The organism is Chromohalobacter nigrandesensis (genome assembly GCF_023061285.1).
Lineage (GTDB): Bacteria > Pseudomonadota > Gammaproteobacteria > Pseudomonadales > Halomonadaceae > Chromohalobacter > Chromohalobacter nigrandesensis.
Map to the genome: position 1 here is coordinate 1 of NZ_JAKGAM010000008.1, position 55,725 is coordinate 55,725.

The 55,725-nt window shown below is 61.4% G+C and carries 57 protein-coding genes and 1 other RNA gene (1 of these 58 only partly in view); 37 read left to right on the forward strand and 21 right to left on the reverse strand.

Annotated features, from left to right (window positions below):
- Positions 1-355 (forward strand): esterase/lipase family protein (locus L1073_RS10755; RefSeq protein ID WP_246899190.1); only part of this gene is annotated, 355 nt, incomplete at its 5' end.
- A 457-nt stretch (positions 356-812) separates the two neighbouring features.
- Here L1073_RS10755 and gatB read toward each other — a convergent pair.
- Genes gatB through gatC form a run of 3 tightly spaced genes read right to left on the reverse strand, consistent with a single transcriptional unit; the run spans position 813 to position 4,053 of the window.
- Positions 813-2,264: an Asp-tRNA(Asn)/Glu-tRNA(Gln) amidotransferase subunit GatB gene (gene gatB / locus L1073_RS10760; RefSeq protein WP_246899364.1), complete on the reverse strand. Its 1,452-nt coding sequence runs from the start codon at positions 2,262-2,264 to the stop codon at positions 813-815.
- Entirely contained in the window at positions 2,264-3,724 is a 1,461-nt protein-coding gene (gene gatA / locus L1073_RS10765) for an Asp-tRNA(Asn)/Glu-tRNA(Gln) amidotransferase subunit GatA (RefSeq protein WP_246899192.1), read from the reverse strand. Before gatA ends, gatB begins: the two co-directional genes overlap by 1 nt.
- Before the next feature lie 41 nt (positions 3,725-3,765).
- Positions 3,766-4,053, reverse strand: coding sequence for an Asp-tRNA(Asn)/Glu-tRNA(Gln) amidotransferase subunit GatC (gatC, locus tag L1073_RS10770; protein ID WP_246899194.1), 288 nt, complete (start codon positions 4,051-4,053; stop codon positions 3,766-3,768).
- Between the two features lie 190 nt (positions 4,054-4,243).
- On the opposite strand from gatC, the gene L1073_RS10775 reads away from it, so the two are divergent.
- From L1073_RS10775 to tldD, 7 genes are all read left to right on the forward strand, one after another.
- Positions 4,244-5,281 carry a rod shape-determining protein gene (locus L1073_RS10775; protein WP_246899196.1) on the forward strand — a complete coding sequence of 346 codons (1,038 nt, stop codon included), beginning with the start codon at positions 4,244-4,246 and terminating at the stop codon, positions 5,279-5,281.
- 123 nt (positions 5,282-5,404) lie between these two features.
- Complete coding sequence (gene mreC / locus L1073_RS10780; RefSeq protein WP_343322507.1) at positions 5,405-6,328, forward strand: rod shape-determining protein MreC; 924 nt, start codon at positions 5,405-5,407, stop codon at positions 6,326-6,328.
- The gene (gene mreD, locus L1073_RS10785) at positions 6,325-6,807 is read left to right on the forward strand and encodes a rod shape-determining protein MreD (protein ID WP_425531578.1); all 483 of its coding nucleotides are present in this window, start codon (positions 6,325-6,327) and stop codon (positions 6,805-6,807) included. The genes mreC and mreD overlap by 4 nt, the downstream gene beginning before the upstream one ends.
- Before the next feature lie 54 nt (positions 6,808-6,861).
- Entirely contained in the window at positions 6,862-7,464 is a 603-nt protein-coding gene (locus L1073_RS10790; RefSeq protein ID WP_246899199.1) for a Maf family protein, read from the forward strand.
- Between the two features lie 31 nt (positions 7,465-7,495).
- Positions 7,496-8,959, forward strand: a complete 1,464-nt coding sequence (gene rng / locus L1073_RS10795) for a ribonuclease G (protein WP_246899201.1) — start codon at positions 7,496-7,498, stop codon at positions 8,957-8,959.
- A 4-nt stretch (positions 8,960-8,963) separates the two neighbouring features.
- The gene (locus L1073_RS10800; protein ID WP_246899203.1) at positions 8,964-12,857 is read left to right on the forward strand and encodes a YhdP family phospholipid transporter; all 3,894 of its coding nucleotides are present in this window, start codon (positions 8,964-8,966) and stop codon (positions 12,855-12,857) included.
- Entirely contained in the window at positions 12,854-14,308 is a 1,455-nt protein-coding gene (gene tldD, locus L1073_RS10805; RefSeq protein ID WP_246899205.1) for a metalloprotease TldD, read from the forward strand. The genes L1073_RS10800 and tldD overlap by 4 nt, the downstream gene beginning before the upstream one ends.
- Positions 14,309-14,414: 106 nt before the next feature.
- Here the strand turns inward: tldD and yjgA are convergent, their stop codons facing one another.
- Positions 14,415-14,933, reverse strand: a complete 519-nt coding sequence (gene yjgA / locus L1073_RS10810; protein WP_246899206.1) for a ribosome biogenesis factor YjgA — start codon at positions 14,931-14,933, stop codon at positions 14,415-14,417.
- Between the two features lie 109 nt (positions 14,934-15,042).
- Between yjgA and pmbA the strand changes: the two genes are divergently transcribed.
- Positions 15,043-16,383, forward strand: a complete 1,341-nt coding sequence (gene pmbA / locus L1073_RS10815) for a metalloprotease PmbA (protein WP_246899208.1) — start codon at positions 15,043-15,045, stop codon at positions 16,381-16,383.
- 73 nt (positions 16,384-16,456) lie between these two features.
- Here pmbA and mgtE read toward each other — a convergent pair whose 3' ends face one another.
- The 11 genes from mgtE to L1073_RS10870 form a co-directional block, all read right to left on the reverse strand.
- Positions 16,457-17,809: a magnesium transporter gene (gene mgtE / locus L1073_RS10820; RefSeq protein WP_246899209.1), complete on the reverse strand. Its 1,353-nt coding sequence runs from the start codon at positions 17,807-17,809 to the stop codon at positions 16,457-16,459.
- Positions 17,810-17,940: 131 nt separating this feature from the next.
- Positions 17,941-18,210 carry an HPr family phosphocarrier protein gene (locus tag L1073_RS10825; RefSeq protein ID WP_246899211.1) on the reverse strand — a complete coding sequence of 90 codons (270 nt, stop codon included), beginning with the start codon at positions 18,208-18,210 and terminating at the stop codon, positions 17,941-17,943.
- Positions 18,197-19,093: an RNase adapter RapZ gene (gene rapZ / locus L1073_RS10830; RefSeq protein ID WP_246899212.1), complete on the reverse strand. Its 897-nt coding sequence runs from the start codon at positions 19,091-19,093 to the stop codon at positions 18,197-18,199. Before rapZ ends, L1073_RS10825 begins: the two co-directional genes overlap by 14 nt.
- Before the next feature lie 41 nt (positions 19,094-19,134).
- Positions 19,135-19,611 carry a PTS IIA-like nitrogen regulatory protein PtsN gene (ptsN, locus tag L1073_RS10835; RefSeq protein WP_246899214.1) on the reverse strand — a complete coding sequence of 159 codons (477 nt, stop codon included), beginning with the start codon at positions 19,609-19,611 and terminating at the stop codon, positions 19,135-19,137.
- A 6-nt stretch (positions 19,612-19,617) separates the two neighbouring features.
- Positions 19,618-19,926, reverse strand: coding sequence for a ribosome hibernation-promoting factor, HPF/YfiA family (hpf, locus tag L1073_RS10840; RefSeq protein ID WP_246899215.1), 309 nt, complete (start codon positions 19,924-19,926; stop codon positions 19,618-19,620).
- A gap of 136 nt (positions 19,927-20,062) precedes the next feature.
- Complete coding sequence (locus L1073_RS10845; RefSeq protein WP_246899216.1) at positions 20,063-21,490, reverse strand: RNA polymerase factor sigma-54; 1,428 nt, start codon at positions 21,488-21,490, stop codon at positions 20,063-20,065.
- A gap of 124 nt (positions 21,491-21,614) precedes the next feature.
- The gene (lptB, locus tag L1073_RS10850) at positions 21,615-22,340 is read right to left on the reverse strand and encodes an LPS export ABC transporter ATP-binding protein (RefSeq protein ID WP_246899218.1); all 726 of its coding nucleotides are present in this window, start codon (positions 22,338-22,340) and stop codon (positions 21,615-21,617) included.
- 48 nt (positions 22,341-22,388) lie between these two features.
- Positions 22,389-22,919, reverse strand: coding sequence for a lipopolysaccharide transport periplasmic protein LptA (gene lptA / locus L1073_RS10855; protein ID WP_246899219.1), 531 nt, complete (start codon positions 22,917-22,919; stop codon positions 22,389-22,391).
- Entirely contained in the window at positions 22,916-23,503 is a 588-nt protein-coding gene (gene lptC, locus L1073_RS10860) for an LPS export ABC transporter periplasmic protein LptC (protein WP_246899221.1), read from the reverse strand. Before lptC ends, lptA begins: the two co-directional genes overlap by 4 nt.
- Before the next feature lie 8 nt (positions 23,504-23,511).
- Positions 23,512-24,054, reverse strand: a complete 543-nt coding sequence (locus L1073_RS10865) for a KdsC family phosphatase (RefSeq protein WP_246899222.1) — start codon at positions 24,052-24,054, stop codon at positions 23,512-23,514.
- A gap of 8 nt (positions 24,055-24,062) precedes the next feature.
- Complete coding sequence (locus L1073_RS10870) at positions 24,063-25,043, reverse strand: KpsF/GutQ family sugar-phosphate isomerase (protein ID WP_246899224.1); 981 nt, start codon at positions 25,041-25,043, stop codon at positions 24,063-24,065.
- Positions 25,044-25,187: 144 nt separating this feature from the next.
- Here L1073_RS10870 and L1073_RS10875 point away from each other — a divergent pair, with 144 nt between their 5' ends.
- The 9 genes from L1073_RS10875 to hisD all read left to right on the forward strand — a co-directional run bounded on the left by L1073_RS10875 (position 25,188) and on the right by hisD (position 32,044).
- Positions 25,188-26,039 carry an ATP-binding cassette domain-containing protein gene (locus L1073_RS10875; RefSeq protein ID WP_281506066.1) on the forward strand — a complete coding sequence of 284 codons (852 nt, stop codon included), beginning with the start codon at positions 25,188-25,190 and terminating at the stop codon, positions 26,037-26,039.
- Positions 26,036-26,818: a lipid asymmetry maintenance ABC transporter permease subunit MlaE gene (gene mlaE, locus L1073_RS10880; RefSeq protein ID WP_246899225.1), complete on the forward strand. Its 783-nt coding sequence runs from the start codon at positions 26,036-26,038 to the stop codon at positions 26,816-26,818. Before L1073_RS10875 ends, mlaE begins: the two co-directional genes overlap by 4 nt.
- The gene (gene mlaD, locus L1073_RS10885; protein ID WP_246899226.1) at positions 26,815-27,279 is read left to right on the forward strand and encodes an outer membrane lipid asymmetry maintenance protein MlaD; all 465 of its coding nucleotides are present in this window, start codon (positions 26,815-26,817) and stop codon (positions 27,277-27,279) included. Before mlaE ends, mlaD begins: the two co-directional genes overlap by 4 nt.
- 15 nt (positions 27,280-27,294) lie before the next feature.
- The gene (locus L1073_RS10890) at positions 27,295-27,960 is read left to right on the forward strand and encodes an MlaC/ttg2D family ABC transporter substrate-binding protein (RefSeq protein WP_246899228.1); all 666 of its coding nucleotides are present in this window, start codon (positions 27,295-27,297) and stop codon (positions 27,958-27,960) included.
- Positions 27,957-28,310, forward strand: a complete 354-nt coding sequence (locus tag L1073_RS10895; protein WP_246899229.1) for an STAS domain-containing protein — start codon at positions 27,957-27,959, stop codon at positions 28,308-28,310. Before L1073_RS10890 ends, L1073_RS10895 begins: the two co-directional genes overlap by 4 nt.
- A 149-nt stretch (positions 28,311-28,459) precedes the next feature.
- The gene (locus tag L1073_RS10900; RefSeq protein WP_246899231.1) at positions 28,460-28,714 is read left to right on the forward strand and encodes a BolA family protein; all 255 of its coding nucleotides are present in this window, start codon (positions 28,460-28,462) and stop codon (positions 28,712-28,714) included.
- 12 nt (positions 28,715-28,726) lie between these two features.
- Positions 28,727-29,989, forward strand: coding sequence for a UDP-N-acetylglucosamine 1-carboxyvinyltransferase (gene murA / locus L1073_RS10905; protein WP_246899232.1), 1,263 nt, complete (start codon positions 28,727-28,729; stop codon positions 29,987-29,989).
- A gap of 67 nt (positions 29,990-30,056) precedes the next feature.
- Positions 30,057-30,710 carry an ATP phosphoribosyltransferase gene (gene hisG / locus L1073_RS10910; protein ID WP_178997151.1) on the forward strand — a complete coding sequence of 218 codons (654 nt, stop codon included), beginning with the start codon at positions 30,057-30,059 and terminating at the stop codon, positions 30,708-30,710.
- A 17-nt stretch (positions 30,711-30,727) separates the two neighbouring features.
- On the forward strand, positions 30,728-32,044 hold the full coding sequence (hisD, locus tag L1073_RS10915) for a histidinol dehydrogenase (RefSeq protein ID WP_246899233.1): 1,317 nt from the start codon (positions 30,728-30,730) through the stop codon (positions 32,042-32,044).
- Between the two features lie 72 nt (positions 32,045-32,116).
- Here the strand turns inward: hisD and L1073_RS10920 are convergent, their stop codons facing one another.
- Positions 32,117-33,334: a Do family serine endopeptidase gene (locus L1073_RS10920; protein ID WP_246899235.1), complete on the reverse strand. Its 1,218-nt coding sequence runs from the start codon at positions 33,332-33,334 to the stop codon at positions 32,117-32,119.
- Positions 33,335-33,436: 102 nt separating this feature from the next.
- Here L1073_RS10920 and L1073_RS10925 point away from each other — a divergent pair, with 102 nt between their 5' ends.
- Positions 33,437-34,195: a Nif3-like dinuclear metal center hexameric protein gene (locus L1073_RS10925; protein WP_246899236.1), complete on the forward strand. Its 759-nt coding sequence runs from the start codon at positions 33,437-33,439 to the stop codon at positions 34,193-34,195.
- 122 nt (positions 34,196-34,317) lie between these two features.
- On the opposite strand, the gene L1073_RS10930 is transcribed toward L1073_RS10925, so the two are convergent.
- Positions 34,318-34,773 carry a Z-ring associated ZapG family protein gene (locus tag L1073_RS10930; protein WP_246899237.1) on the reverse strand — a complete coding sequence of 152 codons (456 nt, stop codon included), beginning with the start codon at positions 34,771-34,773 and terminating at the stop codon, positions 34,318-34,320.
- 198 nt (positions 34,774-34,971) lie between these two features.
- Between L1073_RS10930 and zapE the strand changes: the two genes are divergently transcribed.
- The 5 genes from zapE to L1073_RS10955 all read left to right on the forward strand — a co-directional run bounded on the left by zapE (position 34,972) and on the right by L1073_RS10955 (position 38,526).
- Complete coding sequence (zapE, locus tag L1073_RS10935; RefSeq protein WP_246899239.1) at positions 34,972-36,135, forward strand: cell division protein ZapE; 1,164 nt, start codon at positions 34,972-34,974, stop codon at positions 36,133-36,135.
- Positions 36,136-36,306: 171 nt separating this feature from the next.
- A complete protein-coding gene (gene rplM, locus L1073_RS10940) occupies positions 36,307-36,735 on the forward strand; it encodes a 50S ribosomal protein L13 (RefSeq protein ID WP_246899241.1) in 429 nt (142 codons plus the stop codon).
- A 13-nt stretch (positions 36,736-36,748) separates the two neighbouring features.
- Positions 36,749-37,138 carry a 30S ribosomal protein S9 gene (gene rpsI, locus L1073_RS10945; RefSeq protein ID WP_133696846.1) on the forward strand — a complete coding sequence of 130 codons (390 nt, stop codon included), beginning with the start codon at positions 36,749-36,751 and terminating at the stop codon, positions 37,136-37,138.
- 210 nt (positions 37,139-37,348) lie between these two features.
- Positions 37,349-37,975, forward strand: a complete 627-nt coding sequence (sspA, locus tag L1073_RS10950; RefSeq protein ID WP_246899242.1) for a stringent starvation protein SspA — start codon at positions 37,349-37,351, stop codon at positions 37,973-37,975.
- A gap of 65 nt (positions 37,976-38,040) precedes the next feature.
- Complete coding sequence (locus L1073_RS10955; RefSeq protein WP_246899244.1) at positions 38,041-38,526, forward strand: ClpXP protease specificity-enhancing factor; 486 nt, start codon at positions 38,041-38,043, stop codon at positions 38,524-38,526.
- 30 nt (positions 38,527-38,556) lie between these two features.
- Here the strand turns inward: L1073_RS10955 and L1073_RS10960 are convergent, their stop codons facing one another.
- Genes L1073_RS10960 through L1073_RS10975 form a run of 4 tightly spaced genes read right to left on the reverse strand, consistent with a single transcriptional unit; the run spans position 38,557 to position 41,911 of the window.
- Positions 38,557-39,123: a BON domain-containing protein gene (locus tag L1073_RS10960; protein ID WP_246899245.1), complete on the reverse strand. Its 567-nt coding sequence runs from the start codon at positions 39,121-39,123 to the stop codon at positions 38,557-38,559.
- 10 nt (positions 39,124-39,133) lie between these two features.
- Positions 39,134-39,727 carry a phosphoheptose isomerase gene (locus L1073_RS10965; RefSeq protein WP_246899247.1) on the reverse strand — a complete coding sequence of 198 codons (594 nt, stop codon included), beginning with the start codon at positions 39,725-39,727 and terminating at the stop codon, positions 39,134-39,136.
- A 20-nt stretch (positions 39,728-39,747) separates the two neighbouring features.
- Positions 39,748-40,119 (reverse strand): YraN family protein, encoded by a 372-nt coding sequence (locus L1073_RS10970; RefSeq protein ID WP_246899248.1) that lies wholly within the window; start codon positions 40,117-40,119, stop codon positions 39,748-39,750.
- The gene (locus L1073_RS10975; RefSeq protein ID WP_246899250.1) at positions 40,100-41,911 is read right to left on the reverse strand and encodes a penicillin-binding protein activator; all 1,812 of its coding nucleotides are present in this window, start codon (positions 41,909-41,911) and stop codon (positions 40,100-40,102) included. Before L1073_RS10975 ends, L1073_RS10970 begins: the two co-directional genes overlap by 20 nt.
- 166 nt (positions 41,912-42,077) lie before the next feature.
- Here L1073_RS10975 and rsmI point away from each other — a divergent pair, with 166 nt between their 5' ends.
- The 13 genes from rsmI to L1073_RS11040 all read left to right on the forward strand — a co-directional run.
- Positions 42,078-42,938, forward strand: coding sequence for a 16S rRNA (cytidine(1402)-2'-O)-methyltransferase (gene rsmI, locus L1073_RS10980; protein ID WP_246899251.1), 861 nt, complete (start codon positions 42,078-42,080; stop codon positions 42,936-42,938).
- A gap of 66 nt (positions 42,939-43,004) precedes the next feature.
- An RNA gene (rnpB, locus tag L1073_RS10985) (RNase P RNA component class A) lies at positions 43,005-43,358 on the forward strand.
- 97 nt (positions 43,359-43,455) lie between these two features.
- Positions 43,456-44,451 (forward strand): 16S rRNA (cytosine(1402)-N(4))-methyltransferase RsmH, encoded by a 996-nt coding sequence (gene rsmH, locus L1073_RS10990; protein WP_246899253.1) that lies wholly within the window; start codon positions 43,456-43,458, stop codon positions 44,449-44,451.
- 8 nt (positions 44,452-44,459) lie between these two features.
- On the forward strand, positions 44,460-44,786 hold the full coding sequence (gene ftsL, locus L1073_RS10995) for a cell division protein FtsL (protein ID WP_246899255.1): 327 nt from the start codon (positions 44,460-44,462) through the stop codon (positions 44,784-44,786).
- Complete coding sequence (locus L1073_RS11000) at positions 44,783-46,495, forward strand: peptidoglycan D,D-transpeptidase FtsI family protein (RefSeq protein WP_246899256.1); 1,713 nt, start codon at positions 44,783-44,785, stop codon at positions 46,493-46,495. Before ftsL ends, L1073_RS11000 begins: the two co-directional genes overlap by 4 nt.
- Entirely contained in the window at positions 46,495-48,024 is a 1,530-nt protein-coding gene (locus tag L1073_RS11005) for a UDP-N-acetylmuramoyl-L-alanyl-D-glutamate--2,6-diaminopimelate ligase (protein ID WP_246899258.1), read from the forward strand. Before L1073_RS11000 ends, L1073_RS11005 begins: the two co-directional genes overlap by 1 nt.
- Positions 48,021-49,379: a UDP-N-acetylmuramoyl-tripeptide--D-alanyl-D-alanine ligase gene (locus L1073_RS11010; protein WP_246899259.1), complete on the forward strand. Its 1,359-nt coding sequence runs from the start codon at positions 48,021-48,023 to the stop codon at positions 49,377-49,379. The genes L1073_RS11005 and L1073_RS11010 overlap by 4 nt, the downstream gene beginning before the upstream one ends.
- Positions 49,380-49,388: 9 nt before the next feature.
- On the forward strand, positions 49,389-50,471 hold the full coding sequence (gene mraY, locus L1073_RS11015; RefSeq protein WP_246899260.1) for a phospho-N-acetylmuramoyl-pentapeptide-transferase: 1,083 nt from the start codon (positions 49,389-49,391) through the stop codon (positions 50,469-50,471).
- 1 nt (position 50,472) lies between these two features.
- Positions 50,473-51,840, forward strand: a complete 1,368-nt coding sequence (gene murD / locus L1073_RS11020; RefSeq protein WP_246899262.1) for a UDP-N-acetylmuramoyl-L-alanine--D-glutamate ligase — start codon at positions 50,473-50,475, stop codon at positions 51,838-51,840.
- Positions 51,834-53,018 carry a putative lipid II flippase FtsW gene (gene ftsW / locus L1073_RS11025; protein ID WP_246899263.1) on the forward strand — a complete coding sequence of 395 codons (1,185 nt, stop codon included), beginning with the start codon at positions 51,834-51,836 and terminating at the stop codon, positions 53,016-53,018. Before murD ends, ftsW begins: the two co-directional genes overlap by 7 nt.
- 32 nt (positions 53,019-53,050) lie before the next feature.
- Positions 53,051-54,112, forward strand: coding sequence for an undecaprenyldiphospho-muramoylpentapeptide beta-N-acetylglucosaminyltransferase (murG, locus tag L1073_RS11030; RefSeq protein ID WP_246899369.1), 1,062 nt, complete (start codon positions 53,051-53,053; stop codon positions 54,110-54,112).
- Between the two features lie 40 nt (positions 54,113-54,152).
- Entirely contained in the window at positions 54,153-55,565 is a 1,413-nt protein-coding gene (gene murC, locus L1073_RS11035; protein ID WP_246899371.1) for a UDP-N-acetylmuramate--L-alanine ligase, read from the forward strand.
- Positions 55,562-55,725, forward strand: the 5' portion of a protein-coding gene (locus tag L1073_RS11040; protein ID WP_246899264.1) for a D-alanine--D-alanine ligase. The gene runs 781 nt beyond the window's last position; 164 of the gene's 945 nt are visible here — the first part of the coding sequence; the start codon lies at positions 55,562-55,564; its stop codon lies beyond the right edge, outside the window. The genes murC and L1073_RS11040 overlap by 4 nt, the downstream gene beginning before the upstream one ends.

The following is a 55,725-nucleotide window of genomic DNA, read 5'->3' on the forward strand; positions in this document are numbered from 1 at the left end:
CGACAGCGAGTTCGATGCGCTTCAGCCGCACCTGGCCGATTATTACCGGCGTGTTGCGGGATTATCCGCAGAAGTAGCCGAGTCTCGCGCCGAGCGCAATGTTCATACCCTGGGACGCTTCAATTTCCCGGTGCATGCTTGTGGCTACAACTGGCTGCAGTCCAATACGGATTCGGCGGCCACGTTGGCCAAGCGAGTCGACGAGATCATCGCGGGTTATCGTCGGGCGCGTATGACGTGCGACCAGGCGATTCTGGTCACCCACTCCATGGGTGGCTTGGTCGCGCGGTACTGCTCGGAAGTATCGCGCGGCAATGACGTATGGTGCCGATCCCGTGATGACGGCCAAGCTTAATGACCAATATGGCGAGCATCGCGTGGCATGCTCGTGGTCGCCTTTGCTGTCGTGTCGTGGGCCGGTGTCATTTTGACGATCGGAACATGGATATTTGGCGATGATGGGTTTGAAGGATGGTGTAAGCGCTGAGTATTTACGGCAGACAATAGCTCCTACTATTACGATGAATATGCGGAAGAAGTCGGTGCCTTTCACTAGATCTTACAGGATGTGGCCTAATGTGTTTCGTTGAATGGCTGGTGCGCCAGACGTTGACGGTGAGCAGTATCGGGACATGCAGGAAGAGCGGGTCAGTGAGACACCGTCCGATGCACTATCCACCTACAGAATGAATAATACCTGTATGGATGTCAGGACCTTTTTTGATGAATGCCGGGGGCGCGCTCAAGCACTTAAAAGCCCATGACAAATGCCATGGGCTTTTTTCCAGCTTGCTGCTTGCCAATCAGTCGGATCAAGCCTGATCCAGCTTCTGCTTGAGCAAGCTATTTACTTGCTGTGGATTGGCAGTGCCGCGTGAGGCCTTCATGACTTGTCCCACGAAGTAGCCGATCATCTTGCCGCGTTTGGCTTCATCGGCCTCGCGGTACTGGGCCACCTGAACCGGGCTATCGGCGATGACCTGGTCGATCATGCCTTCGATGGCGCCGGTGTCGGTGACCTGCTTGAGACCGCGTGCGTCGATGATGGCATCGGCGCTGTCCGCTTCGCCGTCCCACAGCGCCTGGAAGACTTGCTTGGCGGCCTTGCCGCTGATGGTATCATCCATGACGCGCTGGATGAGGCCGCCGAGCTGCTCGGCGGTGACCGGGCTGTCGCCGATCTCCAGGTTTTCACGGTTAAGGTTGGCCGAGAGCTCGCCCTGTACCCAGTTGGCGGCCTGTTTGGCATTGCCGCAGGCTTCCTTGACGGCTTCGAAGTATTCGGCCATGGCACGGCTCGAGGCCAGCACGCCGGCATCGTAGGCAGATAGGCCCAACTGATTCTCGAAACGCTGACGCTTCTCGCTGGGAAGCTCGGGCATGAGCGCGCGCTGGTGGTCGACATAGGCACTGTCGAGGGTCACCGGCAGCAGGTCGGGGCAGGGGAAGTAACGGTAGTCGTTGGCCTCCTCCTTGGTGCGCATGCCGCGAGTCTCGTCGCGTTCGGGGTCGAACAGGCGAGTTTCCTGAATGACCTCGCCGCCGTCTTCGATGAGTTCGATCTGGCGTTCCACCTCGAAGGCGATGGCCTTTTCGACGAAACGGAACGAGTTGACGTTCTTGATTTCCGCGCGGGTGCCGAATGCCGCCTGGCCTTTGGGGCGCACCGAAACGTTGACGTCACAGCGCATCGAGCCTTCGGCCATGTTGCCATCGGAGATGCCGAGGTAGGTGACGATGGCATGCAGCGCCTTGATATAGGCGACCGCTTCCTTGGCCGAACGCATGTCGGGCTCGGAGACAATCTCTAAAAGCGGCGTACCGGCGCGGTTGAGATCGATGCCGGTCATGCCGTGATAGTCCTCGTGGAGGGACTTGCCGGCATCTTCTTCGAGATGGGCGTGATGAACGCGGATCGTGCGCGTTGTCCCATCGTCGAGGGTGATTTCGACATTACCCGTGCCGACGATGGGTTGCGCCATCTGGCTGGTCTGATACCCCTTGGGCAGATCGGGGTAGAAGTAGTTCTTGCGCTCGAACAGCGAGGTCTCGGGGATCTCGGCATCGATGGCAAGGCCAAATTTCACTGCCATGGCCACGGCATTTTCGTTGAGCACCGGCAGCACGCCGGGCATGCCAAGATCGACGGCGCAGGCCTGGGTGTTGGGGTCGGCGCCGAAGGCGGTGGAGGCACCGGAAAAAATCTTCGACTGGGTGGCGAGCTGAACGTGAACCTCGAGCCCGATCACGGTTTCCCACTGCATCATGCCGTCTCCTTGCCGAATGCTGGACGCTTGAGGTGCCAGTCGGTGGCTTGCTGGAACTGGTGTGCCACGCCGAGCAATTGGGCTTCGGCGAAGTGCGGTGCCAGTACCTGGAGGCCCACCGGGCGATTACCGGCGAAGCCGGCGGGAACGCTGATGCCCGGGATGCCGGCCAGATTGACGGCGATGGTGTAGATATCCTGCAAGTACATGGAGACCGGATCTTTCTGCGCGCCCAGATCGAACGCGGGCGTCGGTGCGGTCGGACCCATCAGCACGTCGACTTCGTCGAAGGCGTCGAGGAAATCCTGACGGATCAGGCGGCGTACCTGCTGTGCCTTGAGGTAATAGGCATCGAAGAAGCCCTCGGACAGGGTGTGCGTGCCGATCAGGATGCGTCGCTTGACCTCCTCGCCGAAGCCTTCCGCGCGGGTGCGCTTGTACAGATCTTCGAGATTCGTCGGATCGTCGCAACGATGACCGAAGCGCACGCCATCGAAACGCGATAGGTTGGATGACGCCTCCGCCGGGGCAATGACGTAGTAGGCGGGAATCGCTAGATGGGTATGCGGTAGGCTGACCTCGCAGACCTTGGCGCCCAAGGATTCATAGACCTTGATCGCCTCGCGCACGGCGGTTTCGACCTCGGGGTCGAGGCCGTCGCCGAAATATTCCTTGGGCAGGCCGATCTTTAGGCCTGTGAGTGGCGTATCGAGTTCAGCGGTGTAATCGGGCACGACCCGCGCCACGCTGGTGGAGTCGCGAACATCGTGGCCGGCGATGGCTTCTAGCAACAAGGCGCAGTCGGCGGCGCTACGCGCCAGCGGGCCGCCTTGGTCAAGGCTCGAGGCAAAAGCCACCATGCCATAGCGCGAAACACGCCCATAGGTGGGCTTCAAGCCCGTGATGCCGCAGAAAGCTGCCGGCTGGCGAATCGAGCCGCCGGTGTCGGTGCCCAGCGCGGCGGGTACCAGCCCTGCGGCGACGGCTGCGGCACTGCCGCCGGAGGAGCCGCCGGGCACGGCACTGAGATCCCATGGGTTCTTGACCGGTCCATAGAAGCTGCTCTCATTGGACGAGCCCATGGCGAACTCGTCCATGTTGGTCTTGCCGAGGTTGACGGCGCCAGCCTGGCGCAGCTTTTCGACGACCGAGGCATCGTAGGGCGAGACGAAGTCGTCGAGCATCTTCGAACCGCAGCTGGTGCGCACGCCCTGGGTACAGAAGATGTCCTTGAGGGCTAGCGGCAGACCGGCGAGAGGGCCGGCGTCGCCGGCTTCGCGTGCACGGTCGGCGGCATCTGCGTTGGCCAGTGCCTGCTCGGCGGTCACGGTAATGAAGCTGTTGAGCTCGCCATCGAGGTGCTCGATGCGATCGAGTGCCGCCTGGCATAGCTCACGGCTGGAGAACTCGCCTGCTTGAAGGCCGGCGGCAAGCTCCGTGAGGGTCTTGTCATGCATGGAAAAATATGACTCCTGGTTCGAATCCTGACGAGGATGCTTCACTCGACGACGCGTGGCACGAGATAAAGGCCGTCCTCGGTGGCCGGGGCGCAGGCCTGGAAGCGTTCGCGCTGGCTGTGTTCGGTCACCTCGTCGGGTCGCAGGCGCTGGGTGGCATCCAGCGGATGCGCCAATGGGGTGATGCCTTGAGTGTCGACGGCCTGAAGTTGATCGACCATTTCCAGGATGCGGCTCAAGTCGTCGACGTAACCGGTTGCTTCGTCGTCACTCAAGCCTACGCGGGCCAAATGGGCGGCACGGAGCACGTCTGCATGTTCGATCGCCATATCGATTGCCTTTTATGAATGCTGCGCGGCGCGTGTCATCGCCACGCCAATGAAGGTCTGACGCCGGGAATAGCCCCAGAATCTACCATATCTGGCGAGCGCTGACAGGCCTTTGCTTGCCGCGCCACCCCCGCGATGGTACCGTTTGCATCCGCACAGGGTTCCGGTCTGGACTAGGTGAAAGACTTCCATGTTTAAACGTTTACGGGGGCTTTTCTCGAGCGATCTATCGATCGACTTGGGAACCGCCAACACACTGATTTACGTACGCGGCCGGGGCATCGTGCTCGACGAGCCGTCGGTCGTGGCGATCCGCCAGTCTGGCAATATGCGCGCCGTCGCGTCCGTGGGGATCGATGCCAAGCGTATGCTGGGTCGTACCCCTGGCAACATTACCGCGATCCGTCCCATGAAGGATGGTGTCATCGCTGATTTTACCGTCACCGAGCAGATGCTCCAGCACTTCATTCGCAAGGTGCATCAAAGTACGTTCTTGACGCCGAGCCCGCGTGTTCTGGTCTGTGTGCCGTGCATGTCGACCCAGGTCGAGCGGCGCGCCATCAAGGAGTCGGCGGAAGGCGCCGGCGCGCGGGAGGTTTTCCTCATCGAGGAACCCATGGCGGCAGCCATCGGCGCGGGCCTGCCGGTCGAGGAAGCCACGGGGTCGATGGTCGTCGATGTCGGTGGCGGGACCTCCGAGATCGCGATCATTTCGCTCAACGGCGTAGTGTATTCCGAATCGATCCGTGTCGGGGGCGACCGCTTCGATGAGGCGATTACGGCGTATGTGCGGCGTCATTACGGCAGCCTTATCGGTGAGGCGACCGCTGAGCGTATCAAGGAAGAAATCGGCTGTGCCTATCCCGGCGGCGAGTTGCGTGAAATCGATGTGCGCGGTCGCAATCTGGCGGAGGGCATTCCGCGCAGCTTTACGCTCAATTCGCACGAGATTCTCGACGCTCTGCAGGATCCGCTCTCGTCCATCGTTGCGGCGGTCAAGAGTGCCCTGGAGCAGTCGCCTCCCGAGTTGGCCTCGGACATCGCCGAGCGCGGCGTGGTATTGACTGGCGGTGGCGCGTTGTTGCGTGACATCGACAAGTTGATCGCCGAAGAGACGGGCTTGCCGGTGATCGTCGCCGAGGACTCGCTGACGTGTGTGGCCCGAGGCGGCGGCAAGGCGTTGGAAATGATCGATCAGCGGACCTTCGAGTTGCTGTCCAGCGATTGACGCACTCGGGCGCTTGGCATATCAGCGCCGATACGCTTGCCTGGAAGCCACACGCATCGCGAGTGGCTTTCAGTGTGTGTCCGGTCGTTATGAGTCCTGCGCCCTGTCTGCGGAGGAAGGCTTATTAAACCTCTGTTTTCGCACGGTCCGGTGCCCAGTTATCGCATGCTGTTATGTGCGGTAGCCGCCTTCGCTTTGATGTTCGCGGAGCATCGCTTGCCCTTCATGGACGACGTGCGCGCGCATTTGACGACTGTTGTGGCACCCGTGCAATGGGCGGTGAGTCTGCCCAGCGCAGGATTGTCCTGGGCGGCATTGGTCTTTTCGGATCAGCGTGCCCTGGTGGAAGAAAATCAGCGCTTGCGTCAGCAGTTGCTGACGCTGTCGCATCGCGTGCAGCGCATGGCGAACTTGACGGCGGAAAACGTGCGTCTGCGCGAGTTACTCAACGCTGCGCCGCGCGATGAGGTGCCCTATATAACGGCTGAGCTATTGTCGTTGGATTCCGACCCTTTCACCCAGCAGATGGTGATCGGGCGGGGGCGTCGGGATGGTGTTTATTCCGGGCAACCCGTCATGGATGCCTCCGGTTTGATCGGGCAGGTTATTGCCGTATCCGCGTATACCAGCCGTGTACTGATGGTGAGCGATGCCAATAATGCGGTACCGGTGCAGGTCAATCGCAGTGGGCAGCGTTTCATCGTCCAGGGCTCCGGCAGCCTCGATACACTGAATGTTCTCAATGTGCCGGCGACCGCCGATATCAAGGAAGGTGACTTGCTCACGACGTCGGGGTTGGGCGGGCGTTTTCCTGAAGGCTATCCTGTCGCGGAGATCGCGCAGGTGGATAAGGATGACCAGCATTCTTTCGCGAAGGTCCAGGCGCGACCGCTTGCGCAACCCGAGCGCTCTCGGCACTTCTTGCTGCTATTTCCTTCGCCGGCGGCGGCGGCTGTCACCAGCGATGTCAATATCGAGGCCGCATTGCAGTTAATGGAGGGTGACGCGGGGAACATGCCGAACAAGCTCGAGGAGGCGCGTCCATGATGCGCTTGCCAGGATTTCTCATGATCTGGTTCACCCTGCTGGTGAGCTTGTGCTTGCAGGTCATGCCGTTGCCTGATGCATGGCTGATGTGGCGACCCAATTGGCTCGGCCTGGCATTGGCTTACTGGTGTGTTGCCGCCCCTCAGCGTGTCGGCGTCTTTCATGGTTTTGTGCTCGGCTTGCTGCTGGATCTGATCGAGGGCACGCCCCTGGGCCAGAACGCCTTGACGTTGTCGCTGCTCACCTATTTGTGTCTTTTGCTCTATCAACGCCTGCGAGCCTATTCCATCTGGCAGCAGGCCGTCCTGCTGTTCGTCCTGCTGGGCTTGGTTCAATTAATCGAGCAATGGCTGCGCACGATCTTCGGGCCGGTGTCTATCCATCTGGCATTCTTGCTGCCCGCGCTTATAGGTGCTGCCCTGTGGCCTTGGTTGTTCACCATGATGCAAGTATTGCGGCGTCGCTTGAAAATCGTTTGACCTCGCTGCCTCGAACCGCGTCGCCGCTGCCACCCCAGTTTGAGGAAAAACCACATGTCCACATCCCAGGGAGCGTCGTTGCGGCTGGCATCGGCTTCACCGCGGCGCCGTGAGCTGTTGGCGTCGATCGGCGTCTCGCTCGAAGTAGCACCGGCGGATATCGATGAGACGCCGCAGCCGGGAGAATTGCCTGCCGCTTATGTGGAGCGTCTGTCGAGAGACAAGGCGCAGGCGGGTGCGGTGGGGACGTCGTTACCCACATTAGGGTCCGACACGGCCGTGGTGCTGGGGCAGCGTATCCTGGGCAAACCGCGTGATCGGGAGGATGCCGTCGCCATGCTCACGGCGTTATCGGGCGCCACTCATGACGTGATGACGGGCGTCGCGGTGACGGGACCGTATGGGATGTTGTCGGTTTGCGTGACGACGCGGGTGACACTGCGTTCGCTCTCAGCCCATGAGATCGATGCGTACTGGCGCAGTGGCGAGCCCATTGACAAGGCTGGTGCCTATGCCATTCAAGGGCTGGCGGCAATCTTCGTCGAGCACATCGAAGGCAGTCACTCCGCAGTGGTGGGGTTGCCCCTTTTCGAGACCGCCAAGTTATTGACGCACCAAGGTGTATCGCTGTGGGGCGAGCGCTTGGCTGTGCCATAATGCCGACAGATAATCTGGTTAGGGGCAACGCATGAGCGGCGAGGTACTGATCAATTTGACGCCCATGGAGACTCGCGTCGCCGTGGTCGAGAACGGTGTCTTGCAAGAAGCCTTCATCGAACGCAGCCGCCGACGTGGCATCGTGGGTAATATCTACAAGGGGAAGGTGGTGCGGGTGCTGCCGGGCATGCAGGCCGCCTTCGTGGATATTGGGCTCGAAAAGGCGGCCTTCATCCATGTCAACGAGGTCGTGGCGCCCAACGCGAACATTGATGAACACACCACGATCTTGCATTTGCTTCAGGAAGGGCAGACCTTGGTCGTGCAGGTCACCAAGGATCCCATCGCCTCGAAAGGGGCGCGCTTGACCACGCACCTGTCGGTACCCTCGCGCTATCTGGTGTATATGCCCGACTCGCCGCATACGGGGGTCTCCCAGCGTATCGAGGATGAAGGTGAGCGCGAGCGACTCAAGGCGTTGATCGAAGCCTCCCAGGCGGCAATGCACGATGATGCGCCGGGGGGCGTGATCATCCGCACCGCTGCCGAGGGGGCGGGCCAGGAAGAGTTGGCGACCGACATGCATTTTTTGTTGCGGCTCTGGCGCAAGGTCGATGAGCGTCGGCATAGCGCCACACCGCCGGCTCTTCTTTACGACGACCTGCCGTTATTCATCCGCACGCTGCGCGACGTGATGCGCGCCGATATCGAGCGCGTCCGCATAGACTCGCGGGAAAACTACGTCAAGCTCAAGGAGTTCGCCAAGGAATTCATGCCTGATGTCGAGTCATGCATCGAGTATTATCCCGGTGAGCGTCCGTTGTTCGATCTCTACAGCGTCGAAGACGAGATCCAGAAGGCGCTGGGGCGTAAGGTGCAGCTCAAATCGGGCGGTTACCTAGTTATCGACCAGACCGAGGCGATGACCACCATCGATGTCAATACAGGCGGTTACGTGGGGCATCGCAACCTCGAGGAGACCATCTTCAAGACCAACCTCGAGGCGGCCACGGCGATTGCGCGGCAACTGCGGCTACGCAATCTGGGTGGCATCATCATCATCGATTTCATCGACATGGAAGAGCTCGAGCATCAGCGACAGGTCTTGCGTGTTCTCGAGAAGGCGCTGGAACGAGACCACGCCAAGAACAAGTTGACCGGCGTGACCGAACTCGGTTTGGTGCAAGTCACGCGCAAGCGCACCCGCGAAAGCCTCGAGCAGACCCTTTGCGAACCTTGCCTGATATGCCAGGGACGCGGAACGCTCAAGACACCGGAGACCGTGTGCTACGAAATATTTCGGGAAATTTTGCGCGAGGAGCGTGCATACAGCCCGGAAACCTACATGGTGCTGGCTTCTCAGGGGGTGGTGGATCGCCTGCTCGACGAAGAGTCGTCGGCGGTGGCGGACCTGGAGGCCTTCATCGGCAAGACGATTCGTTTCCAGGTCGAAGCCCACTATTCCCAGGAGCAGTACGACATCGTGCTGATGTGAGCCCATGAACGCGTTGCGAGGAGGGTGGCGCTGGACACTCACGATCGTGGCGGTGGTGCTGAGCATCATCGCGCTGGCGCTGCTGGCGGCGCGCGGCTTGGCGACGCAGGCCGATGCGTTTCGCGATGACATCCAAGCCCAGCTAGCCGAGCGTTTCAGTGCCGATGCCGAGCTCGAGCATCTCGCTGCCGATTGGCATGGTTGGGATCCGTCGGCGACGCTTTCGGGTATGACCTTGCGTGCCAAGGCGCCCCAGGCACCGCCGTTGCTGAGTCTCGAGAGTGCCCATGCGCGTCTCGATACCCTGGCGTCGCTGCGCGCGGGGTATCCCGTTTTCGAAAAGGCCGAGGTCGAACAAGCGACGCTTCATCTCTACCAGAATGCGGAAGGCGGATGGGGTTGGCCCTCGGCGGAAGTACCCGATGAGGTTCAGGCGCCGGGGCGCTTCCGCCTCACCGATATCGACCGTTGGGTCGGTGCTCTCCTGCGTCAGCGTGTCGCCATTCATGATGTGCGCGTGGTGCTGCACGGTCGCCAGGACGATGTCACGCTCCTGGCACCGCGCGTACTGATGGCTGGTGGCGACTCTCGGGCCCACCTCGAAGGCCAGATGCATGTCGACGGCCAACCGGATGCCGCCTTGAGTGCAGTGCTCGAGGTGCTACCCGGGCGTCGTGGATTGGGTGCCTTCAATGCCGCTCTGCAAGTCGACGTCAATGCTCAAGGGCTGCTTGCCCTGGGCCAGGTCTTGACCGCTCAGCAACGCTACAGCCTGAAAACGGTGAAAGGTGATGCGCGACTGTGGGCTCGCTGGCATGATGCCCGCCTCGAGGATGTTCGCCTGCGCTTGTCGCTACCCAAGCTGGATATCATGCGGCGTGGTGGTTCGCCGCTGGTGTTCGAGGATATCGGCGTGCGTGCTCAGGCGTTACGGGATGACGAGGGCGACTGGGATATCTGGGCCAACGGTCTGGTTGCCAAGCGTGACGGCGACGACCGTGAAGGGTCCCCCTTGCCCGAGCGATTACAGGCACGCGTTGAAGGTGGCGATTGGTGGCTGCGTAGCAGTGATTTTTCTCTCGGTGCATTGGCCGCCTGGGGCGGCATGTTGCCGTTATCGGATGAGCATGCACGAATGCTCGAGCGCTTGTCTCCGCAGGGGCATGTCGACGGCCTCGAGGTCGGGCGTCATGACGGCCGCTGGTTTTCACGCACGGCATTGACGGGGGCTCGTGTATCGGCCTGGGACGCGGTGCCTGGTGGCGGGCCGTTCAGTGCTTGGGTCACTACCGACAACGCCTCGGGCAGCGTGCGTTTTCGTGATGAATCGGGCATGGCGCTCGCGTTCCCCGATGTTTATGCCCAGCCGATCGCACTGGATGCCGCGACCGGGCGTATCGACTGGCAGCGTGACGGCAATGCCTTCGATATCGAGGGCAAGACGTTGCAGGCTACCTGGCGTGGAGCTGAGGTGAACGGCACCTTCGCGACGCACCTGCCGATGTCCGATGACTCGCCCGGGCATCTCGACCTCGACCTGGCATTTTCCGATGTCGATGCGATCGATACGCTGCTCCTCGATTGGTTGCCCACTCAGACCATGGATGACGAATTACTCGATTGGCTAGCTAAGGTCGATGGACGCGTGCCCCAAGGTCATCTGTCACTGTCGCAGACGTTGACCGAACGTGAGGCCCCCGAGGGTCAGTTGTTCGCCAATCCTGATGATCATCTGCAACTGGAGCTCGATGTCGAGCAGGGCCGGCTGCCCTATGATCCCGAATGGCCAGCGCTGGAAAACGTCGCCGGTCATCTGGATATCGATAACCAGACGCTGGTCGCGCAAGTGGATCACGCTACTAGCATGGGCCTGGAAACACGCGATGCCCGCGTCTTGATGGTCGGCGATACGTTGGGGGTGCGCGGGCCAGTTACGGGGTCGAGCCAGGCGTTGCTGGATTATCTTGCCGAGGCACCGCTGGAAGGTCTCAGCGACACCTTTGCCGCTTGGCAAAGCGAAGGCCAGGTCGAGGCCGATCTCGACATGACGATTCCGCTGGCGATCCCTGAAACGATGAAGGCCGACATTCAGGGGCGTATCGAGGCCTCGCGACTGTATCTCGGCATGTTGCGCCTTCCGCTCGAGGATGTTGAGGGCGATTTGCGTTATCGCCATCTCAAGGATCAGGACCTGCTGACCGGTGACGTGAGCGCGCGGGCATTGGGGGGAGACATGAAGGGCACGCTGGACATGGGCGGTGACGGTTTCACCTTCACGGGCGGTGCCAGCGCCGAGGGACTCTTGAGCTGGGCGCGCCTGGCGCCGCAGCCTGGGCTTGCCGAAGGAACATTGCCATACCGCGCGCGAGTCACTTTCGATGACGAGGACAATGCGAGTGTGCGCGTTACCAGCGACCTCAAAGGCCTGGCACTGCGCCTGCCAACTCCCTTTGGCAAGGCCGCTGATGCCACGGCGCCGCTAGAAATCAACGCGGATGTAGCATCGGGTAGTGGCCAGGCCCAGATATCGGACTGGGGGCGGTTACGCTGGCGTACGCGAGACGAACGCTTGCAGGGCCAAGCATGGTTGGAAAATTGGCCCCAAGTGCCCCAGTGGCCACAGCAGGATGGCTGGAGCGTAAACTGGGAGCCGCCTCGCCTGGATCCGCAACAATGGATATCGCTGCTGCGTGAACGTGATCTCAACCGTCAAGTCACCACGCAACCCAAGGGCATGCCGGACGATATATCCAGCAGTGCGGGGGGCGATGACGTCTCGAGTGGTGTGCAGCGTGTTACTGTCTCGACGCCTTGTGTCATTCTCGACGACCAATGCCAGGGAGCATTACAGGCCGATGTCACCCCGCTCGAGGATGGATGGCAATTGGCGCTGGCGGGTCCCGTTGCGGCGGGAGAAGCGCAGTGGCGGCCCGAGGCGCCGCGTCCGGTGGATATTAACCTCACGCGCCTCGATCTAGACGCACTCTGGCCCACTGAGGCGGCTGCTCAAGGTGATGGCAAGGTAAGGCTCAGCGATGAAATCGCCACGCCGCCGGATACCGTAGCGCTTCCAGATGGGGTTGAAGGCTGGCCGGATGGACGCCTGCATGTCGGCGAGCTGCGTCGTGACGGACAAATCTTCGGGCCGCTCGATGCCGATTGGCAGAGCTCATCACAGCGTCTGGATATAAAGCCGTTGTCGCTGGTGGTCAACGGCGTGACGGCGAGCGGCGAACTGGCTTGGGAAACTGCCGGACGCGAAGATAGCCTGACGCGTGCGCGGTTGGCCCTGAAGGGCAGCAATCTCGGCGACGCCCTGGTGCGCCTGGGGCAGCCCGAAGTCGTCAATAGCGAAAGCGTGGACCTGAATGCGCGCTTGGCATGGCCCGGCGCGCCATGGCAGTTTGCCGTGGAACGCTCGCAGGGCAGCGCGTCGCTGGCGTTGACCAATGGTCGTTTCCGGCAGGTCGACTCGGGCCCGGCCAAGCTGGTGGGGCTGCTCAACCTGGATAACATCTTCCGTCGACTGACGCTGGACTTCTCCGATATTACCCAGGAGGGGACGGCTTTCAATAGCGTGAACGGTGAGGCGACGCTGTTCGACGGCAAGCTCGTGACCCGAGGCCCGGTTGAAATCGACGGTTCGGCCACCCATTTTACCTTGCAAGGCGAAGCCGATCTCGTGCAGCGTACACTGAATCAACGACTGGGTATCACCGTGCCGGTGAGCCAGAATTTACCGCTGGCGGCCGTGCTCGTTGGTGCGCCGCAAGTAGGTGTGGGTTTGTACCTTGCCCACAAGCTTTTCGGCGGCTGGCTCGATAAGGCAACGCAGATACATTACCGCGTGCACGGCCCATGGTCGTCGCCGCAACTGACACTGGAAAGCGCCCGATGAACGCACTCAACGACAGCGCCCTGAATCAGGCGACCTCATTGCTCCTCGCGCCGGGCGGTCTCGACCTGGCGGCGCTGGATACTGGCCTGGGCCACGCCATGGGGCCGGGCATCGATTATGCCGACTTATATTTTCAACGTACCTGGCAAGAAAGCTGGATTCTCGAGGACGGCGACGTCAAGGAGGCTGGCTACAGCATCGACGGCGGTGTTGGTGTGCGTACCCTGACCGGGGAAAAGACCGGCTTTGCCTACTCCAACCAGATAAGTGCCGATGCGCTGGCCGATACCGGGCGTATCGCAGCGGGCATTGCGCGGAGCGGCGAACGCTTGCCGCCCCAGGCGGTGCAGACTGCCATGCCTACGCGTCGCTATGCCGATGTCGATCCTCTGGCGGGACTTTCCGCTGAGGATAAAATCGCCATGCTCAAGACGGCGGATCGCGTGGCACGGGCTGCTGATCCGAGTATCACGCAGGTCAGTGCTTCGCTGTCGGGCACCTATGAAGTGGTCATGGTGCGCGCCAGCGATGGTACGCTCGCGGCCGATGTTCGTCCCTTGGTGCGTTTCAATGTCAGTGTCATCGCCATGCGTGACGGGCGTCGCGAACGCGGTAGTGCTGGTGGCGGTGGGCGCTACTCGATGGCGCGGCTGCGCGACGAGAACGTGGCGGAACGCTTCGCCAAGGAGGCGGTGCGTCAGGCTAAGGTCAATCTGGAAGCGGTCGATGCGCCGGCCGGTCAGATGCCGGTGGTATTGGGCAATGGCTGGCCCGGCATTCTGCTTCACGAGGCGGTAGGGCACGGCCTCGAAGGGGACTTCAACCGTAAAGGCAGCTCGGCCTTTGCGGGGCGTATCGGCGAGCGCGTGGCTGCGCCCGGTGTCACGGTCGTCGACGACGGTACGCTATCCGACCGTCGCGGATCGTTGAGCGTGGATGACGAGGGGACACCGAGTCAGCGCAACACGCTGATCGAGGACGGTATTCTCAAGGGTTACATGCAGGACAAGCTCAACGCACGCTTGATGGGCATGGCGCCCACCGGCAATGCGCGTCGCGAGTCCTACGCACACGTCACCATGCCGCGTATGACCAATACCTGCATGCTGGCTGGTCAAGATGACCCCGAGGACATCGTCAAGAGCGTCAAGCGAGGCATCTATGCGGTGAGCTTCGGCGGTGGCCAGGTCGATATCACCTCGGGACGTTTCGTGTTCTCCGCCTCCGAGGCCTATTTGATCGAGGACGGCAAGATCACCGCGCCGGTCAAGGGGGCGACCTTGATCGGCAATGGACCGGAGGTGATGCAGCAGGTATCGATGATCGGACACGACCTCGAGCTGGATACCGGTATCGGTGTCTGCGGCAAGGAAGGTCAGGGCGTGCCGGTTGGCGTGGGCCAGCCGACACTCAAGATCGACGAACTCACCGTCGGCGGGACACAGTCATAAAGCTCGAAGCGGGAAGAGCGCCGCTACGCGGCTGGAAGCTGGAAGAGAATTCCTGGCTTCGAGCTTCGAGCTTCGAGCTTCGAGCAGCGAAGCCGTGTCTTCTGGCTTAGAGGTCAGCGGTATTACGGATCAGTTTGAACAGTTTGCGAGCACTCGTCGGCGGTTTTTCGCGCTGACGCTCGTTTCTGGCGTTGCGAGTGAGTTGTCGCAACGTCTGGCGGTCGACCTCGGGGTATTCGGCAATAAAGGCCTCCAGCGCGTCGGCGCTGTCGTCCTCGATGAGCCGGTCGCGCCAACGCTCGAGACGGTGGAAGGCGTTATCGCGGTGTAAGTTCTCCTGCTCGATGGCGTCGAACGTGGCCTGGATGGCCGCAAGGTCTTCGCGACGCATGACCTTGCCCACGTATTGCATGTGGCGACGCCGCCCTTCGTGGGAGCGGATGCGCGAGGTTTCCTCGACCGCGAAGCGCATGTCGTCGGAGAGCGGCAGGCGTGCGCGCTGGGCATCGCTCATGGCGATGATGCGCTCACCCATCGCTTGCAGGGCTTTCATTTCGTTCTTGCGCTGGGTCTTGCTGGGGCGTTCCGCTTCTTCGTCTTGCGGGTCGGGGAGATCGATCGACATTGCATTACCATCATGCTTCGGGGATGACTGTGCAGTATATCAGGCTTCCTCGACAATCCTACCGAGCCCTTGAGCAGTGTCTCGGGCCTTATGAGTACAGGAGTAGACCATGAGCCAGGCCTTCGATGCCGTAGAGCAGCAAGCACGCTTGGAGGCACGCGTCGCGCAGGCCTTGGAATTGGCCAAGCGATTGGGCGCCGATGCGTGTGAAGTGGGTGCCAGCGTGGACCAGGGAATCGAGGTCGGTGTCCGCTTGGGCGACGTTGAAAACGTCGAGCTATCGCGCGATCAGGGGATCGCGGTGACCGTTTATGTGGGGCAGCGCAAGGGCAGTGTATCGACCTCCGACGCCAGCGATGAGTCCCTGCGGGCGGTAGTCGAGAAGGCGTTGGATATTGCGCGCTATACGGCGGAAGATCCGGCCTCGGGCTTGGCCGACGCGGCGCTGATGGCCACGGAATTGCCGGATCTAGGCGTCCATCACCCCTGGCCGTTGAGCACCAACGATGCTATCGAACTGGCGCTCGCTTGCGAGTCAGCCGGTCGTGGGGTCGAGGGTATCGCCAACTCCGAGGGGGCGAGCCTCTCCAGTGGTGAGGGCGTGCGCGTCTACGGCAATAGCCATGGGTTTCTGGGGAGCCAGCGCGGAAGCCGTCACTCGCTGTCGTGCATGTTGATCGCCGGCCAAGGGACGGGCATGCAGCGCGATTATGACTATACTTCGGTGCGCAATCCGGCGGATCTGGAGTCACCCGAGGTGGTGGGGCGGCGTGCCGCCGAGAAGACCTTGGCCCGGTTGGGGGCAACCTCCCCCGCGACAGGGCGGATGCCGGTGCTCTTTTCGCCCGAGCTTGCCAGCGGGTTAGTGGGCAGCTTCATGGGCGCTATTGCCGGGGGCGCCTTGTACCGCGAAGCATCCTTCCTCTGCGATCAACTGGGTGAGACGATCTTCCCCGAGTGGTTCACGCTACGTGAACGGCCTCGCGAATATGGCGCCATGGCGAGTACGGCCTTCGATAACGATGGTGTTGCCACGCGCGATAATGTCTTCCTCGATCAGGGGCGTTTGACGAATTACATGCTGTCGGCGTATAGCGCGCGGCGCCTGGGGATGACCACGACCGGCAATGCTGGCGGTGCGCGCAATCTGCGTATCGACGCGCCTCTGGTCTCGCGGGATGAATTGCTCGCGCAGATGGGGCGCGGCGTACTCGTTACCGAGTTGATGGGGCAGGGCGTCAATGGCGTGACTGGCGATTACTCGCGTGGTGCGTCGGGCTTCTGGGTCGAGGATGGCAAGATTCAGCATCCCGTCGAGGAGTTCACCATTGCCGGCAACTTGCGCGATATGTTCGCCAACCTCCAAGGCGTGGGCAGCGATATCGATACGCGAGGTAGCGTGCATACAGGGAGCTGGTTGATCGGCGACATGATGGTGGCGGGCGAGTAGAACGCTCGGCGACGCGGAACTTCGATGCCGCGTCGTCAAGCGGCTCATGCGATGGCGCGGCGCTCGCCGCGCCTCAATAAAAGGCTGCGGCCAGTCCCAGGAACGCGACGAACCCAACCACATCGGTGATCGTCGTCAATAACACGCCTCCCGAGAGTGCTGGATCGATCTTCAGGCGCTTGAGTAACACGGGAATCACGGTGCCGGCCAGCGCGGCAACGGTCAGGTTGATGACCATCGCCAAGGCGATGATGCCGCCGAGCTTATAGTCGTCGAAACGTACGATGGCGACCAGTGCCACGATCACCGCCCATAGCACGCCGTTCATCATTCCCGAGAGCATTTCTCGGACCAGCAGCCACTGCACGTTGGCACCGCCGACGTGTCCCAGGGCGATCCCGCGAATCAGTACCGTCAGTGTCTGCGATCCGGCGATGCCGCCCATACTGGAGACGATGGGCATCAATACGGCCAGCGCGGTGATCTGCTGAATGGTCGATTCGAAGATGCCAATGGCGAACGACACGATGGTCGCTGCGATCAGGTTGATGCCCAGCCACACGGCGCGCCGACGCCCGGTACGCCAAGCGGGCGCGAAAGTATCCTCGTCCTCGTCGAGACCGGCCATGCTCATGACCTGGTGCTCGGCATCCTCGCGGATGACGTCGACCACGTCATCGATGGTGATACGGCCTAGCAGGGCGCCGTCAGTGCTCACCACCGGCGCCGAGATCAGGTCGAATTTCTCGAACAGGCTGGCGACATCGGTGTCCGCCGCCGTGGCCTGCACCGAGGCAAAGTCGGTGTTCATGACCTCGCGTACCAGGATCGACGGATCGGATACCAGCAGCAAATTGAGCGGTAGCGTGCCGATCAATTCGTCGCGGCGGGTGACGACGAGCAGTGTATCGGTGGAGTCGGGCAGCTTCTCGTGTCGCCGTAGATAACGCAGCACTACGTCCAGGGTAATATCCGGACGAATGGTGATGGTGTCGGTGTTCATCAAGCCGCCCGCAGTGTCCTCGGGATAGGACAGCACGGTCTCGATCCGCTGACGTTCCTGCGCCTCCATGGCTTGCAGGACTTCATGGATGACCGTATTGGGCAAGCGTTGCAGCAAGTCGGCGAGATCGTCGACGTCAAGCCCTTCGGTCGCCGATACGAGCTGTTCGGCGTCCATGCGGCTCAGGAACTCGCTTTGAATATCGTCGCCCAGGTATTGCAGTACATCGCCCTGCAAATCGGGCTCGACTAGTTCCCAGAGCACATTGCGCTCACGCGGCGGCGTCGACTCGAGGAGATGAGCGATGTCGACCGGGGCCAGGCCGCGATTGAGCATGCGTCGCGCCTGATCCAGCGCACCGCTTTCCAGGGCCTCGCTGAGGCGGTCCAGACGAGGTTGCAGTTGCTTGTGGTCGAGGCTCATACGGAATCGGCATCCTTTGTCGATTCTACGCTGTGTCTGAAAATGCCTGCGCCCGTCGATTTTTCAGGCAGAGCTAAGGGCGAGGCGTTATTCTAACATCGCTTCGGGCAGGAGCGAACGCTGTTCGCTAATCAGGCATCTTCCTCGAAGCGTGACTCGAACAAGGCGGTGAGGGCCTCGAGTACCTCATCGGCGTCGTCGCCTTCGGCTTGAATGTCGAGTTCGGTGCCGCAGGGAGCCGCTAGCATGAGCAGTGACATGATGTTGGTGGCATCCGCTTCACGCTGGCCATGGAAGACACAGACGCGTGCTGCGTATAGCTGACAGCATTGCACGAGCTTGGTCGCGGCGCGTGCATGGAGACCGCGCTGATTGATGAGTTGCAGCCTACGACGCGGCATCGCCAGTCTCCGGCAATGACGCTTGTACGCCTAGTTCGCGATGGCGTAGGCGTACGCCACTCATCTGCGTCGCAAAATGCCGAGCTAGCCCTTCGATCAGGTATACCGAGCGGTGCTGGCCGCCAGTGCAGCCTATCGCCACGGTCAGGTAGCTACGATTGCTGGCGAGATAGGCGGGCAGCCAGCGTTCCAGCCAGTGACGTATATCGTCGGCCATGGCTTGCACATCGGGGTAAGCTTCGAGAAACGCGACGATCTGTGAATCGCGACCGTCGAAACCACGCAGCTGGGGGTCCCAGTAAGGATTGGGCAGGCAGCGGGCATCGAACACCATGTCGGCATCCAGAGGGACGCCGTGTTTGTAACCGAACGACTCGAACGTCAACGTCAGGTGGCGACCACTGTGGCGTGCCACCTGCTCGGCGATGCGGCCACGCAGCTCATGCACCGACAGGTTGGAGGTGTCGATGACCAAATCGGCGATATCACGAATCGACGAAAGATAGGTTTGTTCCTGCTCGATGGCCTCTGCGAGTGTCATTTCACTGGTCCGCGTCAGCGGGTGACGACGGCGCGTTGCCGAGTAGCGTTCCAGCAGTATGCGCGAGTCGGCAGTCAAATAGACGACCTGGCATTGAATGCCTCGCGCGCGGATCTCTTCGAGCAGCACCGGAAAGCGTCGCAGGGCGTCGGGAAGATTGCGCGCGTCGATACTGACCGCGATATGCGTGCGTGAAGGCGGGCCTTCACGCAGCTCATCGATCAAGGGTGCCATGAGACTGGCCGGCAGGTTGTCGATCGCGTAGTAGCCGAGGTCCTCGAGTGCCTGCAGGGCAATCGATTTGCCGGAGCCGGAACGGCCGCTGATGATCACGAGCTGCATGGGCGCCCCTTGTGTTGCGTGCGTATCGGTTTACGCGAGTGTCAGTTTGCGCTTGTATCGTACTGGCGGATGGCCTCGATCAGAGTATCGTAGAGCTGCCGCTGAGTCTGTGCCTGGCGCAGCTTGGTGCGGGTAGCGCTATCGTTCATGATGGCGGCAACCTGGGAAAGCAATGACAGATGGGCATCGTCGGCTTTTTCTGGCACCAGCAGGACGAAGATCAGATCGACGGGGTCGCCGTCGATCGCATCGAAATCGATGGGTTCCTGCAGGCGTAGAAAGCCGGCAATCGGCTCCTTGCAGTGCGGATTGCGCGCATGCGGGATGGCGACACCATTGCCGATACCGGTGCTGCCCAACCGCTCGCGGCCGATGAGACGTCCAAAGACTTCCTGGCTATCGAGGCTTGGCGTGTTCTGGGCGATGAAGGTGCTGAAAAATTCCAGCACGCGCTTCTTGCTCCCCCCGGCAACGCCGAAGAGTGCGCGCTCGGGGGGTAGGATGCTTTCCAGTATCATGGCGAATTAACGGGCACCGGCGCCCTGAGCGCGTGCCTGCACCTTTTCCTTGTGTTTGACGAGCTGACGGTCGAGTTTGTCAGTCAGGGCGTCGATGGCGGCGTACATGTCGTTACATTGTGTATCGGCGTGCAGATCCGCGCCTGCGGCATGAAGCGTGCATGCAGCCAGATGACGTTCCTTCTCGATGGATAACGTGACCTGGACGGTGGTGATGTTGTCATAGTGGCGTTCCAGACGCGCGAGCTTTTCATTGACGTAGTCGCGTAGAGCATCGGTCAATTCGATGTGATGACCGGTGATATTGGCTTGCATGGCACGCTCCTATTCCATCGGTTGGCACTTCGATTGTAACCCTTTTTAGAGCGCTGCATAGCCCTAGACAAACGCTGGATAACGAAGGCCGCGGCGAGTCTACGCAGCGTGGCCGATACGTGCAAACCGCTCGCGTTCAGGCGAGTCTCTTGCGCTCGCTGGAGGAGGGGATTCCCATCGCTTCGCGGTACTTGGCGACGGTGCGTCGTGCGACCTGAATGCCATCCTGAGCCAGCAGGTCGACGAGCTTGCTGTCGGAGAGAGGCTTGCGTGGCGGCTCGTCGCCGATCAATTTCTTCAAGCGGGCACGAATCGCCGTGCTGGAATGGGCATCGGTTTCGCCTTGCCCGCCGACGTGGCTGGAGAAGAAATACTTGAGCTCGAAGACGCCGCGTGGTGTATGGATGAATTTCTGCGTGGTCACGCGGGAAATGGTCGATTCGTGCATCTCTACCGCGCCGGCGATATCGGCCAGGATCAGCGGTTTCATGGCTTCCTCACCGCGTTCGAGGAAATCGAGCTGACGGGCCATGATCTCCTGGCCCACGCGCAGCAAGGTGTCGTTACGGCTCGAAAGGCTCTTGAGCAGCCATTTGGCCTCTTGCAGGTGCTGCTTGAGGAAGGTGTTGTCGTCGCTCTTGTCGGCACGTTTGATGAGTGCGGCATAATCCGGCTGGATGCGCACGCGGGGCAGGGCCTCGGGGTTGAGCTCGATGCGCCAATCCTGTCGAATGCGCCGTGCGATGAGGTCGGGGATGACATAATCGTTGCTGCTGTCCTCGAAGGCGAGGCCGGGGCGCGGGTCGAGCGATCGAATGAGGCCAATGACGTGATCGAGTTCTTCCTCGTCGAGGCGCAGACGGCGCTTGAGCAACTTGCGGTCATTGCCGGCGAGCGCTTCGAGGAACTGGCGTACCAGACGCTTGGCTTGAGTCAACAGCGGCATGTCGTCGGGGAGGGCGCCGAGTTGCAGCAACAGACACTCGCGTAGATCGCGGGCGCTGACCCCGGTGGGGTCGAATTGCTGTACACGCATCATGACGTGTTCGACATCGCCTACCTTGAGTCCGGAAAGCCCTTGGCCGCGCAAACCGTCGACGATCTCGTCGAGAGGCAGGGTGAGGTAACCGTCGGCACCCACGGCATCGATCAGGCTTTCGGCAATATCATGTTCGCGCGGAGTCATGTCTGCCATGGCGAGTTGCCAGGTCAGATGGTCATGAAGGCTGGTATGCGTGGTATTGCGCTCTATATCGGGCCCTTCCTCGCTGCCACCGCCCGTCGGTGAGGGGCCTGTATCCTGGTAGGTATCGCCCCATTCGCTATCCAGCGGCAGGTTCTCGGGGATGTCGCTCGTCCAATCGTCTTCCTGCTGCGTCTCGCTGATCTCGCGTTCCTCGAAGTCCTCCTCGAGCTCCAGCATGGGATTGGAGTCCAGCGCTTGCTGGATCTCCTGGCGCAAATCCAGCGTTGAAAGCTGCAAGAGCTGAATGGCTTGCTGCAACTGGGGTGTCATCGTCAGCTGTGTGCCGACGCGAAGCTGCAAGGTAGGTTTCATGGACATGGAAAGTCGGTCATCGCTTCCTGAAACGGTGCCCGTACGTTATCTCGCGATGACGCGACTTGCAAGAATGGAAGCAACAATCATGCCATTTATATGAGCATGCGCCGGTTCCAGTAGCTTGCGTCTAAAGTCGGAACTCATGGCCGAGGTAGACATCACGTACTTTCTGGTTGGCTAGAATGGCTTCGGCATGCCCTTCGGCGATGATCTGACCGTCGCCGACGATATAGGCGTTGTCACAGATATCCAGGGTTTCGCGTACGTTGTGGTCGGTGATCAAGACACCGATATCGCGGTCGCGCAACTGGCGGATGATGCCCTTGATCTCGCCGACGGAGATCGGGTCGACCCCGGCGAAGGGTTCGTCGAGCAGGATGAAAGCGGGCTCGGTGGCCAAGGCACGGGCGATCTCGACGCGACGACGTTCGCCCCCGGACAGGCTCATCCCGGGGTTGTCGCGGATGTGGGTGACATGAAACTCCTCCAGGAGGCGTTCGAGTCGCGCCTTGCGTGCGGCCTTGTCGAGATCGTCGCGCGTCTCGAGGATAGCCATGATGTTGTCGGCGACCGAGAGCTTGCGAAATATCGACGCTTCCTGAGGAAGATAGCCGATGCCGGCACGGGCGCGTTCGTGCATAGCGGCATTCGACAGGTTGCGCTCGTCGATATGCACGCTGCCGGCATCGGCGCCCACCAGCCCGACGATCATGTAGAACGAGGTGGTCTTGCCGGCGCCGTTGGGGCCGAGCAGGCCGACGATGCTGCCCTGACGTATGGTCAGGCTGATGTCATGCACCACGCGGCGGCCCTTGTAGCTCTTGGCGAGGTTGGCGGCACTCAGGGTCTTCATGGGCGTCGTGTCCTAGCTAACAGAGATGAGTGATCACGAGACACGTCACTACTCGCTATCACGGGGCGTCAGCGTCATGCGAACGCGCTGGTCGCCGTCCTCGTCGCCGCCATCGTCGGAGCGAGCCTGCACCTGGCGGCGGTCGAGGAAGTATTCGACGTAGGCGCCGTTGAACGTATCCCGGGCCTGGTGCAACTCGGCATTGTCGATGAGTTCCACGCGACGTTCGGCGGCATGGTAGATCACCGTGTCGCCCCAGCCTTTGGCTATCGGTTCGTCCGATGCTGGCTTCTGTTCGAGGTAGGCGCGTTCGCCTCCGCCGCCATGGGCAGTGACTTTGGAGACTTCACCCTGCGCGTCGCGTTCGATTTCCACGCGGGCGGCGGTCAGTTGCATGCTGCCTTGTTGCATATCGACATCGCCGGTGTAGACCGCAGTCCCGGCGTTGTCGTCGAGATCCAACTGGTCGGCGGCGATCTCGATAGGCTGACTGGCATCGCTTTCCAGCGCTAACGCCGTGTGACTGGCGAGTCCTAGCACGGCGCATGCCAGTGCCGTCGTCAATGGTCGTGTCATCATGATTCGTCCTCGGCAAGCTGTGGGTGGTGGCCTCGCACATCACCGCTCAGACGCGCTTGATCGGTGTCGATCCAGGCATCGAAACGATTGCCGCGCACGCGCTGCTCATGCTGCCGCAACACGGCCTCGGTGTCACTCCAGGCGTGGCCATCGCTGGATTGGTAGTACAGCACGTCGGTGTCGAGGCGCCAGCCCTGCTCGGGTTGTACGAGCTGGGCGTTGCCGGTCAGGGTGAGCAGATCGCGTTGCGGCCCCAGGCTTCCCTTGTCGCCGGAGATGTCCCACTTGCGTCCTGCCTCGTCGCGTACCTGGGCCTGCGGTGAGGCGGCACGAATGACATCGTCGACGGGGGTATGCACGAGGCGCGGCGATTCAAGCGTTTGATGGGCAATGCCTTGCGCATTGAAGCGCGTCATGGTGGCGCCTTCGAGGTAATAATCGGGCTCGCCCGCGTCATCGCTGGGGACCGGGCCCGGGGAAGAAGAGTCGCGCTGTTCGACGATGGCCAAGCCGATGCCGAGGGCGATGATTATTAGCAGTAGCCCCAGTCGCGCCCATTTGCGAGAAGATAGAAAAGTCGGCATGACGCGCTTCATCCTTGGCCCTCGAGATAGGGCGCGAGACAGGTATCCCAGCGTCCCTGGCAGTTCAGCAAGGCATCGCAGATCTCACGCACCGCGCCTTGGCCGCCCGGGCGTGTGGGAATCCAGTCGGCGTACTCGCGGACATAATCCGGCGCATTGTTCACGCTCAGCCCGAGCCCGGCGGCGCGAATCGCGGCCAGGTCCGGCAAGTCGTCGCCACAATAGGCGACAGCCTCCAGCGACAGCTCGAGTTGTGTGCACAGCGCGTTGAGTGCCACGAGTTTATCCTCGCGACCTTGTACGATGTGAACGATGCCAAGTGCTTCGGCACGTCGGCTGACCATGGGCGACTCACGCCCGGTGATCAACGCCACGGCGATGCCGTTTTGCTGCAGCAGTTTGATGCCGAGACCGTCGAGGATATTGAAGCTCTTGGTTTCCTGACCATCGCTTTGAAAGTGCAGCGTGCCGTCGGTGAGCACGCCGTCCACGTCCAATGCCAGGAGGCGGACGCGGCGTGCCTTGTCGCGCCAATCGTCGGGATATGTCATGGGGCTCCTCAAATGACGCCGCTGACCAATAGATCGTGCATGTGCAGCGCGCCGATCGGTCGTCCGTCGTCGTCGACCACGGCGAGTGCCGTGATGCGGTTGTCTTCCATGATCTTGACGGCCTCGGCGGCGAGTAGTTCCGGCCGAATCGTCTTGCCACCGTGGGTCATGACGTCATCGACGCGCAGGCGGCGTAGGTCGTCGTGTCGGTCGAGCGTACGCCGCAGGTCGCCATCAGTATAAATGCCGGCTAGATAGCCTGCGTCATCGATCACGCAGGTAAAGCCCAGGCCTTGGCGAGTAATTTCCAGCAGGGCGTCGCGTAGCGGGCTGCCTAGCGTGACACATGGCAGGCGCTCGCCGTGATGCATGAGATCCTCGACCTTGAGCAGCAGGCGGCGTCCCAGGCTGCCGCCGGGATGCGACAAGGCGAAGTCCTCGGCGGTGAAGCCGCGTGCCTCGAGCAGGGCTACCGCCAGGGCGTCGCCCATGGCCAGCGCGGCGGTCGTCGAGGTGGTTGGCGCAAGGTCGAGTGGACAAGCCTCGCGGGCTACGGCGGTGTCCAGGTGGGCTTCGGCGTGACGCGAGAGGGTCGAGCCGGGGCGCCCGGTCATGCTGACCAGGGGAGCGCCCATGCGCTTGAGAAGTGGCAATAGCGCCGTGACTTCTGCCGTCTCGCCCGAGTTGGAGAGGGCCAGCACGACGTCACGGGATGTGATCATGCCCATGTCGCCGTGGCTGGCCTCGCCGGGATGGACGAAGAAGGCCGGCGTACCGGTGCTGGCCAGCGTCGCCGCGATCTTGCGGGCGATATGCCCGGACTTGCCCATGCCGGTGACGACGACGCGCCCCTCGCAGGCTAGCAGTAGTTGGCAAGCATGATCGAAGGCCTCGTCGAGGCGCTCGATCAAGGCGACGATGGCGTGTGATTCGAGTGTCAGCGTGCGTCGCGCGCTGGCTCGGTAATCGTAATCGGTAACAGTGTTCATGGTGGTGATTGTTGCCCTTCGCGGCCTTGGGCTCAAGCATCGCTGACTCCGGCGGAGTGTCGAGCGAATCGGGGCGCTCATTAAACGCATTCGCCGAGACGGTTGCAAGGCGAGGCTGGCGGTGATCGCTAGAGTTAGGATACGATGTTCGATAATTATCGAGACGTGGATGAGCGTTACGTGACTGACACGACCCTGGTCGACGTCGAAGGGTTGCATTTCTCGCTGGGCGAGAATGACATCTTTCGTGGTGTCGATCTGCGTATTCCCAAAGGCAAGATTACCGCGGTCATGGGCCCCAGTGGCACGGGCAAGACGACGTTGCTCAAGTTGATCGGCGGCCAGTTGGTGCCGGATGCCGGGCGTATATGCATCGATGGACAGGATGTGCATCGCCTGCCGCGTCGTGCATTGTTCCGCTTGCGGCGGCGTATGGGCATGCTGTTCCAGAGTGGCGCACTGTTTTCGGATCTGAGCGTGTTCGAGAACGTGGCCTTTCCATTGCGCGTGCATACTGACCTGCCGGAAGCGATGGTGCGCGATATCGTGCTGATGAAGCTTCAGGCGGTGGGCCTGCGCGGGGCGCGCAACTTGTCGCCGGCGGAGCTGTCCGGCGGTATGGCCAGGCGCGTGGCGCTGGCGCGTGCGGTGGCACTCGATCCTGAATTGGTGCTCTACGACGAGCCTTTCGTCGGCCAGGACCCGATTTCAATGGGCGTGCTGGTACAGCTGATCAAGACAGTCAATCAAGCCCTGGGGCTAACGGCGGTCATCGTCTCGCACGATATCAAGGAGACGCTGTCCATCGCCGATTACGTGTATATCATCGCCGACGGCCAGGTCATGGCTCATGGCACGCCGCAAACGTTGGACGTCAATAGCGACGCACGCGTCAAGCAGTTCGTGCATGGCGAGCCCGATGGCCCGGTGCCGTTTCATTACCCGGCGCCGGATTTTTATCGCGATATTCTGGCGACCAGGGGAGAGCGTACATGATCGGCTATATCGCCTCGCTTGGACGGGGCACGCTTGAGGCGCTGAGTGCCTTGGGTCGGGCGGCGATGTTTCTGGCCCAGTCGGCGGTGGGCATTCCTTCTCGTGAAGGGTGGCACCTGTGGCTGCGTCAGATGCATTTCATCGGTGTCATGTCGTTGGCGATCGTGCTGGTGTCGGGACTCTTCATCGGCATGGTGCTGGGTCTGCAAGGCTACACCATTCTGGTCGATTTCGGCGCGGAGGATGCGCTGGGGCAGATGGTGGCGTTGTCGCTGCTGCGTGAACTTGCGCCGGTGGTGGCGGCGTTGCTGTTCGCGGGGCGTGCCGGTTCGGCGCTGACGGCCGAGATCGGGCTCATGAAAGCGACCGAGCAGTTGACCAGCATGGAAATGATCGGGGTCGACCCATTGCGGCGCATCGTGGCGCCACGCCTCTGGGCGGGGTTTATTTCGATGCCATTGCTGACCGTGGGCTTCAGCGTGGTGGGTATCTGGGGTGGATACCTGGTCGGCGTGCAGTGGCTGGGCGTGTTCGATGGCTCCTACTGGAGCAATATGCAAAGCAATGTCGCGTTCGTCGACGATATTCTCAACGGCATGCTCAAGAGTGTGGTGTTCGGCCTCGTGGTTACATGGATTGCGGTGTTTCAGGGGTATGACCTGACCCCGACGTCGGAAGGCATCTCGCGGGCGACGACCCGCACGGTGGTCTATTCCTCCCTGGCGGTGCTCGGATTGGATTTCGTGCTGACCGCGCTGATGTTTGGAGAACTTGGATGAAGCGCAGCAAGATGATGGAGTTCGGCGTGGGATTGTTCGTCCTGGCCGGGATTCTGGGCATGGTGTTTCTTGGCTTGCGAGTCAGTGGCATCACTCTTGGGGTACCGCAGGACACATTCACGCTGCAGGCCAATTTCGCCAACATCGGCGGACTCAAGTCGGGTTCCAGGGTGGCCATGGCGGGTGTGACCGTCGGGCGCGTCAGCGACGTCGAGCTCGATACCGAGTGGCTCGATGCCCGCGTGACCATGGAGCTCGACGAGGATCTCGAGGGCAAGATCTCACGGGATAGTACGGCGTCGATCCTCACCTCAGGGTTATTGGGTGAGCAATATGTCGGTCTGAGCGTGGGGGGCGACCCCGAGATGCTCGCAGAAGGCGATACCATCCGCGATACACAGCAGGCGCTGGTGCTGGAGCAGTTGATTCAGCAGTTCGTGTCGAACATGACCAACGATTGAGCCAAGGAGGTTCCCATGACATCAAGGCAATTCACTCCCCGGCGTTTCAGTCTTTGCGCACTACTGCTGTCGGTTCTGTGGTGTGTGACATTGACGGCGCAGGCCCAGCAAGCGCCCCAGCAGCTGATCGAAGACAACGTGGAAGCGTTGATGCAGGAGTTGGACGGGCGCAAGGACTATTACGTCGAGCATGAAGGCGAGCTTGAGTCGCTGGTCGACGATAGCCTCGATGACGTGGCTGATTTTCGCTATATCGGTGCCAGCGTGATGGGGCGCTATTTCAGCAATGCTTCGCCGGAGCAACGCTCGCGCTTCGTCGATACATTCCGCAAGACGCTGATCGAGACGTATGCCAAAGGGCTGGTGACGTTCGATTACCAGGATATTCGGGTACTCGAAGATGATAGCGATGGTCGCTACGACGATCAGGCCAGCGTCGATATGGAAGTAGTGTCCACCAATGGCGATGTCTATCCTGTGGTGTATACCTTGCATCAGCGTGACGGTGAGTGGCGCGTGATCAATGTCATCGTCAATGGCATCAATCTGGGGCTGACGTTCCGCAACCAGTTCGATCAGGCCATGCGCGACAACAATCGCGATTACGATGCGGTCATCGATGGCTGGGCGCCGGACGTCGCCACCGATGAGCTCGAAGAAGGCGGTGACGACGACCAATGAATGTCTTGCTCGAGCGTGACGATGCCCGCCTCGAAGTGCGCGACGAGCGTATTCTGAAAGTCGACGGCGAGGCGGACTTCGATAGCGCCGCCTCGCTGGCGGCCAAGGGTCGGGAGTGGTTGCAACGCTTGCCGCGCGATGCCGAGGTCGAGTTCGATCTGACCGGCGTGAGCTGTGCCAGCAGCGCAGTGCTCAGTGTCCTGCTCGAGTGGCTGCGTTGCGCGCAGTCGCACGACGTTCATATCGTGCACGTGGCTCTGTCGCATCCCTTGGCGCGGTTGACAGCCATGGCGGAATTGGACCCTTTGCTGCCCATTGACGAGGCGCGAGTGGCTGCACAAATGTCATGATAGCGCGGGTATCGTCTCCTGGGTTCTGCTTGCAAGCGGGCGTCGCCAACGGCGCCCGTTTTCTTTATCATGCCTGTTCGAAACCCCGACTCATTGGCGCACCCGTGCGTATCACGCGCGCTGTGCCGTAGAACAGGAGCCAACGCCTAATGCAACCCAGCGACGTCAAGGCCCTACTCGAATCGCGTATCGACGATTGCCAGTTTCATATTCAAGGTGAAGGCTGCAATTTCCAGGTGGTTGCCGTCGGCAACGTTTTTGAGGGGCTATCGCCGGTCAAGCGTCAGCAGCTGATTTATTCGGCGCTGTCAGATGAAATCGCCAGTGGCGCCCTGCATGCCATCAGTATCAAGACCTACACCCCGTCTCAGTGGGAGACAGCCCCTGACAATGCGGGTGTCTAAGTACGGAATTTCATGGACAAATTGATCATTACCGGTAATGGGCCGCTCGACGGGGAAGTGTGGGCGAGCGGAGCCAAGAATTCCGCCTTGCCGATTCTGGCGGCGACTCTATTGGCTGATGAGCCAGTGACCATCGGCAATCTGCCGCATTTGCAGGATATCACTACCACGCTGGAGCTACTGGGACGCATGGGCGTCGAGCCAGTGATGGGCGACAAGATGAGTATCCAGCTCGATGGCTCTCAAGTGACGCATTGCCATGCGCCCTACGAGCTGGTCAAGAAGATGCGTGCGTCGATTCTCGTGCTCGGTCCCTTGCTGGCCCACTTCGGCACGGCCGATGTGTCCTTGCCGGGCGGCTGCGCGATCGGCTCGCGTCCCGTCGATCTGCATTTGCGTGGTCTCGAGGCCATGGGCGCCGAGATCGATGTCGATGGCGGCTATGTGAAGGCGCGCTGCGCTGGGCGCCTCAAGGGCGCCACGATCTTCTTCGACACCGTGACCGTGACCGGCACCGAGAACCTGCTGATGGCCGCTACCTTGGCCGAGGGGACAACGGTACTCGAGAACGCTGCGCGCGAACCGGAAGTGGTGGATCTCGCCGAATGCCTGATCGCGATGGGCGCTCGGATTCGTGGCCACGGCACGGATACCATCGTGATCGAGGGCGTGTCGCGTCTACACGGATGCCATTACGATGTCATGCCGGACCGCATCGAAACCGGCACCTTCCTGGTGGCGGCTGCAGTGACCAGTGGCCGCGTCCGGGTACGTAACACGCGTGCCGATACCCTGGAGGCCGTACTCGCCAAGCTTGATGAAGCCGGAGCACGCGTCGAAGCGGGCGATGGTTGGCTGGAGCTCGACATGCGTGGGCGGCGTCCACGGGCTGTCAATTTGCGCACCGCGCCTTACCCCGCGTTTCCCACCGACATGCAGGCGCAGTTCGTCGCGCTCAACTGTGTCGCCGAAGGCTCGGGGACCGTCGTCGAGACGATCTTCGAGAATCGCTTCATGCATGTGCAGGAACTCAACCGCATGGGCGCGCGGATCGCACTGGAGGGTAACGCGGCGATGATCACGGGCGTCGAGCATCTCTCCGGCGCACCGGTGATGGCCACCGACTTGCGGGCGTCGGCGAGCCTGGTCATCGCGGCCATGATGGCGGAAGGCGAAACTCAGGTGGACCGCATCTATCATATCGACCGCGGCTACGAATGCATCGAGGAGAAGCTGCAATTGCTCGGTGCCAAGATTCGTCGCGTGCCCGGTTGATCGGTGGCTTCATTCTCCCGCTTCGCCACGACGGCGGAGCGCCAAGTTCAATAGATGTGTCAACATCATGTCAAAGCAACTGATTCTGGCCCTGTCCAAAGGGCGCATACTGGAAGAAACGCTCCCGCTGTTGGCCGATGCGGGCATCGAGCCGGCGGAAGACTTCGGCAAGAGCCGCAAGTTGCTGTTCGATACCAATCTTCCCGATGTCAAATTGGTCGTGATCCGCGCTGTCGATGTGCCGACGTATGTGCAACTGGGTGCCGCCGATGTCGGCGTGGCGGGCAAGGATACCTTGCTCGAACACGGGGCCGAAGGGCTGTATGAGCCTCTGGATCTGGAGATATCGCGCTGCAAGTTGATGACGGCCGGCGTGGTGGGAGCGCAGCCGACCCATGCGCGGCGGCGGGTGGCCACCAAGTTCGTCAATGTGGCGCGCCGTTACTATGCCCGACAGGGCATTCAGGCCGAGGTGATCAAGCTCTACGGTGCCATGGAGTTGGCGCCGCTGATGAATCTGGCCGACGAGATCGTCGATATCGTCGATACCGGTAATACCTTGCGTGCCAACGGCATGGAGCCGCGCGAGTTGATCGACGAGGTCAGCTCGCGGCTAGTGGTCAACAAAGCTTCGATGACTATGAAACATGACCGCCTCAAGCCGCTGATCGAGCGCCTGGGGCGCGCGGTCGAGTCGCGGCGCGGTGAGACGCAGGCGTAAGAACACGAGAGGGCGAGATGACTGACAATGCCGTGAAGGTGGCGCGTCTGAGCACCACACAAGACGATTTCGATACACGCCTGTCAGCGTTGCTGGCGTGGGAAGGCGTCTCCGACAAGCAGGTGGTCGAACGCGTCGAGGAGATCATCGATGCCGTGCGTTCGCAGGGCGACGCAGCGGTGGTCGAGTACACCAATCGCCTGGATCGTATGCAGGCGCGTGACATGAGTGAATTGACGCTGGGCGCGGAGCGGTTGCGCGAAGCCTACGACGGCTTGCCGGAAGCGCAGCGCGAGGCATTGGCACACGCCGCCGAGCGCATTCGCCTCTATCATCAGCGTCAGAGGCCTGAGTCCTGGCAGTACACCGAGGCCGATGGCAGCGTGCTGGGGCAGAAGGTCACCCCGCTGGATCGCGCCGGTATCTATGTGCCGGGCGGCAAGGCCGCGTATCCGTCCTCGGTGTTGATGAATGCCATTCCCGCGCATGTTGCCGGTGTGCGCGAAATCGTCATGGTGGTGCCCACTCCGGACGGGGTGCTCAATGAGCTCGTGCTGGCGGCTGCGCATCTCGCGGGTGTCGATTACGTCTTTACCGTGGGAGGCGCCCAGGCCGTGGCGGCGCTGGCGTATGGTACTCAGAGTATTCCTCGTGTGGACAAGGTCGTCGGGCCGGGCAATATCTATGTGGCCACGGCCAAGCGTGCGGTGTTCGGTCAGGTGGGGATCGACATGATTGCCGGGCCTTCCGAAATTCTGGTCGTGACCGATGGCGAGACGGATCCTGAATGGTTGGCCATGGATCTGTTCTCGCAGGCCGAGCACGACGAGGATGCTCAGGCGATTCTCGTAGGCTGGGATCCAGCTCACCTCGATGCGGTCCAGGCTGCTATCGAACGTTTGCTGCCTACCATGGAACGTGAGGCGATCATCCGCGAGTCGCTGGCGTCACGCGGGGCCTTGATCGAGTGCCGCGATCGCGACGAAGCCTTGACGATCATCAATCGCATTGCGCCCGAGCACCTGGAGCTGTCGGTCGCTGACCCTGAGGGGATGGCAGAAGGCGTGCGTCACGCGGGGGCTATCTTCATGGGGCGCTATACGGCGGAAGCGCTGGGCGATTACTGTGCCGGGCCCAATCACGTGTTGCCGACTTCGGGTACCGCGCGTTTCTCCTCGCCCCTGGGCGTTTACGATTTCCAGAAACGCTCGTCGCTGATCCATTGCTCGCCGGAGGGCGCGGCCACCCTCGGACGTACCGCCTCGGTACTGGCGCGCGGTGAGTCGCTGACGGCGCATGCACGTTCGGCGGAGAACCGTCTAGGCGATAGCTGACGACGATTGACGCTCTCTGGCCAGCTTTATCATGCCCTCATCGGTGCGCCGGTGGGGGCATGCTGCTTTGGGTTACTGCGCTTCCGAGGCTTCGGGGCGTTCGCCGGCCGTCAGGGTGATTTCGCGTTTCTCACTATCACGCACGATGGTGAGGGGAAGTTGTGTGCCGGGAGATATCTCAGCGATATCGGCCATGGCTTCGCGGGCATCGATGATCGGCTCGTCATCGATGGACATGAGTACGTCACCCGGTTGCAGGTCAGCCTTGTCGCCTGGGCCGTCCGGCACGACGCTGGCGATGACTACACCCGTCAGGGTCTTGAGGCCGAATGACGACGCCAGATCGGGCGTCATCGCCTGCACATCGATGCCCAGCCAGCCACGGATGACGCGGCCATGGGCGACGATTTGATCGAGCACCTGGTGCGCCAGGTTGGCGGGGATGGCGAAGCCGATGCCTTGTGAGCCTCCCGAGCGCGAAAAGATCGCGGTATTGATCCCCACCAGTGCGCCCTCGGCATTGACCAGTGCCCCGCCAGAGTTGCCGGGGTTGATGGCGGCATCGGTCTGGATGAAGTCTTCGTAAGCGTTCAAGCCGAGATGGTTGCGCCCCGTGGCACTGATGATGCCCATGGTAACGGTTTGTCCGACCCCAAAGGGATTGCCGATGGCAAGGCTGACATCGCCGATGGCGACTTGTTCGGAGTCACTGAGCTGGATGACGGGAAGGTCATCACTGGGAATCTTGAGCACCGCCAGGTCGCTCTCGGGATCGGTGCCTACGACCTTGGCAAGTGTCTCGCGGCCGTCGCGCAGGGCGACCTGGATCTCATCGGCATCGTTTATGACATGATTGTTGGTGAGCACGTACCCTTCGGTGCTGACGATGACGCCCGAGCCCAGGCTAGAGAGCATGCGCTGACGTTGCGGCATGTCCTTGCCGAAAAATTGTTGGAAAAACGGGTCGGACATCAGTGGGTGTTCGCTGCGCTCGACCATGCGTGATGAGTAGATGTTGACGACGGCGGGAGCCGCCTTGTTCACGGCACTGGCATAGCTCGCGGGACCTTGGGATCTGTCTAGGGGCGCGGCCTCGATGACTTCCGGCGCGCGTTCGGCGGTATCGGTGCGTTCGGCGATGGCGCGCACGGCGCTGGTATCGGGCACGGGCGTGGCGGCATCGTCGGTGGTGCGCTGGCCCAGCAGCTGGGGGAAAGCATTGAGCAGCACGATAGCGAGCAGAATGCCACTGATGATGGGCCAGACGAGCGACATCAGTGAGCGACGCATGTACGGTTCCTTGTCGGCGAGCGGGCAGTCGCTGCCCTGTGGGGCAGCCGTTACAATGGTGCCGAGTGTAACATTGCATCCCTAAGCTGTCTGGAGTCGCCCATGAGTGCTCGACAAGAATTGATCGCCGCGATTGAGTCCGAATTGCAATCCGGCGACTTCAAGGACTACACCCTCAATGGCCTGCAAGTGGAAGGGCGAGAGGCGGTGACGCGCGTTATGAGCGGCGTCACCGCCAATCAGGCGTTGCTAGACGAAGCCGTGGCCTGGAAGGCGGATCTGGTGCTCGTCCATCACGGTTATTTCTGGAAGAACGAACCGGTAGCGGTCACGGGGATGAAGCGCCGCCGCCTGGCGACGTTGATGACGCATGATATCAATTTGTTGGCGTATCACCTGCCACTGGATGCGCATGCGACGCTGGGCAATAACGTGCAACTCGCCAAGCGGCTCGATCTCACGCCGTCAGGTTGCCTCGATGGCGAACTCGGGCGGGGGCTCTTGTGGTATGGGGAGATGTCATCGCCGATGGATCACGCCGTATTCGCGGCGCATATCGAGCAACGATTGGAGCGTCAGCCCTTGGTCGTTGCGGGCCATGCTCGGCCGATAGAGCGTGTCGCGTGGTGCACGGGTGGCGCTCAGGATATGCTGCCGCTGGCGGCCGAAGCGGGTGTCGATGCATTCATCTCGGGAGAAATTTCCGAGCGCACCACGCATATGGCGCGTGAGATGGGCGTGACCTATGTGGCGGCCGGTCATCACGCCACCGAGCGTGATGGCGTCAGAGCATTGGGGGATTGGCTGGCATCACGTTTCGATATCACGCATCGTTTCGTGGATATCGACAATCCCGCTTGAGCGCGTCCTGAACAAGAAAACGCCGAGTAGAAAGCGCCGGGCGTGGAAACGCGGCCGGCGCACTGCATTGTGTCGATCATGAGAGGTATCCGGCATGCATGGATGCCCGGCAGCGTCTGATATTAGTAGCGTGGCGGCGTCTCTGTCTCGGTGGCGCGCTGTTTACTTGGCTCGAGGCCATAGTTTTCCGAGAGTGTACCCTTGGTACCTTCAGCATAATCGCGTGGCATCTGGGGTGGGTCGGTGTCTTCTTCTTGCGCCTCCCCCTCCTGGCGCGGATGCAAGCGACGCTTGAGCTGCAGGTCGTCGACGAGGCGATCTGCACCTTGAGATAGCTGCTGCTCAAGCTCATGGCTCTGACGCTGAATGCCGGTGACCAGCTCGGAAGCCTTGGCGAAATGGTCGTTCAGTGCATCCTTGACTTGACTGAGTTCCAATTCCGCCTCGGCGAGCCGTTGGCGAACCTTCTGATTGCGGGCCACGTTGGCGTTCAGCAGATGGTAGCCGAGGGCACCGATGCCGATGCCTGCCAGAAAGCACGCGATGGCCAGGATCCAGTCGATGTTGCTCTCGTTCACAATGCTCTCCTTGATCATCACGGGGCGCGCAGTGTGCGATGGCACACCAAGCCAAGTCATTATATCGGTGTTCTGGCGCAGCGGGTCAAACCCAAAAGTGCGGCATGCCGTGCATGTCGATGCAAGTGTCGTGATGACGCGTATAATGATAGCTTTCATTATTCAGCCGAGGTGTGTTTCGCTCCCATGAGTGTCCCCATGTCACCGTCCGTGGACGCACGTACGCCCCTGGAAAAGTACCGCCAGGACTTGCAGCGCGACGACTTTCAGTACGATCCCGATCAGGAAGAGGCCGTCAAGCATTTACAGCGGCTTTATGACGAGTTGGTCAATGCGCCGCGCCAAGCGTCGAGCGCACCATCGGCAAGTGACGATGGCCTCAAGTCCAAGGTCGCCAAACTCTTCGGCAAAAAGTCCGAGCCTTCTCCCTTCGAGGCGCCGCCGGCGGTTCTGGGGCTATATTTCTGGGGAGGCGTAGGGCGTGGCAAGACGTACTTGGTGGACACGTTCTATGAGACCTTGCCGTTCGCCGACAAGATGCGCACGCATTTCCACCGCTTCATGCAGCGTGTGCACAATGAGCTGACGCATTACAAGGGAGAGAAAAATCCGCTGACGCTGATTGCGGCCAAGTTTGCCGCCGAAGCCAGGGTGATCTGCCTCGATGAGTTCTTCGTCAAGGACATCACCGACGCGATGATTCTTGCCAATCTGCTCGAGGCATTGTTTGCCCAAGGGGTGGTATTGGTCACGACCTCCAATATCGTGCCCGACGACCTCTACAAGGACGGCTTGCAACGTGCGCGTTTCATTCCGGCTATCGACTTGCTCAAGCGTCACTGTGAAGTGGTCAATGTCGATTCGGGGATCGATTACCGTTTGCGGGCGCTGGAGCAGGTTAATATCTTCTATCATCCTTGGGGCGAAGCCGCCGACGGTGCGTTGGAAAAGAGTTTTAGCGCGATTGCGGGTGCCGACGGCGAGAAAGATGCCGAGATCGATGTCAATCACCGTATTCTGCAGCCTCGGCGGCTGTATGAAGATGTCGTATGGTTCGAGTTCAAGACGCTGTGCGATGGCCCGCGGAGCCAGAACGACTACATCGAGTTGTCCCGCGAGTTTCATACCGTCCTTGTCTCCAACGTGCCCCAGATGAGCGGGGCGACGGAAGACCTGGCGCGGCGATTCATCAATCTAGTCGATGAGTTCTACGATCGCGGCGTCAAGCTGCTGCTTTCCGCCGAGGTTGCCATTGAGTCGCTTTACACTCATGGCCAGTTGGAATTCGAATTCGAACGGACGCTGTCGCGCTTGCAGGAAATGCAGTCCAAGGAATATCTGGCACTGCCACACAAGCCGTGATGACTGCCGTGAAGCGCGAAATTGCACTTTATGGCCGGGGGGACGTGGTGTACAATGCGCGCTCGCTCTAACGTTGTCCGCCTTGCGAGACGTGGCAACCAAGAAAAATAGGGATTGGCTGATCACGCCCTTATACGCGTGACGTCCACACAAGCAATTGGTGATTCACCCATGAAGACGTTCAGTGCTAAGCCACAGTCCGTCACACGCGACTGGTATGTCGTCGATGCGACTGACAAGACGCTCGGCCGCCTGGCCACCGAAATCGCTCGCCGCTTGCGCGGCAAGCACAAGCCGGAATATACCCCGCACGTCGATACCGGCGATTACATCGTCGTCGTCAACGCCGAAAAAGTGCGTGTGACCGGCAACAAGGCGCAAGACAAGAACTATTACCGTCATACCGGTTATCCGGGCGGTCTACGTTCTATGTCCTTCGAGAAATTGATCGATCACGCGCCCGAGCGCGTCATCGAAACCGCGGTCAAGGGCATGCTGCCGAAGGGGCCATTGGGCCGCGCCATGTACTCCAAGCTCAAGGTGTATGCCGGTGCCGAGCACCCGCATGCCGCGCAGCAGCCGCTTGAACTGAACCTCTAAGGGATTCTTCGCCATGACACAGCAGTATTACGGTACCGGGCGCCGCAAGACTTCAACGGCTCGGGTGTTTTTGAAGCCGGGCACCGGCAAGATCGCCGTCAACAACCGTGAGTTGCACGACTATTTCGGTCGTGTCACCGGCGAGATGGTGGTTCGTCAGCCGTTCGAGTTGACTGAAACCACTGGTCAGTTCGATGTCTATGTCACCGTGAGCGGTGGCGGTGGCTCTGCGCAGGCGGGTGCGATTCGTCACGGCATTACACGTGCCTTGCTCGCCTACAACGAAGACTTTCGTCGTCCGCTGCGTGATGCGGGCTACGTGACGCGTGATGCCCGTCAGGTCGAGCGTAAGAAGATCGGTCTGCGCAAGGCGCGTCGGCGTCCGCAGTTCTCCAAGCGTTAAGACGCGGCGCTTCGCACCCATCGGTGCGCGCTACGCAAAGGCCCGGACCTGTCGTCCGGGCCTTTTTGCGTGACGCGCTCGATAGGGCGCTTGTATAGGGGCAGGACCTTATCTACCCTCCCGGCACGCTCAATGAGTGGCGGTGGGTGGCATTCGTGCTCCCTATTAACGTGTTATCATCTGGGTTCGAACTGAAGCGAGGAATGTTTCATGGGTGTAGTGGCCAAGCGGTCGTCGATGACCTTTTATTCTGGCAGCGATGATCATTATAGCCATCGCGTGCGTATCGTGTTGGCGGAAAAGGGAGTGGCCGTCGATGTCATCGAGGTCAATGATGACAATCGCCCTGAAGAGCTTGCCGATCTCAACCCGTACAACAGCGTGCCGACCTTGTTGGATCGTGATCTGGTGCTCTACGAGTCCAAGGTCATGATGGAGTACCTGGACGAACGTTTTCCGCATCCGCCGCTACTGCCGGTCTATCCTGTGGCGCGTGCGCAGAGCCGTTTGTGGATGCATCGCATCGAACGCGAGTGGTGCCCGTTGGTCGAAACGATTCAGCACGGCAGTAAGAAAGAAGCCGAAAAGGCGCGCAAGGAATTGCGTGAAAGCATCACGGGTATTTCGCCGATCTTTGAGGACATGCCGTTTTTCATGACCGATGAGTTTTCGCTGGTGGATTGCTGCATTGCACCGATTCTCTGGCGGCTGCCGTCACTGGGTGTCGAGCTTCCGGAAAAGCAGGTCAAGCCGCTGATGAGCTACATGGAGCGCCTCTTCAGTCGTGATGCCTTCAAGGCTTCCCTGCTGGAGACAGAGAAGGAAATGCGCACTTAGCGTTGCCATGCATGCGCGTGTAGCGCTGAGGAACCGTCGCCGCGAACCGAAAGAGGAAGTCATCTATGCTTTCCAGTCGCCCTTACTTGGCCCGTGCACTCTATGAGTGGTTGCTGGACAACGAACATACGCCGTATATCGTTGTCGATGCCGAACGTGAAGGTGTGAACGTACCCCGGCAGTATGTGCAAAACGGACAAATCGTCCTCAATATTGCGCCTTCCGCCGTGCGTGATTTGTATATCGAGAATGCCGCCGTGACCTTCGGGGCGCGTTTTTCCGGCCAGCCGATGCAGGTCATCGTGCCCATGGACGCATTGATCGCGCTTTATGCGCGTGAGAATGGGGTCGGTATGGTCTTTGGTCATGAGCCGGTCATGCCGGAAGCCGAGGCGAGCGAAAGTGATGACGCCCAGGCGCAGGACGATATCGAGCGTCCCTCGCTGGAAAGTGTCGAGGCGCATGACGATGAAGAAGCTGGTGAAGCCGAGGACAAGAATGAGGACGCCCCGCGTACCAAAGGGCGTCCATCACTGCGTGTCGTGAAGTGAAGAAGCAGGGTCTTCGACCCTGCCAGGCGCTCAATCGAGATATTCGAAGACTTTGACGATCCGTTGAATGCCACCCACCTGTGAAGCGATATTGGTCACGACGTCCGCTTCCTGGCGGGTCACCATGCCCATCAGATAAACCGTGCTGTTTTCGGTGATTACCCGAATGCGGCTGCCATCGATACGCTCGTCGGTCGCGAGGCTCGCCTTGATCCGTCCGGTGATCCAGGTGTCCGTCATGCGCTGGCCGATGGGGGAGTTGGCGGCGACTTCCAGCTCGTTGTGAACGCGACGCACCTGTCGAGCCTGCTCGGCCACGTTGCCGGCTTTTTTCTTGAGCTCGTCGCTCGCTACCTGACCGCTCAGCAGCACCATGCCGTTGTAACTGTCGATGTTGATATGCGCGTCGCGAAAGCGTGCGTCGGTGCTGGCAAGATTGTCGGAAATCTTGTCCTGGATGCTGTCGTCTTCCACCTTCATGCCGGGGGTGCGCTTGCCGTAGTTTTCACCGCCCTGGTTATCATTGGAAGGGGAGGCGCAGCCTGCTAGTGCTAGCGCGATGCCAAGAAGGAGCGGGAGGATAGCCTGTCGTGTCATGATGAATTCCTTATTCGATGCTGCCAAAAAGCTGTTGATCGATGAGATCGCACAGACAGTGTATTGCAAGCAAGTGCACTTCCTGTATGCGGGCCGTGGAAGTGGAGGGGACACGGATTTCGCAGTCATCCTGACCGAGGAGTGATGCCATGTCGCCACCATCGCGTCCCGTCAATGCCACGATATGCATATCGCGGTCATGCGCGGCCTGCATGGCTTGTACCACGTTGGCCGAATTACCGCTCGTGGAGATTGCAAGCAATATGTCGCCGGGCTGGCCTAGCGCGCGTATCTGCTTGGAGAAAATCTCGTTATAGCTGTAGTCATTGGCGATCGAGGTGAGTGTCGAGGTGTCGGTGGTCAGCGCCAAGGCGGGCAGGCTAGGGCGTTCGCGCTCGAAGCGATTGAGCAGTTCGGAAGAAAAGTGCTGACTGTCGCCAGCGCTACCGCCGTTGCCGCAGGCAAGAATCTTGCCTTCGCTGACGAGGCACTGAACCATCATCTGGCTGGCGACTTCGATGAAGGCCGGCAGGACCTCGCTGGCATAGGTCTTGGCATCGATGCTGGCGTTGAAGTGGCCGAGTATACGTGATTGGAAATCCATGGATAGAGGCCTTGCTTGGGTCAAAAGGCGTCGAATGCCGAACGAATCCACTCGAACGACACGTTGGGTGGCGTGCCGGTGACGCCTACGACGTCGAAACGACATGCACATGATAGCCCGTTGCGATGGAGATAAAAACGTGCCGCGCTGATCAAACGGCGCTGCTTGGCGGCGGTCACGGTCTCGAATGGGTGTCCATGGCTGACATGGGTGCGATGCCTCACCTCGATGAATACCAGGGTCTCGCCGTCGCGCATGACGAGATCGATCTCGCCGCGCTTGGCGTGCTGATTGGTATCCACCAGCTGTAAGCCATGTGTGCTCAGCCAGTCGGCGGCGCGACGCTCCATGTCGAGGCCGCGCCGTCGTGGATCATGGGTCGAGCGTGACATTGCCGATATCCAGCTCGGACCCGCCGGTCAGTAACGGCGCGGGCACGCCGGACTGGAACTGAGCCCAGGGCAATGTGCGCTGGATTCTGCCGTCCTCGCGTGCTTGAAGCGTGCCGGTCGCGCCGAAGACTTCCAGCGAGTGGAGTGCCTGCATCAGCGGGAGACGACGTGCTAGTTCGTAGGCGTCGACGCCCATGGCGTTGAGCTTGAGCAGGCTTGGATCATCCTGGGTGTCGAGTTCGCGATAGGTAGAGTAGAACGGCAACGCTTCTTCGCCGCCGGCCGCCGCATCCGGTATCAGCCAGGGGATATCCATGAACATCACGTCGTTGAGGTCATGGTCGGAGCGCGGCTGTGGCTGGCCGCCATAGACCTGAGACGTCGCGTAAACGGGTAGGTCGCCCGCGTAGTAATAATCCAGTGTGGGAGGCACTTGGCGCGCATAGCTAGGCAATGCCACCAGGAAGAGCATGTCGATATCTTCGTTGCCACTGCGCTTGCCGTCGGCATCCAGCAGGCGCTTCGTCGCCTCGCTGACGGAGCCCTTGGGATCATAATGCACGACGGCATCGAGCTCGCCCTCTCCCTCCCGTTCTTCCCAATCCGTGCGGAAGGCCTTGAAAACGCGTTCGCCCCATGCATTGTCGGGAATCAGCGCGGCGGCCTCATGATGACCATCCAGGCGCGCACGCTTGGCGGCCTGACGTGCCTCGTCCTCGGCCGATAGCCCGTATTGGAAAAGCTCGTCCGCTTGATTGCGATCGTGTTCGCCGTAGTTGAGGGCCAGCGTCGGCAGGGAGACGTCGTCGCGTTGCTCGAGTTGCGATACCAGATCCTTGTCGAGTGGCCCGAGCACGACCTGTGCACCGTCCATGGTCGCTTGTGCATATAGCGCTTCGATATCTCCCGCGCTGCTGTCGTAGTACGTTAGTTGCGGGGTCTGCTCGCCCTGGTTGAGGGCATCCATATGACGCGCTTCTATGCCTTCCTTGACCGCTTTGGCGACGTTGGCCAACGGACCGGATTCGGGAAGGAAGATGGCAATGTGTTTGACGTCGTTGCCACGCAGATCCTTCAGTGCGGATAGGTCGCTAGGCAGGCGTCGAGCAGCGGGATGATTGGAGTAATTCGAACGCCAATCGTCCAATGCGTCGGTGAGGCGAGACATGTCGCCGCCGCTTTGACGATAGAGTCGGGCGAGCTCGATCCAGCCTTGGGTGAGGGAGTCGTCTTGATCCTCCATGCGGTCGAGTGCAGTTTCGCTTAGCCGCGATAGTGGTGTCCAGATGTCGTCGTTGAGTTCGAGGGGGGGCTCGTCGCGTTGCAGATCGATCAGCGATTCCGCCGCCGCACGCGACTCGCCCACTAGCGTCAGGGCTAGGCCGCGACGATGGCGTAATGTCTGCTGCGCGTCGCGTGGTATGTCGTCGATATCGCCGAGTATCTGCGTGGCCGCCAGAGCGCTCCGGCCATCTTCCTTGCGCAGGCTGAGATCGGCGATCAGAAGGGCGCGATCGATGCGATCCTCGCGCGTTAGCTGTGATGCATCGAGGTCTTCGGCGATGTCCAGCGCCTGCTCGTCATCGCCTTGGCGTGATAGGATACTGGCCGCTTGGAGCCTGCTCTTTGCTGCCTGCGAAGCGGATTGTTCCTGAGCCTTGTCGAGCAGTTCGCTGGCGCTGATATCTTGCGTGAGGGGACGTGTGTCGTTAGGCCCCGGGCCACTGGCGCACCCGGCGAGTAATAGGGCGATCAAGGCGAGCCCGAGCAGGTTGCGCAACGATTTGGGCATGGTGTCATTCCTTTATGGCGGTGTGACTCGGACGATTCCCTGTTCCGGATTATGTCTGACGCATGCTGAGCCTGGCGCCGACCGCATGATCCACTTGGCGCGTGGCGCTGGCGACATGACACGACGCAAGTTATCCAATAGAGCGTCGCAACCGGGATATTAACGAATGAGCGAAGGATGTGAAGGGGCATTGTACGTGGTCGCCACGCCGATTGGGAATCTCGAGGATCTTAGCCCTCGTGCGGCCCGTCTACTCGGTGAGGTGTCATGGGTGGCGGCGGAGGATACGCGGCACAGCGCACGCTTGTTGCGTCATCTGGGTATCGACAAGCCGTTGGTGTCGCTGCATGAGCACAATGAAGCGTCGCGGGTGACGGCACTGCGCGATGCGTTGGCCTCCGGTCAGAATGTGGCGTTGATCAGCGATGCAGGGACGCCATTAATCTCCGATCCTGGCTTCGTGGTGGTGCGGGAACTGCGTGCTAGCGGGCACCGTGTCATTCCCATACCCGGTGCCTGTGCGCTGATCGCGGCGCTGTCGGCGGCTGGTTTGGCGACCGATCGCTTTCTCTTCGAAGGGTTTTTGCCCGCCAAGGGAGGCGCGCGACGCCAGCGTCTGACAGCCGCGCTGGAGCGTGAAGAAACGCTCATCTATTACGAATCGCCGCATCGCATTCAGGCGACACTTCAGGATATCGCGGCGTTATTCGGTTCGCGGCGCGTGGTCCTGGCGCGGGAATTGACCAAGACGTTCGAAACCTTTCTCGATGCCGATGCCGAAACATTGCTGGCGCGCATGCGCGAGGATCCCAATCAGGCGCGCGGCGAATTCGTGATCATGGTGGCGGGCGCCGAGCCGCGGGACGGCGAGACGCAAGCCTCGGCCGAAGGTGAGGCATGGCTTGCGGCGATGCTCGCCGAAGGCGTCGGTGTCAAGGCGGCGGCGACGGTCGTGTCCAGTCGTCTGGGGGGGCGCAAGAAATATTGGTACCAATGCGCGCAGGCCCTCAAGGACGGCGATGCGTAACAATGTGCCCTGGCGGGGCTTGGGCGCTTGAGGGGCCTGCGAGGGGCTGTTATTCTTGCGCGCTTGGGAGCCGGCCGGACAGTCGCCGCCGCGTATTGCGCGGGGGAGGAAAGTCCGGGCTCCATAGGGCAGGGTGCCAGGTAACTCCTGGGCGGCGTGAGTCGACGGAAAGTGCAGCAGAGAGTAGACCGCCTAAGCGGGCTTTGGCCCGCCGGTAAGGGTGAAAGGGTGCGGTAAGAGCGCACCGCGCGCCTGGTAACAGTGCGTGGCAAGGTAAACCCCACCCGGAGCAAGACCAAATAGGAACCCAAAGGCGTGGCCCGCGCTGGGTTCGGGTAGGTTGCTTGAGGGTCGTGGTGACACGCCCCCTAGAGGAATGGCTGTCCTCGACAGAACCCGGCTTATAGGCTGGCTCCCATTCGAATTTCAGATCTCCGGGTCTGTGCGCGTCATGCCGCGACGTCTGCCTTCGGGCGGCCCGATACAGCGGCGGCAGGCCCTAACGCCCGAGTGATTCATGCAGCATCGTGACAATCCCGAGAAGGACCCGCTTTCCGATACGCCGAGTGCGGTCGATGATCGGGCGGCTGATTACCGACATGCGAGTGTGTTGCTCGACGGTGCGGTAGACGCACTGATCACCGACCCCGACGGCTGCTATCTGGATGGCACCTTCGGTCGCGGTGGGCATTCCCGCGTGATCCTCGAGCGGCTATCTCCACAAGGACGTCTGCTCGCCATCGACCGCGATCCGGCGGCGCTTGCGGAAGGCGCCACATTGGACGATCCGCGCTTCTCTCTTCAATACGGCCGCTTCGCCGAGCTGGATAGCATCGCTCGCGACCATGCATTGCACGGCCGCCTGAGCGGCGTGTTACTCGACGTCGGTGTTTCATCGCCGCAGCTTGACGACCCTTCGCGTGGTTTCAGCTTCTTGCGCGATGGTCCGCTCGATATGCGCATGGATCCCACCCAGGGAGAAAGTGCCGCCGATTGGCTGGCCCGCGTCGCCGAGCGTGAAATGAGCGATGTCTTCAAACGTTATGGCGAAGAGCGTTTCGCGCGCCGCATTGCCAAGGCGATCATCGCGCGCCGCGTCGAGCGGCCGATCACGCATACCGGGGATCTGGCGGAACTCGTCAAGGCCGCGCATCCGGCCTGGGAAAAAGGTAAGCACCCCGCGACGCGGGTGTTTCAGGCGATTCGCATTCATATCAACGGCGAGCTCGAGCAGCTCGAGGCTGCGCTTGCCGCCGCACTCGAGGCGCTGGCGCCAGGTGGACGCTTGGTGGTGATCAGTTTTCATTCCCTCGAGGATCGGCTGGTCAAACGCTTCATTCGCGACCAGGCACGTGGCGATACGCATCTGCCACGCGACTTCCCGATTCGCGATACGCAATTGAATCGACGTCTGGCCATGGTCGGCAAGGCGAGTCGCCCCGGGGAGCGCGAGGTGGAGGATAACCCGCGTGCGCGCAGTGCCGTGATGCGCGTGGCTCGAAAACTCGACTGAGGTTCGTGATGGCGGCTCAAGGACGAAACACCGCACTCAAGTCAGGCTGGCCGTTTGCCGGCCGCTTGCGTTGGCGCCATATCATCCTTCTGATACTGATTGCCGTGATGCTGATCAGTTCGCTGGCATCCATTGCCAGCACTCATCTAACGCGTGTGCAATATGCGCGTTTTCAAGAGCTGGAAAGCGAACGTGATAGCTTGCAGACCGCCTGGGGACGGCTGCTTCTCGAAGAGAGTACCTGGTCGGCGCCGGCACGAGTCGAAGACATGGCCGTCGAACGCCTGGAAATGCGCGTTCCCGATGTCAATGACGTCGAGGTGATTCGCCCATGAGCCGCGAGCGTCGATCCGCCACGGGGCGCCGTTCGCCGAATAACGGGCCGATGGGCCGTGGGCGTTACCTTTTTCTGCTGAGCATCGTCATCATCGGGCTGGGCGCCCTGGTCGGTCGCATCACCTATCTCAACGTCATCGACCGTGACTTCCTGCAAAACCAGGGCGATTCGCGCACGCTGCGAGTCGAACCCATCAATGCGCACCGCGGGATGGTCTCCGACCGCAATGGCGATCCGCTGGCGATCTCCACGCCGGTGGTCACGCTATGGGCCAACCCTCAGGAACTACCTTCCGATCCGATCCAGCTGGCGACGCTTGCGCGCGCCTTGAAAATGGACCCCGATGTACTCGAAGCGCGTGTCGAGCGTTATTCCGAACATGAGTTCATGTATCTGCGGCGGCGCCTGACACCGGAAGCGGCAAAACCCGCCCGCGATCTCGACATACCGGGCGTTTACGCCAAGGATGAGTACAAGCGTTATTACCCCTCGGGGGATGTCGCTGCGCAACTGGTGGGTGTCACCAATGTCGACGACCATGGCCAGGAAGGCTTGGAGCTGGCCTACGACGACTATCTCAGTGGCGAGCCTGGCAAGCGTCGTGTGCTCAAGGATCGCAAGGGCCGTCTGGTGCGCGATCTACACTTGCTCAAGGATGCCAAGCCAGGGGGCGATCTGACGCTATCGATCGACCTGCGCTTGCAGTACATGGCGTACCGTGAATTGCAGAAATCCGTCGACGATCATGATGCCGACGGCGGCTCCCTGGTCATGATGGATGCGCGCAGCGGCGAAGTCCTGGCGATGGCCAACCTTCCGTCCTATAACCCCAACAACCGCACCTCGATCGACGTCAATGGCTTGCGCAATCAGGCGGTGACCGATGCCATCGAACCGGGGTCGGTCATGAAGCCGTTGGCGATGTCGGCGGCACTGGCGACGGATAAGATCGATCCCGATACGATCATCGACACCTCGCCGGGGTGGATGGTCATCGATGGGTACACGATCAGCGACTTTCGCAATTACGGCAAGCTCACTCCCGGGGGAATTCTGCTGCATTCGTCCAATATCGGGATGTCGCATATCGCCTTGCAACTGGACAAGGGCACTATCTGGAAGCAATACCAGAAGCTTGGGCTAGGGCAGCCCCCGGGAACCGGGTTTCCGGGCGAAGGTAGCGGTAGTCTGCCGTCCTTGACTGGCTTGTCGCGCAGTGCCCAGGCGTCCATGGCGTACGGTTATGGGCTTTCACTGACGCCTTTGCAGCTTGCGAGTGCGTACACGGCCATCGCCAATGACGGGCGGCGCCTGCATCCGTCGTTGTTGAAGCGCACCTCGGCGCCGATCGGTGACCAGGTCATGTCGCCGACGATCGCGCATGAGTTACTGGGCATGCTGGAGAAAATCGTTCAGCCCGATGCCGGTGGCTCGCGCGCGATGGTGGAAGGATATCGCATCGCGGGCAAGACCGGTACGGTTCGCAAGGTGACCGCCGGGGGCTATCAGCAAAAAGCCTATCGCGGTTTGTTTGCGGGTATCGCGCCGGTTTCCGACCCGCGCATCGTGACGGTGGTGATGATCGACAATCCCAAGGGAGATGACTATTACGGTGGTCTGGTGGCGGCGCCGGTCTTTGGCCGTGTAGTGGGTAAGGCGTTGCGACTTCTCGATGTGCCCCCCGATAAACAGGAGACTTCCGAGTGATGGAAATCGATACGCAACGTTTGGCAGACGTCCTGGCGTTGCTCTGGCCATCGCATGCCACGCCCACGCTGCTCGATGGCTGGTGTCCTGCGTTATCCACCTGCGAGATGATGCTCGATAGTCGTGAAGCGGGGCCCGGCGTAGTGTTCGTGGCTGTGCCGGGGGTGGATGCCGATGGACGTGCCTTCATCGAGCAAGCGCTCGCCTCTGGTGCCGACGCGGTGCTCTACGACACGGATGCGATGCCGGAAGGCATCCCCGTACAGGACGCGCGTGTGCTCGGCGTGCCGGAATTGCGTGGGCACCTCGGCGAGCTCGGGCGTCATCTGTTCGGCGTCTCCGAAACACTGGAATTGATTGGCGTGACCGGTACCAATGGCAAGAGTTCGGTCACCCATTACATGGCCGCGTTGTCGGAATCGCTGGGGACGGAGACGGCAGTGATCGGCACCTTGGGAGTCGGGCGCCCCGGGCAACTAGAGTCCGCTGCACTGACGACGCCGGGGCCGCTGGCGCTGCAAGCAGCATTGGGCGAGCTGGGCGCGCAGGGTGTCGAGCGTGTCGCCATGGAGGTCTCATCGCATGCGCTCGCACAAGGGCGCGTGGCCGGGTGCCGGTTCCAGGCGGCGGTGTTCACCAATATCAGCCGCGATCATCTCGATTATCACGGCAGCATGGCCGCCTACGCAGCGGCCAAGGCACGTCTGTTCAAGCATCGCGAGCTATCGTTGGCGGTGGTCAATGGCGATGACCTCCTGGCGCCGTTGATGCTCGCTGGCCTGCCCAAGGGCGTGCGTGTGCTCGCCACGGGGTGTGATGAAGCGACCACCTTGCGTGTCATCGACTGGTTTCCGCATGCGCTCGGGCAGCGTGCCTTGATCGCGACGCCGGAGGGCGAGCGTGAGCTGGAGTTGTCGCTGCTGGGGCGTTTCAATCTCGATAATGTGCTCTTGGCGATGGCGACACTCTATGGCCTGGGAAGCGACTTGACCGCGTTGTTCGACGCCGCGTCGAAGCTTGCGCCGGTGCCAGGGCGCATGCAGCGACTGGTCGCGGACGGCGCACCGACGGTGGTGGTCGACTATGCGCATACGCCGGAGGCACTGCGTAACGCGCTCGATGCATTACGCGCGCATGTGCCTGCCCGGGAAGGGGCCAAGCTATGGTGCGTGTTCGGCTGTGGCGGCGATCGCGATCGCGGCAAGCGCCCGTTGATGGCCCAAGCCGCCGAGGCGCTGGCCGACCGTCTGGTGGTCACCGACGACAACCCGCGTGGCGAGTCGGCAGCGGCGATTCGTGACGCGGTCGTGGCAGGGCTCTCGGCGGCAGGCAAGGCGCGCATGCAATGCGTGGCGGGGCGTGGCGAGGCTATCGAACATACCTTGCAGGAAGCCGGTGCGGACGACATCGTGCTGATCGCTGGCAAAGGGCATGAGACTTACCAAGATATCGACGGTCGGCGTTATCCGTTCAGCGATGTCGAGGTGGTAGAGGCCGCGTTCGAACGCCGCCGGGAGCATGGGGCATGAGCGCGACGACGCTACACGATATCGCCGCCTGGTTGGGGGTGTCGCCTCCTGCGGTGGATGCCGAGGCGGCGCAGGTAGTGAGCGATACGCGCCGCATAGCCCAGTGTGACGTCTTCCTGGCCTTGGTCGGCGAGCGCTTCGATGGCCATGATTTCCTGGAGGAGGCGCACGCCAAGGGGGCGGCCGGGGCGATCGTCTCGCGACCCGTGGCGAGTGCCTTGCCCCAGATCGAAGTCGCCGATACGCGCCTGGCGCTGGGTATGCTGGGACGCGTTCGTCGTCGCGCCTGGTCGGGTGAGTTGGTGGCGGTCACCGGTAACAGCGGCAAGACCACGGTCAAGGAAATGTTGGCGTCGATCCTGTCTCGCTCGCAGCCCACCCTCGCCACGCAAGGTAATCTCAACAACGATATCGGCGTACCGCAGACGTTGCTGGGATTGTCGCCGGCGTATCGCCGTGCGGTTATCGAATTGGGCGCCAACCATCTGGGGGAAATCGCCTGGACGACGGCGCTGGCACGTCCGGATGTGGCAGTGATCACCAATGTCACGGGCGCGCATATCGGCGAGTTCGGCGGGCTCGGGCAGATCGCGCAGGCCAAGGCGGAGATTCTTCAGGGACTGCCGGCCTCAGGTACGGCGGTGCTCAATCGCGACGATCGGTTTTATCCGCTGTGGCGGGAGCTGGCCGGCGAAGCCGAGGTGCTCGATTTCGGGCTCGACGCCACGGCGAGAGTGCGTGCCCAGGCACTGGCCTGTGACGACGCCGGGCGTTATGCTTTCACGCTATCCGTGGATGGTGAAGTACTGGGCGAAGTCCACTTGGCCCTGCTGGGACGCCACAATGTGCTCAATGCGCTGGCCAGTGCGGCGGCGGCATGGGCACTGGGCGTTTCGGGTGAGGATATCGTCGCCGGGCTCGAGGCCTGCGAGGCAATGGCGGGCCGTATGGCAAGTGCGCCGGGGCTGCGCGGCTCGCGTCTGCTGGACGATACCTACAATGCCAACCCCGGTGCGGTTCGCGCCGCCTTGGCGGTGCTGGCCGATATGCCTGCTCCTCGTTGGTGCTTCCTGGGCGCCATGGGGGAGCTGGGACGCGATAGCGAGCGCCTGCATGCCGAGCTAGGCCGCGTCGCGCGGGAACTGAAGATCGACTTTCTCGGCACGTTTGGTGCCGATGCCCGCCCTGCAGTGGCGGCATTCGGTGATTCGGCGTGTCATTTCGATGATTGGGCGACGCTCGTGCGTTATGCCCACGACCATCTCCCCTCTGGGGCCAGTGTGCTGGTCAAAGGGTCGCGCAGTGCCGGCATGGAACGCTTGATTGCCGAACTGCGCACGGATGCACCAAGGTGAACGCGACTCATGCTGCTTTTCCTGGCTGACTTATTGGCGAATTTCCAAAGCGCCTTCAACGTTTTCAACTACCTGACCCTGCGCGTGATTCTGGGAACGCTGACCGCGCTCATGCTGTGCCTGTGGTTGGGGCCTCAGGTCATCAAACGCCTGGTCGAGCGTCAGATCGGCCAAGCGGTGCGCGACGATGGACCGCAATCGCATCTTTCCAAGGCCGGCACGCCGACCATGGGCGGCGCGATGATTCTCATCGCCATCGCCATCAGCACCTTGCTATGGGGAGATCTGACCAACCACTACGTGTGGCTGGTGCTGGCCGTGACGTTGGGCTTCGGCGCCATTGGCTGGGTCGACGATTACCGCAAGGTCGTGGAGAAAAATCCACGCGGCCTGCCGGCACGCTGGAAGTATTTCTGGCAATCGGCCATCGGCCTCGGCGCGGCGGCGGTGTTGTACCTGACGGCTGCCAGCCCCGTCGAAGTCAGCCTGATCGTGCCCTTGTTCAAGGACGTCGTGGTGCCGCTGGGGCTGTTCTATATCGTGCTGACCTATTTCGTCATCGTCGGCAGCTCCAACGCGGTCAATCTCACCGATGGTCTCGACGGCTTGGCGATCATGCCCACAGTGCTCGTTGCCATGGGGTTGGCGATCTTTGCCTATGCGAGCGGCAATACCGTCTTCGCGCAATATCTGCATATTCCCCTGGTGCCGGGGGCCGGCGAATTAGCCGTCTTCTGTGGCACCATTGCGGGGGCCGGGCTGGGGTTCCTGTGGTTCAACACTTATCCGGCCCAGGTGTTCATGGGCGATGTCGGGGCGCTGGCGTTGGGCGCGGCGCTGGGCGTGGTCGCCGTCATCGTGCGTCAGGAAATCGTGTTGTTCATCATGGGCGGCGTGTTCGTGATGGAAACGGTCTCGGTGATCCTGCAGGTGGGCTCCTACAAACTGACGGGACGACGTATATTCCGCATGGCCCCGTTGCACCACCATTTCGAGCTCAAAGGCTGGCCCGAGCCACGTGTGATCGTGCGTTTCTGGATCATCACGGTCGTGCTGGTATTGCTGGGACTGGCTACGTTGAAGATTCGCTGACATGGCCAAGGTGCCCCCTGAATATACGCTGATCATCGGATTGGGTGTCTCCGGCCAAGCGATCGCGCGGCATCTGACTCGTCAGAAGGTGCCGTTCATGATGGCCGATACGCGTGAGACGCCTGCCGGCCTGGAGGCTTTTCGTGCTGCCTATCCGCACGTCGAGGTGGCGTGCGGTCCGTTGCAAGCGCTGGATATGTGCGAGGCGCGTGAAATCGTGGTCAGCCCGGGGGTCGATTTGCGCACGCCAGGGCTCGCCGAGTACGCGATTGGCGAAGGCGAGGGCCCGCATGTGGTCGGCGAAATCGCGCTCTTCGTACGTGCGTGTTGCGCACCGATCGCCGCCATCACCGGATCCAATGCCAAGTCGACGGTAACCACGTTGCTCGGCGAGATGGCGCAAGAGGCGGGGCGACACGTCGCGGTCGGGGGGAATCTGGGGACACCGGCGCTCGACTTGCTTGCTGAGGCGCCGGACGCCGAGCTGTTCGTGCTCGAACTCTCAAGCTTCCAGTTGGAAACCACCGCCTGGGTGGGTGCCGAGACGGCGGCGTTTCTCAATCTGTGTGAAGATCACCTGGATCGCCATGGCGACATGCACGGCTACCGGGCGGCGAAGCAGCGTGTCTTTCGTGGTGCGCGGCATGCCGTCGTCAATGCCGACGATGCCGCCACATGGCCCGATGCCCAGGTCCGCGAAGTGGCGCGATTCACTACCGGCTCCCCTTCTGGCGACGATTGGGGTATCGCCGAGCATGCAGGGGAATCCTGGCTGGTGCACGGCGACACGTGGTTGATGCCGACGCGGGATGTGCGCATGCCCGGGCGGCACAATCATGCCAATGCGCTGGCGGCCCTGGCGATGGGCGCGCAATTGGGACTGCCGCTGGCGGCGATGCGCCGCGTACTCGAGCATTTTCCTGGCTTGCCGCACCGAGGCGAGCTGGTAGTCGAGCGCGACGGGGTGCGCTGGATCAACGACTCCAAAGGCACCAATGTGGGCGCGACGTTGGCGGCGATTGACGGGGTCGGGCCGGTGCTCGAGGGGCGCCTGATCCTGCTGGCGGGGGGTGACGGCAAGGGCGCCGATTTCACACCACTGATCGAGCCGCTGAAGCGCTATGCGCGCGAGGCAGTGGTGTTCGGACGCGATGCTCAGCGGCTCGAGAATGTCATGTCCGGGCGCGTCCCGGTTACCTGTGTCGCCGACCTCGACGCGGCCATGCGGCGGGCGCAGGCCATTGCGTGCGCCGGTGACGCCGTCATGCTGTCGCCCGCATGCGCAAGCCTCGACCAGTTTCCCCATTACATGGCGCGCGGTGACGCCTTTCGACAGTGGCTGACGCAGGGTGGAGCGACGACATGCTAGCGCGTTGGGAAAAACGGCTTTCTACCCAAGGACAGGCCACCGATGGGTGGTTGCTTCTGGCGACATTCTCGTTGTTGGTAATCGGCTGGATAATGGTGACGTCGGCGTCGTCTGAGATCGCGACCAGCCTCACCGGCAACCCTTATTACTTCAGTATCCGCCATGGCGTTTTCGTGCTTGGCTCGATCTTGTTCGGGCTCGTGGCGCTGTGTATACCGCTGGAGCGCTGGCGTTCCTGGGGGCCAGGTTTGCTGTTGTTGGGTATCGTGCTGCTTATCGCGGTGCTGCTCATCGGTCATGAAGTCAATGGCAGCAAGCGGTGGATCCCCTTGGGCTTTGCCAATATCCAGGCCTCGGAAGTTGCCAAGTTTTGCCTGATCGTTTACTTCGCCGATTATTTGCAACGTTATCTCCCAGAAGTGCGCCGTGATTGGGGCGCCTTCTTGCGCCCGTTCGTGGTGCTTGGGGTGTACGTGGCACTTTTGATATTCGAGCCGGATTACGGGGCTGTCGTGGTGATCGGCAGTTGCATGATGGGCATGCTGTTGATGTCGGGTGCGCCGTTGGGACGTTTTGGGCTTGTCATGATCGTAGTCGTAGTCGCCGGTGGCTTGCTGGCCGTGGCCGAGCCCTATCGCCTGGAGCGCATTACCAGCTTCGCCAACCCCTGGGCCGATCAGTACTCCAGTGGCTATCAGTTGACGCAAGCATTGATCGCCTTTGGGCGTGGGCATTGGTTGGGCCTGGGGCTCGGGAACAGTGTCCAGAAGTTGTTTTATCTGCCCGAGGCGCATACCGATTTCGTGTTCGCGGTGCTGGCGGAAGAGCTGGGGCTGATCGGGGCCGTGGGCGTCGTCTGCATGTTTGCGCTGCTCGTCTTTCGTGGGCTTCGTATCGGACGCAAGGCCGAGTTGCGTGGCTGGGCTTTCTCCGCTTGCCTGTGTTATGGCATTTCGCTGGTGTTCGGGGCACAGGCATTTATCAATATTGCCGTCAGCACGGGCATGCTGCCCACTAAGGGGCTGACCTTGCCGCTCTTGAGTTACGGGGGCTCCAGCCTGGCGGTAAGCTGTGTCATGGTCGCCTTGTTGTTGCGCGTCGACGCCGAAATGCGGGCCAAGACGCGTGCTACCCAGGCGGCACGCCAAGCCAAGAAGCAAGAAAGAGGAGAACGCTAGTGCCTGACCAGCAAGTGTCCCGTGTTCTGATCATGGCCGGCGGGACCGGCGGCCACGTGGTGCCCGCGCTATCGTTGGCCAAGGCGCTGCGCGAACGTGGTGTCGTGGTGGAATGGTTGGGCAGTCCTCGAGGAATCGAGAACCAATTGGTACCGGCGGCGGATATTACCCTGCACCGCGTGCAAGTCTCCGGCCTGCGTGGCAACGGTATCGCCGGGTGGCTGTTGGCCCCATGGCGTCTGGCTAAAGCCATCTGGCAGGCACGCCAGGTGATCGCCACATTCGACCCGCAACTGGTGGTCGGGCTGGGTGGTTTCGCCAGTGGTCCCGGCGGGCTGGCCGCCTGGTTGATGCGGCGGCGTTTGATCATTCATGAACAAAACGCCGTGGCCGGGATGACCAATCGTTATCTAGCGCGTCTGGCGGATCGCGTCTATGCCGCGTTTCCAGGTGCGTTCGGTGAACGTCAGGTGGAGGTGGTGGGGAACCCCGTACGCGGTGATATCGCGACGTTGGGCGAGACCCCGCGGGATGTCGAGACGCTTGGCGCGCGGCCCTTGCGGTTGCTGGTACTGGGTGGCTCGCTGGGCGCGCAGGCGCTGAATACCCATGTGCCCCGCGCTGTGGCGCAATTGCCGGCGGCAAGTCGTCCTGCGGTGCGTCATCAAGCAGGGCGCGACAAGGAAGCCGCGACGCAAGCGGAATACGCCGAGGTGGAGGTCAACGCCGAGGTCAGCGCCTTCATCGACGATATGGCGGCGGCCTATGACTGGGCGGACCTGATTGTCTGTCGTGCCGGCGCCTTGACGGTTGCCGAACTCGCTGCAGCGGCCAAGCCCTCGGTATTGGTGCCGTTTCCGCATGCCGTCGACGATCATCAGACACTCAACGCGCGGCAATTGGTCGATGCCGGTGCCGCGCGTTTGATGCCGCAGGAACAATTGTCGGCGGCGAGCCTCGCCGAGACATTGGCGGCACTTCTCGAACCCGAGACCTTGGATACCATGGCGATCGCGGCACGCTCCGAGGCGCGCCTGGAAGCGGTCGAGCGCATGGTGGCAGGGTGCATGGAGGCAAATCTTGACAGCCAATAACGTTCCCGGCCCAACTCGCCCGAGCCGCACCGGGTTGGGTATGCGCCGCATTCATCATATTCATTTCGTGGGCATCGGCGGTGCCGGCATGTGCGGGATCGCCGAAGTGCTGACCAATCAGGGCTATGCGGTCAGCGGCAGCGACCTGCGTGAGTCGCCTGTCACGCGACATCTTCGCGAGTGCGGCATTCGCGTGTGCATTGGGCACGTCGACGAGCACGCCCAGGGCGCCGATGTGCTGGTCGTCTCCACGGCGGTCGACACCGAGAACCCGGAGATTCGCTGGGCGCGCGAGCATCGCATTCCCGTCGTCCGGCGTGCGGAGATGCTTGCCGAATTGATGCGGTTTCGCCATGGCATCGCCGTGGCGGGTACGCATGGCAAGACCACTACCACCAGCCTGACCTCGACGCTGCTCGGTGAGGGCGGGCTCGACCCAACCTTCGTGATCGGCGGCAAGCTGACCAGTGCCGGTGCCAACGCACGTCTGGGCGAGGGCGATTACCTGGTGGCCGAAGCCGACGAGTCGGATGCCTCGTTCCTGCACTTGCAGCCGATGGTCTCGATCGTCACCAATATCGATGCCGATCACATGGCGACCTACGGGGGAGATTTTTCGCGGCTCAAGGATACCTTCCTGGAGTTCTTGCACAATCTGCCCTTCTATGGGTTGGCGGTGCTGTGCCTAGACGATGATAACGTGCGTAGTCTGATTCCGCGCCTCCAGCGTCAGTTCGTCACCTACGGTTTCGCCGAGGATGCCGATTACCGATTATGCGATTTCGTCCAGCGCGGTGGCGTGGTGCATTTTACCGCCGAGCGCCCGCCGGGCATGGCACCGCTCGAGATCCAGTTGGGGATGCCGGGGTGCCATAATGCTCTCAATGCGTTGGCGGCGATCGCCGTGGCCAGCGATGCGGGCGTCGATGACGCGGCTATCCAGCGCGGCCTGGCGCATTTCGCCGGCGTGGGACGGCGTTTCCAGGTGCATGGGCAGTTCCCGACACCGGCCGCCGACGGCGAGGTCATGCTGGTCGACGATTACGGCCATCATCCACGTGAGGTGGAAATGGTCATCGACGCGGTGCGCGCGGGCTGGCCCGAGCGTCGTCTGGTCATGCTGTACCAGCCGCATCGCTATTCGCGTACGCGAGATCTGTACGAGGATTTCGTGCGTGTGCTCTCGGGCGTGGATACGCTGTTGCTGCTGGATGTCTACAGCGCCGGGGAAGTCCCCATTCCAGGTGCGGAGGGTCGGACATTGGCCGGGTCGATTCGTCAACGTGGCCAGGTCGATCCTCTGTTCGTCGAAAGCAAGCAGGAGCTGCCGGCGTTGTTGTCACGCGTGCTGCGCCCCGACGATATTCTGATCACCCAGGGCGCCGGTGATATCGGCGGGATCTCGCTGCGTCTGGCTGGTTGCCGGTTACACCTGGATGGAATGGAACTATGAATGACAGCGTGACGAACGAGGGGCCGAAGCGCCAGCATCCGGGACGCGTCGTCGTGGTATACGGCGGCCGTTCCGCTGAGCGTGAAGTGTCGTTGCTCAGTGGTCGCGCGATCCTGGCATCGCTCGAGCGTAGCGGTGTGGACGTGCGCGGATTCGATTT

Excerpts from the sequence above, each read along its gene's own strand:
- gatB (WP_246899364.1), bottom strand. The coding sequence starts at position 2,264 with ATGCAGTGGGAAACCGTGATCGGGCTCGAGGTTCACGTTCAGCTCGCC.
- gatA (WP_246899192.1), bottom strand. The coding sequence starts at position 3,724 with ATGCATGACAAGACCCTCACGGAGCTTGCCGCCGGCCTTCAAGCAGGC.
- gatC (WP_246899194.1), bottom strand. The coding sequence starts at position 4,053 with ATGGCGATCGAACATGCAGACGTGCTCCGTGCCGCCCATTTGGCCCGC.
- L1073_RS10775 (WP_246899196.1), top strand. The coding sequence starts at position 4,244 with ATGTTTAAACGTTTACGGGGGCTTTTCTCGAGCGATCTATCGATCGAC.
- mreD (WP_425531578.1), top strand. The coding sequence starts at position 6,325 with ATGATGCGCTTGCCAGGATTTCTCATGATCTGGTTCACCCTGCTGGTG.
- L1073_RS10790 (WP_246899199.1), top strand. The coding sequence starts at position 6,862 with ATGTCCACATCCCAGGGAGCGTCGTTGCGGCTGGCATCGGCTTCACCG.
- rng (WP_246899201.1), top strand. The coding sequence starts at position 7,496 with ATGAGCGGCGAGGTACTGATCAATTTGACGCCCATGGAGACTCGCGTC.
- L1073_RS10800 (WP_246899203.1), top strand. The coding sequence starts at position 8,964 with ATGAACGCGTTGCGAGGAGGGTGGCGCTGGACACTCACGATCGTGGCG.
- tldD (WP_246899205.1), top strand. The coding sequence starts at position 12,854 with ATGAACGCACTCAACGACAGCGCCCTGAATCAGGCGACCTCATTGCTC.
- yjgA (WP_246899206.1), bottom strand. The coding sequence starts at position 14,933 with ATGTCGATCGATCTCCCCGACCCGCAAGACGAAGAAGCGGAACGCCCC.
- pmbA (WP_246899208.1), top strand. The coding sequence starts at position 15,043 with ATGAGCCAGGCCTTCGATGCCGTAGAGCAGCAAGCACGCTTGGAGGCA.
- mgtE (WP_246899209.1), bottom strand. The coding sequence starts at position 17,809 with ATGAGCCTCGACCACAAGCAACTGCAACCTCGTCTGGACCGCCTCAGC.
- L1073_RS10825 (WP_246899211.1), bottom strand. The coding sequence starts at position 18,210 with ATGCCGCGTCGTAGGCTGCAACTCATCAATCAGCGCGGTCTCCATGCA.
- rapZ (WP_246899212.1), bottom strand. The coding sequence starts at position 19,093 with ATGCAGCTCGTGATCATCAGCGGCCGTTCCGGCTCCGGCAAATCGATT.
- ptsN (WP_246899214.1), bottom strand. The coding sequence starts at position 19,611 with ATGATACTGGAAAGCATCCTACCCCCCGAGCGCGCACTCTTCGGCGTT.
- hpf (WP_246899215.1), bottom strand. The coding sequence starts at position 19,926 with ATGCAAGCCAATATCACCGGTCATCACATCGAATTGACCGATGCTCTA.
- L1073_RS10845 (WP_246899216.1), bottom strand. The coding sequence starts at position 21,490 with ATGTCCATGAAACCTACCTTGCAGCTTCGCGTCGGCACACAGCTGACG.
- lptB (WP_246899218.1), bottom strand. The coding sequence starts at position 22,340 with ATGAAGACCCTGAGTGCCGCCAACCTCGCCAAGAGCTACAAGGGCCGC.
- lptA (WP_246899219.1), bottom strand. The coding sequence starts at position 22,919 with ATGATGACACGACCATTGACGACGGCACTGGCATGCGCCGTGCTAGGA.
- lptC (WP_246899221.1), bottom strand. The coding sequence starts at position 23,503 with ATGCCGACTTTTCTATCTTCTCGCAAATGGGCGCGACTGGGGCTACTG.
- L1073_RS10865 (WP_246899222.1), bottom strand. The coding sequence starts at position 24,054 with ATGACATATCCCGACGATTGGCGCGACAAGGCACGCCGCGTCCGCCTC.
- L1073_RS10870 (WP_246899224.1), bottom strand. The coding sequence starts at position 25,043 with ATGAACACTGTTACCGATTACGATTACCGAGCCAGCGCGCGACGCACG.
- L1073_RS10875 (WP_281506066.1), top strand. The coding sequence starts at position 25,188 with ATGTTCGATAATTATCGAGACGTGGATGAGCGTTACGTGACTGACACG.
- mlaE (WP_246899225.1), top strand. The coding sequence starts at position 26,036 with ATGATCGGCTATATCGCCTCGCTTGGACGGGGCACGCTTGAGGCGCTG.
- mlaD (WP_246899226.1), top strand. The coding sequence starts at position 26,815 with ATGAAGCGCAGCAAGATGATGGAGTTCGGCGTGGGATTGTTCGTCCTG.
- L1073_RS10890 (WP_246899228.1), top strand. The coding sequence starts at position 27,295 with ATGACATCAAGGCAATTCACTCCCCGGCGTTTCAGTCTTTGCGCACTA.
- L1073_RS10895 (WP_246899229.1), top strand. The coding sequence starts at position 27,957 with ATGAATGTCTTGCTCGAGCGTGACGATGCCCGCCTCGAAGTGCGCGAC.
- L1073_RS10900 (WP_246899231.1), top strand. The coding sequence starts at position 28,460 with ATGCAACCCAGCGACGTCAAGGCCCTACTCGAATCGCGTATCGACGAT.
- murA (WP_246899232.1), top strand. The coding sequence starts at position 28,727 with ATGGACAAATTGATCATTACCGGTAATGGGCCGCTCGACGGGGAAGTG.
- hisG (WP_178997151.1), top strand. The coding sequence starts at position 30,057 with ATGTCAAAGCAACTGATTCTGGCCCTGTCCAAAGGGCGCATACTGGAA.
- hisD (WP_246899233.1), top strand. The coding sequence starts at position 30,728 with ATGACTGACAATGCCGTGAAGGTGGCGCGTCTGAGCACCACACAAGAC.
- L1073_RS10920 (WP_246899235.1), bottom strand. The coding sequence starts at position 33,334 with ATGCGTCGCTCACTGATGTCGCTCGTCTGGCCCATCATCAGTGGCATT.
- L1073_RS10925 (WP_246899236.1), top strand. The coding sequence starts at position 33,437 with ATGAGTGCTCGACAAGAATTGATCGCCGCGATTGAGTCCGAATTGCAA.
- zapE (WP_246899239.1), top strand. The coding sequence starts at position 34,972 with ATGTCACCGTCCGTGGACGCACGTACGCCCCTGGAAAAGTACCGCCAG.
- rplM (WP_246899241.1), top strand. The coding sequence starts at position 36,307 with ATGAAGACGTTCAGTGCTAAGCCACAGTCCGTCACACGCGACTGGTAT.
- rpsI (WP_133696846.1), top strand. The coding sequence starts at position 36,749 with ATGACACAGCAGTATTACGGTACCGGGCGCCGCAAGACTTCAACGGCT.
- sspA (WP_246899242.1), top strand. The coding sequence starts at position 37,349 with ATGGGTGTAGTGGCCAAGCGGTCGTCGATGACCTTTTATTCTGGCAGC.
- L1073_RS10955 (WP_246899244.1), top strand. The coding sequence starts at position 38,041 with ATGCTTTCCAGTCGCCCTTACTTGGCCCGTGCACTCTATGAGTGGTTG.
- L1073_RS10960 (WP_246899245.1), bottom strand. The coding sequence starts at position 39,123 with ATGACACGACAGGCTATCCTCCCGCTCCTTCTTGGCATCGCGCTAGCA.
- L1073_RS10965 (WP_246899247.1), bottom strand. The coding sequence starts at position 39,727 with ATGGATTTCCAATCACGTATACTCGGCCACTTCAACGCCAGCATCGAT.
- L1073_RS10970 (WP_246899248.1), bottom strand. The coding sequence starts at position 40,119 with ATGTCACGCTCGACCCATGATCCACGACGGCGCGGCCTCGACATGGAG.
- L1073_RS10975 (WP_246899250.1), bottom strand. The coding sequence starts at position 41,911 with ATGCCCAAATCGTTGCGCAACCTGCTCGGGCTCGCCTTGATCGCCCTA.
- rsmI (WP_246899251.1), top strand. The coding sequence starts at position 42,078 with ATGAGCGAAGGATGTGAAGGGGCATTGTACGTGGTCGCCACGCCGATT.
- rsmH (WP_246899253.1), top strand. The coding sequence starts at position 43,456 with ATGCAGCATCGTGACAATCCCGAGAAGGACCCGCTTTCCGATACGCCG.
- ftsL (WP_246899255.1), top strand. The coding sequence starts at position 44,460 with ATGGCGGCTCAAGGACGAAACACCGCACTCAAGTCAGGCTGGCCGTTT.
- L1073_RS11000 (WP_246899256.1), top strand. The coding sequence starts at position 44,783 with ATGAGCCGCGAGCGTCGATCCGCCACGGGGCGCCGTTCGCCGAATAAC.
- L1073_RS11005 (WP_246899258.1), top strand. The coding sequence starts at position 46,495 with ATGGAAATCGATACGCAACGTTTGGCAGACGTCCTGGCGTTGCTCTGG.
- L1073_RS11010 (WP_246899259.1), top strand. The coding sequence starts at position 48,021 with ATGAGCGCGACGACGCTACACGATATCGCCGCCTGGTTGGGGGTGTCG.
- mraY (WP_246899260.1), top strand. The coding sequence starts at position 49,389 with ATGCTGCTTTTCCTGGCTGACTTATTGGCGAATTTCCAAAGCGCCTTC.
- murD (WP_246899262.1), top strand. The coding sequence starts at position 50,473 with ATGGCCAAGGTGCCCCCTGAATATACGCTGATCATCGGATTGGGTGTC.
- ftsW (WP_246899263.1), top strand. The coding sequence starts at position 51,834 with ATGCTAGCGCGTTGGGAAAAACGGCTTTCTACCCAAGGACAGGCCACC.
- murG (WP_246899369.1), top strand. The coding sequence starts at position 53,051 with ATGGCCGGCGGGACCGGCGGCCACGTGGTGCCCGCGCTATCGTTGGCC.
- murC (WP_246899371.1), top strand. The coding sequence starts at position 54,153 with ATGCGCCGCATTCATCATATTCATTTCGTGGGCATCGGCGGTGCCGGC.